General features: G+C 70.1%; 47 protein-coding genes, 3 tRNA genes and 2 riboswitches (1 of these 52 running past the window's edge). Of the genes, 32 read left to right on the plus strand and 18 right to left on the minus strand.

The annotated features are described in order from the left end of the window. Both V6M57_RS13475 and V6M57_RS13480 read right to left on the minus strand, forming a co-directional pair. Window positions 1-77, minus strand: a tRNA-Arg gene (locus tag V6M57_RS13475). A gap of 21 nt (window positions 78-98) precedes the next feature. Next, window positions 99-175: transfer RNA gene (locus V6M57_RS13480), tRNA-Pro, on the minus strand. Window positions 176-217: 42 nt separating this feature from the next. On the opposite strand from V6M57_RS13480, the gene V6M57_RS13485 reads away from it, so the two are divergent. Continuing rightward, entirely contained in the window at window positions 218-607 is a 390-nt protein-coding gene (locus V6M57_RS13485) for a DUF488 domain-containing protein (RefSeq protein WP_332815513.1), read from the plus strand. Between the two features lie 43 nt (window positions 608-650). Here the strand turns inward: V6M57_RS13485 and V6M57_RS13490 are convergent, their stop codons facing one another. The 4 genes from V6M57_RS13490 to V6M57_RS13505 form a co-directional block, all read right to left on the minus strand. Further along, window positions 651-1235 carry a hypothetical protein gene (locus tag V6M57_RS13490; protein ID WP_332815514.1) on the minus strand — a complete coding sequence of 195 codons (585 nt, stop codon included), beginning with the start codon at window positions 1233-1235 and terminating at the stop codon, window positions 651-653. A 245-nt stretch (window positions 1236-1480) separates the two neighbouring features. Beyond that, window positions 1481-2905: a benzoyl-CoA 2,3-epoxidase subunit BoxB gene (gene boxB, locus V6M57_RS13495; RefSeq protein WP_332815515.1), complete on the minus strand. Its 1425-nt coding sequence runs from the start codon at window positions 2903-2905 to the stop codon at window positions 1481-1483. A 33-nt stretch (window positions 2906-2938) separates the two neighbouring features. Beyond that, complete coding sequence (gene boxC, locus V6M57_RS13500; protein ID WP_332815516.1) at window positions 2939-4630, minus strand: 2,3-epoxybenzoyl-CoA dihydrolase; 1692 nt, start codon at window positions 4628-4630, stop codon at window positions 2939-2941. Further along, window positions 4630-5592: a helix-turn-helix transcriptional regulator gene (locus tag V6M57_RS13505; RefSeq protein WP_332815517.1), complete on the minus strand. Its 963-nt coding sequence runs from the start codon at window positions 5590-5592 to the stop codon at window positions 4630-4632. The genes boxC and V6M57_RS13505 overlap by 1 nt, the downstream gene beginning before the upstream one ends. Window positions 5593-5690: 98 nt before the next feature. On the opposite strand from V6M57_RS13505, the gene V6M57_RS13510 reads away from it, so the two are divergent. The 13 genes from V6M57_RS13510 (at window position 5691) to glgA (ending at window position 26781) form a co-directional block, all read left to right on the plus strand. Continuing rightward, window positions 5691-6161: a flavodoxin domain-containing protein gene (locus tag V6M57_RS13510; RefSeq protein ID WP_332815518.1), complete on the plus strand. Its 471-nt coding sequence runs from the start codon at window positions 5691-5693 to the stop codon at window positions 6159-6161. Window positions 6162-6261: 100 nt separating this feature from the next. Beyond that, window positions 6262-7833: a benzoate-CoA ligase family protein gene (locus V6M57_RS13515; protein WP_332815519.1), complete on the plus strand. Its 1572-nt coding sequence runs from the start codon at window positions 6262-6264 to the stop codon at window positions 7831-7833. A gap of 186 nt (window positions 7834-8019) precedes the next feature. Beyond that, window positions 8020-9213 carry an ABC transporter substrate-binding protein gene (locus V6M57_RS13520; RefSeq protein WP_332815520.1) on the plus strand — a complete coding sequence of 398 codons (1194 nt, stop codon included), beginning with the start codon at window positions 8020-8022 and terminating at the stop codon, window positions 9211-9213. Window positions 9214-9414: 201 nt separating this feature from the next. Then, window positions 9415-10278, plus strand: coding sequence for a branched-chain amino acid ABC transporter permease (locus V6M57_RS13525; protein ID WP_332815521.1), 864 nt, complete (start codon window positions 9415-9417; stop codon window positions 10276-10278). Continuing rightward, entirely contained in the window at window positions 10275-11300 is a 1026-nt protein-coding gene (locus V6M57_RS13530) for a branched-chain amino acid ABC transporter permease (protein WP_332815522.1), read from the plus strand. The genes V6M57_RS13525 and V6M57_RS13530 overlap by 4 nt, the downstream gene beginning before the upstream one ends. Further along, window positions 11293-12045, plus strand: a complete 753-nt coding sequence (locus V6M57_RS13535; RefSeq protein WP_332815523.1) for an ABC transporter ATP-binding protein — start codon at window positions 11293-11295, stop codon at window positions 12043-12045. Before V6M57_RS13530 ends, V6M57_RS13535 begins: the two co-directional genes overlap by 8 nt. 85 nt (window positions 12046-12130) lie before the next feature. After that, on the plus strand, window positions 12131-12844 hold the full coding sequence (locus V6M57_RS13540) for an ABC transporter ATP-binding protein (protein WP_332815524.1): 714 nt from the start codon (window positions 12131-12133) through the stop codon (window positions 12842-12844). A 178-nt stretch (window positions 12845-13022) separates the two neighbouring features. Further along, complete coding sequence (gene glgB / locus V6M57_RS13545) at window positions 13023-14969, plus strand: 1,4-alpha-glucan branching protein GlgB (RefSeq protein WP_332815525.1); 1947 nt, start codon at window positions 13023-13025, stop codon at window positions 14967-14969. Continuing rightward, complete coding sequence (locus V6M57_RS13550; RefSeq protein WP_332815526.1) at window positions 14966-16249, plus strand: glucose-1-phosphate adenylyltransferase; 1284 nt, start codon at window positions 14966-14968, stop codon at window positions 16247-16249. Before glgB ends, V6M57_RS13550 begins: the two co-directional genes overlap by 4 nt. Then, window positions 16246-18402, plus strand: a complete 2157-nt coding sequence (glgX, locus tag V6M57_RS13555; RefSeq protein WP_332815527.1) for a glycogen debranching protein GlgX — start codon at window positions 16246-16248, stop codon at window positions 18400-18402. Before V6M57_RS13550 ends, glgX begins: the two co-directional genes overlap by 4 nt. Then, entirely contained in the window at window positions 18399-20255 is a 1857-nt protein-coding gene (treZ, locus tag V6M57_RS13560; RefSeq protein WP_332815528.1) for a malto-oligosyltrehalose trehalohydrolase, read from the plus strand. Before glgX ends, treZ begins: the two co-directional genes overlap by 4 nt. Next, entirely contained in the window at window positions 20252-25303 is a 5052-nt protein-coding gene (locus V6M57_RS13565; protein ID WP_332815529.1) for a malto-oligosyltrehalose synthase, read from the plus strand. Before treZ ends, V6M57_RS13565 begins: the two co-directional genes overlap by 4 nt. Next, a complete protein-coding gene (glgA, locus tag V6M57_RS13570) occupies window positions 25300-26781 on the plus strand; it encodes a glycogen synthase GlgA (RefSeq protein ID WP_332815530.1) in 1482 nt (493 codons plus the stop codon). Before V6M57_RS13565 ends, glgA begins: the two co-directional genes overlap by 4 nt. Before the next feature lie 15 nt (window positions 26782-26796). Here the strand turns inward: glgA and V6M57_RS13575 are convergent, their stop codons facing one another. Both V6M57_RS13575 and epsC read right to left on the minus strand, forming a co-directional pair. Further along, on the minus strand, window positions 26797-27357 hold the full coding sequence (locus tag V6M57_RS13575; RefSeq protein ID WP_332815531.1) for an NADPH-dependent FMN reductase: 561 nt from the start codon (window positions 27355-27357) through the stop codon (window positions 26797-26799). Window positions 27358-27484: 127 nt separating this feature from the next. Further along, entirely contained in the window at window positions 27485-28393 is a 909-nt protein-coding gene (epsC, locus tag V6M57_RS13580) for a serine O-acetyltransferase EpsC (protein WP_332815532.1), read from the minus strand. 176 nt (window positions 28394-28569) lie between these two features. Here epsC and V6M57_RS13585 point away from each other — a divergent pair, with 176 nt between their 5' ends. After that, the gene (locus V6M57_RS13585) at window positions 28570-28842 is read left to right on the plus strand and encodes an oxidative damage protection protein (protein ID WP_332815533.1); all 273 of its coding nucleotides are present in this window, start codon (window positions 28570-28572) and stop codon (window positions 28840-28842) included. 12 nt (window positions 28843-28854) lie between these two features. After that, window positions 28855-30696: a tRNA (5-methylaminomethyl-2-thiouridine)(34)-methyltransferase MnmD gene (mnmD, locus tag V6M57_RS13590; RefSeq protein ID WP_332815534.1), complete on the plus strand. Its 1842-nt coding sequence runs from the start codon at window positions 28855-28857 to the stop codon at window positions 30694-30696. Here the strand turns inward: mnmD and V6M57_RS13595 are convergent. Then, window positions 30671-31414, minus strand: a complete 744-nt coding sequence (locus V6M57_RS13595; protein ID WP_332815535.1) for a response regulator — start codon at window positions 31412-31414, stop codon at window positions 30671-30673. The genes mnmD and V6M57_RS13595 overlap by 26 nt on opposite strands. A gap of 168 nt (window positions 31415-31582) precedes the next feature. On the opposite strand from V6M57_RS13595, the gene V6M57_RS13600 reads away from it, so the two are divergent. From V6M57_RS13600 to V6M57_RS13635, 8 genes are all read left to right on the plus strand, one after another. Beyond that, entirely contained in the window at window positions 31583-33394 is a 1812-nt protein-coding gene (locus V6M57_RS13600) for a nitrite/sulfite reductase (RefSeq protein ID WP_332815536.1), read from the plus strand. Further along, the gene (locus tag V6M57_RS13605; RefSeq protein WP_332815537.1) at window positions 33391-33783 is read left to right on the plus strand and encodes a DUF934 domain-containing protein; all 393 of its coding nucleotides are present in this window, start codon (window positions 33391-33393) and stop codon (window positions 33781-33783) included. Before V6M57_RS13600 ends, V6M57_RS13605 begins: the two co-directional genes overlap by 4 nt. Next, entirely contained in the window at window positions 33783-34505 is a 723-nt protein-coding gene (locus tag V6M57_RS13610; RefSeq protein ID WP_332815538.1) for a phosphoadenylyl-sulfate reductase, read from the plus strand. Before V6M57_RS13605 ends, V6M57_RS13610 begins: the two co-directional genes overlap by 1 nt. Further along, window positions 34502-35434: a sulfate adenylyltransferase subunit CysD gene (cysD, locus tag V6M57_RS13615; RefSeq protein ID WP_332815539.1), complete on the plus strand. Its 933-nt coding sequence runs from the start codon at window positions 34502-34504 to the stop codon at window positions 35432-35434. Before V6M57_RS13610 ends, cysD begins: the two co-directional genes overlap by 4 nt. After that, window positions 35434-36723 (plus strand): sulfate adenylyltransferase subunit 1, encoded by a 1290-nt coding sequence (locus V6M57_RS13620; protein WP_332815540.1) that lies wholly within the window; start codon window positions 35434-35436, stop codon window positions 36721-36723. The genes cysD and V6M57_RS13620 overlap by 1 nt, the downstream gene beginning before the upstream one ends. Window positions 36724-36832: 109 nt before the next feature. Continuing rightward, window positions 36833-37156 carry a ferredoxin FdxA gene (fdxA, locus tag V6M57_RS13625; RefSeq protein ID WP_332815541.1) on the plus strand — a complete coding sequence of 108 codons (324 nt, stop codon included), beginning with the start codon at window positions 36833-36835 and terminating at the stop codon, window positions 37154-37156. A gap of 70 nt (window positions 37157-37226) precedes the next feature. Then, a complete protein-coding gene (locus V6M57_RS13630) occupies window positions 37227-38330 on the plus strand; it encodes an NAD(P)/FAD-dependent oxidoreductase (RefSeq protein WP_332815542.1) in 1104 nt (367 codons plus the stop codon). Window positions 38331-38413: 83 nt separating this feature from the next. Beyond that, a riboswitch (TPP riboswitch) is annotated at window positions 38414-38517 on the plus strand. A 56-nt stretch (window positions 38518-38573) separates the two neighbouring features. Then, the gene (locus V6M57_RS13635) at window positions 38574-39869 is read left to right on the plus strand and encodes a purine-cytosine permease family protein (protein ID WP_332815543.1); all 1296 of its coding nucleotides are present in this window, start codon (window positions 38574-38576) and stop codon (window positions 39867-39869) included. Here the strand turns inward: V6M57_RS13635 and thiD are convergent. Genes thiD through thiM form a run of 3 tightly spaced genes read right to left on the minus strand, consistent with a single transcriptional unit; the run spans window position 39866 to window position 42170 of the window. After that, entirely contained in the window at window positions 39866-40702 is an 837-nt protein-coding gene (gene thiD, locus V6M57_RS13640) for a bifunctional hydroxymethylpyrimidine kinase/phosphomethylpyrimidine kinase (RefSeq protein ID WP_332815544.1), read from the minus strand. The genes V6M57_RS13635 and thiD overlap by 4 nt on opposite strands. Next, window positions 40699-41343: a thiamine phosphate synthase gene (thiE, locus tag V6M57_RS13645; RefSeq protein ID WP_332815545.1), complete on the minus strand. Its 645-nt coding sequence runs from the start codon at window positions 41341-41343 to the stop codon at window positions 40699-40701. The genes thiD and thiE overlap by 4 nt, the downstream gene beginning before the upstream one ends. Beyond that, window positions 41337-42170: a hydroxyethylthiazole kinase gene (gene thiM / locus V6M57_RS13650; RefSeq protein WP_332815546.1), complete on the minus strand. Its 834-nt coding sequence runs from the start codon at window positions 42168-42170 to the stop codon at window positions 41337-41339. Before thiM ends, thiE begins: the two co-directional genes overlap by 7 nt. A 48-nt stretch (window positions 42171-42218) precedes the next feature. Further along, a riboswitch (TPP riboswitch) is annotated at window positions 42219-42321 on the minus strand. 228 nt (window positions 42322-42549) lie between these two features. On the opposite strand from thiM, the gene V6M57_RS13655 reads away from it, so the two are divergent. The 5 genes from V6M57_RS13655 (at window position 42550) to V6M57_RS13675 (ending at window position 47849) form a co-directional block, all read left to right on the plus strand. After that, window positions 42550-44640 (plus strand): TonB-dependent siderophore receptor, encoded by a 2091-nt coding sequence (locus V6M57_RS13655; protein ID WP_332815547.1) that lies wholly within the window; start codon window positions 42550-42552, stop codon window positions 44638-44640. A 40-nt stretch (window positions 44641-44680) separates the two neighbouring features. Beyond that, window positions 44681-44756 (plus strand) — tRNA-Asn (locus V6M57_RS13660). 279 nt (window positions 44757-45035) lie between these two features. Beyond that, entirely contained in the window at window positions 45036-45704 is a 669-nt protein-coding gene (locus V6M57_RS13665; protein ID WP_332815548.1) for a hypothetical protein, read from the plus strand. Window positions 45705-45937: 233 nt separating this feature from the next. Beyond that, the gene (locus V6M57_RS13670; protein ID WP_332815549.1) at window positions 45938-47002 is read left to right on the plus strand and encodes a GNAT family N-acetyltransferase; all 1065 of its coding nucleotides are present in this window, start codon (window positions 45938-45940) and stop codon (window positions 47000-47002) included. 67 nt (window positions 47003-47069) lie between these two features. Then, window positions 47070-47849 carry a ZIP family metal transporter gene (locus V6M57_RS13675; RefSeq protein WP_332815550.1) on the plus strand — a complete coding sequence of 260 codons (780 nt, stop codon included), beginning with the start codon at window positions 47070-47072 and terminating at the stop codon, window positions 47847-47849. A gap of 121 nt (window positions 47850-47970) precedes the next feature. Here the strand turns inward: V6M57_RS13675 and V6M57_RS13680 are convergent, their stop codons facing one another. Continuing rightward, window positions 47971-48639 carry a helix-turn-helix transcriptional regulator gene (locus tag V6M57_RS13680; protein WP_332815551.1) on the minus strand — a complete coding sequence of 223 codons (669 nt, stop codon included), beginning with the start codon at window positions 48637-48639 and terminating at the stop codon, window positions 47971-47973. A 234-nt stretch (window positions 48640-48873) separates the two neighbouring features. On the opposite strand from V6M57_RS13680, the gene aat reads away from it, so the two are divergent. Genes aat through V6M57_RS13695 form a run of 3 tightly spaced genes read left to right on the plus strand, consistent with a single transcriptional unit; the run spans window position 48874 to window position 51207 of the window. Continuing rightward, window positions 48874-49620, plus strand: a complete 747-nt coding sequence (gene aat / locus V6M57_RS13685; protein WP_332815552.1) for a leucyl/phenylalanyl-tRNA--protein transferase — start codon at window positions 48874-48876, stop codon at window positions 49618-49620. Then, complete coding sequence (locus V6M57_RS13690; RefSeq protein WP_332815553.1) at window positions 49617-50366, plus strand: arginyltransferase; 750 nt, start codon at window positions 49617-49619, stop codon at window positions 50364-50366. The genes aat and V6M57_RS13690 overlap by 4 nt, the downstream gene beginning before the upstream one ends. A 43-nt stretch (window positions 50367-50409) precedes the next feature. After that, window positions 50410-51207: an IclR family transcriptional regulator gene (locus tag V6M57_RS13695; protein WP_332815554.1), complete on the plus strand. Its 798-nt coding sequence runs from the start codon at window positions 50410-50412 to the stop codon at window positions 51205-51207. Between the two features lie 100 nt (window positions 51208-51307). Here the strand turns inward: V6M57_RS13695 and pbpG are convergent, their stop codons facing one another. The 5 genes from pbpG to V6M57_RS13720 form a co-directional block, all read right to left on the minus strand. Continuing rightward, window positions 51308-52360 carry a D-alanyl-D-alanine endopeptidase gene (gene pbpG / locus V6M57_RS13700; protein ID WP_332815555.1) on the minus strand — a complete coding sequence of 351 codons (1053 nt, stop codon included), beginning with the start codon at window positions 52358-52360 and terminating at the stop codon, window positions 51308-51310. A 114-nt stretch (window positions 52361-52474) separates the two neighbouring features. Next, window positions 52475-54013, minus strand: coding sequence for a 2-isopropylmalate synthase (locus tag V6M57_RS13705; RefSeq protein ID WP_332815556.1), 1539 nt, complete (start codon window positions 54011-54013; stop codon window positions 52475-52477). 10 nt (window positions 54014-54023) lie between these two features. After that, window positions 54024-55718 (minus strand): 2-isopropylmalate synthase, encoded by a 1695-nt coding sequence (leuA, locus tag V6M57_RS13710; RefSeq protein WP_332815557.1) that lies wholly within the window; start codon window positions 55716-55718, stop codon window positions 54024-54026. 206 nt (window positions 55719-55924) lie between these two features. Continuing rightward, window positions 55925-56743, minus strand: coding sequence for a CDP-diacylglycerol--serine O-phosphatidyltransferase (gene pssA, locus V6M57_RS13715; protein WP_332815558.1), 819 nt, complete (start codon window positions 56741-56743; stop codon window positions 55925-55927). Between the two features lie 77 nt (window positions 56744-56820). Continuing rightward, a protein-coding gene (locus V6M57_RS13720) for an MBL fold metallo-hydrolase (RefSeq protein ID WP_332815559.1) crosses the window boundary here: on the minus strand, window positions 56821-57086 show its final stretch. 628 nt of this gene lie beyond the right edge of the window; only the last 266 of its 894 coding nucleotides appear in the window; its start codon lies beyond the right edge, outside the window — the gene reads right to left on this strand; its stop codon occupies window positions 56821-56823.

The raw sequence follows: 57086 nt of genomic DNA on the forward strand, positions 1-57086 counted from the left end.
TGGCCTGCCCGGAGGGACTCGAACCCCCGACCTGCTGCTTAGAAGGCAGCTGCTCTATCCAGTTGAGCTACGGGCAGGTGAGCGTGGGACAGGAAAGCTGGTCGGAGCGAAGGGATTCGAACCCCCGACCCTCTGGTCCCAAACCAGATGCGCTACCAGGCTGCGCTACGCTCCGAACCCGGGCATTCTAACGAGGCAACCGCAGGAGGAGTCAGGCATGGCAATCCGTATCGTGAGGCTGGGGACACCCCGCAAAACCGGGGAGGGGCCGCGCATCGGCACGGTCCGGCGCCCGCCACGGGGCGTGCCCAAGGAGCGCTTCGCGGCCGACGACTGGTACGACGTGTGGTACCCCAACCTGTCGCCCAGCCCGCCGGTGATGCAGATCGCGCTGCACGCGAAGGACGACAAGGAGTGGGCGGAGTTCACGCGCAAGTTCAAGGCCGAGATGGCACAGCCCGACGCCAGTCGCTCGCTGGACCTGCTGGCCACGCTGTCGCACACCAGCAATTTCTCGATGGGCTGCTACTGCGAGAACGAGGCACGCTGTCACCGCTCGCTGCTGCGCGCCCTGCTCCAACAGCGCGGCGCGCAGATCGTCGATTGAGGAGGGACGGCGCCGGTTGGCGCGCCGGCTGCCCCGCCCTTCTCTATTTCTCGTCCAGCTTCTTGGCCTGGCCCGGAGGCAGGCAGCCGTTGTCCTTCTTGGCCAGCCCCGGCGGGCAGTCGCCCCGGTTGCCCATGGAGGACGTCCCGCGGTGCTCCGGCTCCGGCGCCGTGGTGCCGTCCGTGCTGCCGCTGGTGGTGCCGGTCCCGCCCAGGTAGATGTTGTTGGTGTTGCTGTTGGTGGCGCTGGAACTGGATCCCGACGCTGCGTCGGCGCCGCTGGTGGAGCCGGCCGACGTGCTGCCGTCCGCACCGGTGCTGTCCGTCGAGCCGGTCGTGCTGGCCGTCGAGCCGGTCGACCCGGTTGTGCCGGTCGCGCCGCTCGCGCCCATGGTGTTGGTGGCGGGCGCCGGATCGCCCGGCCGGATGATCGCGCCACCGCTTGCGCCCAGTGCGCCCTCGGTGGTCGCCCCCTGGCCGGTCACGGAGTTCTCCGACGACAGGCTGCCGCTGCTCGTGGCCGACGCCCCCGACTGGGTGCCGAGGGTCGAGCTGGAGGAAGCGGTCTGCGCATAGGCCGCGCCGGCGGCCAGGGTGGAGGCGAGCAGGACGCTCAGAAGTTTGCTCATGCGTAAATCTCCTGGAAGTGAGGACCCGGCGCGACGGTTGCGCCAGGGCACGACAGCAGGATGCCTGCTCGGCTGCGCCGCGGCGGTCGGACGCGTGAACGCATCCGGGTGCGCCACTTCCGACAGGCGGTAGGAGGAGGATGGCCGCCAGAAGCGGCATCGCACCACGCCACCGTCCAGCGGCGGCCACCAACGAAAAAGCGCCGGCAGGCGGCGCTTTCCAGCCAGGGGATGCGGACGTCAGCTCACAGCTTCACGTACTCGTACGCCACCGGCTGGGCGTTGATGCCGCGGTCCGGCGGGGCGATCCACGCGGCCATCTTGCCGGGCTCGGTGACGCGCTGCATCAGGCTCTTGACGAACCGGACGTCCTCCTCGGTCGGCAGCCACTCGGCCTTCTTCGCCTCGAATTCGGCCGCGCCGATCGGGTTGCCCTGCGGGTCGGTGTGCAAGCCCGCCCAGGCGCCCACGTTGCGGCGGAAGCGGATCGACGGCAGCCTGAACTCGAAGGGCACGCCGGCCTTCTTGACCAGCATGTTCCAGCGCGTCACGCCGACGTTGCAGTCCTTGGCGTACTCCAGGCGGGTGATCTCGTTGATGCCGTTGCGCACCGAGATGGTCTCGTCCTTCAGCCCGCCCTTGCCGTCCGGCACCTGGATGGTCATGCTGGTGTCGGCCTCCACGTGGTCGGCGAACTTGGCTTCGTCGGGACGGCCCTTGATGCCGTTGCTGAAGTAGTTGGCGGCGTTGGAGGAAGCCTCCGAGCCGAACAGGTCCAGCGAGCTGGTGAACCAGAAGTTCATGAACTTCTGGATGGTGGGCAGGTCGATGGCGCCGGCGTTGCGGATCTTCTTCCAGTCGTCGGTGTCCAGCTCCTTCATCACCTCCAGCGTGCGCTTGATGGTGCGGCCGACGCCGGTCTCGCCCACGAACATGTGGTGCGCTTCCTCGGTCAGCATGAACTGGCAGGTGCGCGACAGCGGATCGAACGCGCTCTCGGCCAGCGACTTGAGCTGGAACTTGCCGTCGCGGTCGGTGAAGTAGGTGAACATGAAGAAGGACAGCCAGTTGTCCATGGGCTCGTTGAAGGTGCCCAGGATGCGCGGCTTGTCCGGGTCGCCGGAATGGCGCTCCAGCAGTTCCTCGGCCTCCTCACGGCCGTCGCGGCCGAAGTAGGCGTGCAGCAGGTAGACCATGGCCCACAGGTGGCGGCCCTCCTCCACGTTGACCTGGAACAGGTTGCGCAGGTCGTACAGCGAGGGCGCGGTGTGGCCCAGCAGGCGCTGCTGCTCGACCGACGCCGGCTCGGTGTCGCCCTGCGTGACGATCAGGCGGCGGAAGGTCGAACGGAACTCGCCGGGCACGTCCTGCCAGGCGTCCTGGCCCATGAAATCGCCGAAGCCGATCTTGCGGCCTTCCTGCTTGTCGGCCAGGAAGATGCCCCAGCGATAGTCGGGCATGGGGGTGTAGCCGTACTGGGCCCAGCCCTGGGCATCCACGCCGACGGCGGTGCGCAGGTAGACGTCGCTGGCCTTGAAGTCGCTCGGGCCCATCTCGTCCCACCAGCGCAGGAAGGCCGGCTGCCAGTGCTCGAGGGCGCGCTGCAGCTGGCGGTTGTCGCCCAGCGCAACGTTGTTGGGGATCAGGGCTTGCAGGTCAATGGTGCTCATGGTGTTCCTCGTCTCCGGTCAGGCCCGGCTCAGTCAAATCCGCTTCCAGTCGAACTTCGCCTTCTTGCCCGTGCCGAACAGCTTCAGCGCCCCGTCCTCGCCGACGGCGTTGGGGCGGATGAAGATCCAGTTCTGCCAGGCGGACAGCCGGCCGAAGATGCGCGTCTCCAGGGTCTCCTTGCCGGCAAAGCGCAGCGAGGCTTCCATGCCGGTCAGGGCGTCGGGCGACAGCGAGGCGCGCTCCTCCAGCATCAGGCGGATCTCGTCGTCCCAGTCGATGTCGTCCGGCGTCAGCGTCACCAGGCCCAGGGCCAGGGCCTGGTCGGCCCGCAGCGCGCTGCCCTGCAGGCCGCGCAATTGCTCGAGGGTGCCGGCGTCCTCGTTGAAGCGGGTCTGCAGGCGGGTCAGGCCATTGACCTCCGGATACCAGCCGAAGTTGGCGGCCGACAGCTGCAGTGCAGGCGCGACATCCGGGGCGTCCGGCAGGTCCAGCATGTAGATGCGGTCGCAGGCCAGCGCCAACTCGTAGAAGGTGCCGGCGAAGCAGGATCCCTGGTCGACCAGCGCGATCAGCGAGCGGCTGGTGACGTCCAGCCGGGCCAGCGTGCGGCGCAGCAGGCCCCGCGTCTCGCGCACCAGCCAATGATCCTGGTGCTGCTGCAGCACGGCGTCGGCCTGCAGCACGCGCTGCGCATCGCCGCGGGTCCTGATCACCCAGGTGCCGATCTCCAGTTCGTTGGTGCGCAGCTGCAGGATGGCATCGTCCAGCTCGCGCGCGAACTTGAGCGGCCACCACTGGGCACCGGCGGCCACGATGGCGTCGGGTGCCGACTCGATCGCCGCGCCAGGTGCATTCACCGTGAACGTCGCGATGCGCCCTGCGCGGTCGACCCGCACGTCCACCGTGTCGTAGTGGTACCCCTGCTCGTCGATGCGGCCCGCCACCGGCGTGAGCTCGATGCCCTGCTGCGGTCCCTGGCGGGTGGACTGCCGGCGCAGCGCCTGCACTTCGGCCTCCACCAGCTGCGCGAATTGCTGCGGCTTGGCATGCCCGTCGATCAGCTTCCAGTCGCGGGCCCGGTCGGCGCGCACGCCTTCGCTGGTGGTGCAGAAGATGTCGGCCAGGTCGCGGCGCACCTTGCGCTTGTCGGTCACCCGGGTCAGGCCGCCGGTGCCGGGCAGCACGCCCAGCAGCGGCACCTCGGGCAGGCTGACAGTGGAGGAGCGGTCGTCCACCATCACGATGCGGTCGCAGGCCAGCGCCAGTTCGTAGCCGCCGCCGGCGCAGGCACCGGTCACCGCCGCCACCGACTTCAGGCCCTCGTGCTGCGACGAATCCTCCAGGCCGTTGCGGGTCTCGTTGGTGAACTTGCAGAAGTTCACCTTCCAGGCATGGGTGGACAGCCCCAGCATGTAGATGTTGGCGCCGGAGCACCAGATCTTGTCCTTGCCGGACTCGAACACCACGACCTTCACGCCGGGGTGCTCGAAGCGGATGCGGTTGAGCGCATCGTGCAGCTCGATGTCCACCCCCAGGTCGTAGCTGTTGAGCTTGAGCTTGTAGCCGGGCTTGATGCCGCCGTCCTCGTCGATGTCCAGCTTCAGGCGCGCGACGTCGCCCTCCACGGACAGGCGCCAGTGCCGGTAGCGGCCGGGATGGGTGGCGAAGCTGACCAGCTCGCGGTCGCCCTGCTTGAACAGCAGCGGCTCGGTCATGGCGTTCATTACGCGGTCTCCTTGGGAATGCGGGGGGTGGTGGAGGCCTTGGCAGGCCGCGCGGGGGATCCGGACCTGGGGCGGGTGTCGGCCGCGGCGGACGGCACCGCCCGTTCCAGGTCCTTGAAGGACTGCTGCACGCTGCGCGCGGCGGTGTCGACCACCGCGTCGGCGCGTGCGTACAGCGATTCGCGGCTGGCCAGGATGCGCCGCAGGTCGTCCAGCGCCTCGCTGGTGGCGCCCCGGGTGGTGTCGAACGGGCGCATGTCGCCCTGCGCCACCACCCGACTCATGTGTTCTTCCGGGCTGGCCTTGAGCCAGACGCAGTAGAAGCGGCTCTGCAGCAGGTCGAAGGTCTCGCGCTCGCTGACGATGCTGCCGCCGGTGGTCATGACCACGCCGTCCGGGTGCTGCTCGGCGATGCGGAACAGGGCGCGGCGCTCGTAGCGGCGAAATCCCCCCTGGCCGTGCAGCAGCAGGATCTCGTTCATGCCGATGCCGGCCTCGCGCTCGATCTCGCGGTCGAGTTCGACGAAGGGCACGCCGCGATCGGCCGCCAGCCGGGCGCCGAGCGTGGACTTGCCGGCACCGCGCAGGCCGATCAGGGCGATGCGCCGTTCGCGGCCCTGCTCGTCGTGCAGGCCGAATGTTCCCGCCAGCAACCCGTAGGCCTGCTCGAGCTGGTGCTCGTCCAGGCGCTCCAGCAGGTTGTGCAGGCGACCGACGGCGGGCCGCGGCGCGTCCTGGAACAGCTCGAGCACGGTGATGTGCAGGGCGCTGGCGGCCGCCTGCAGCGAATGGATGGACACATTGCCCTTGCCGGCCTCGACGTCGGCCAGGAAGCGTTCGGACAAGCCCGAGTCATGGGCCAGCTGCTTGCGGGTCATGCCCCGGCGGGCCCGCCAGGCGCGCACGCGACCGCCGAGCTCGGCCATGGTGGGCTGGGTGTCGGGGGCGGCAAGGACGGGCATGGGTGAGCTGTGCTGTTGATTTAAATCAAGATTGCAGTATACTTCCGCCCATGGACCTGTCAAGCAGTTTGCTTCATGTCAACTCAAGGAAGTCCCCTATGAAGCTGAAGATCCTCGTCGGCACCATGACCAGCACCGCCGACTACGTGGCCCAGGCAATCCAGATGGACTGCGCCGATCTGGTGGACGAGATCGACGTCGTCCTGATGGACGGGCTGGACATCGCCGCATTCGACGAAGATGCGCTATATCTCATCTGCACCTCGACCTATGGCTCGGGTGACGTCCCGGACAACGCGCGCGCCCTGTACGACTCGCTGGAGGCCACGCCCAGGTACCTGGGCCACGTGCGCTACGGCGTGATCGCACTGGGCGATCGCACCTACCAGCAGACCTTCTGCTTCGGCGGCAAGAAATTCGACGAACGCCTGCAGGGCCTGGGCGCCCAGCGCGTCGGCGAGGTGTTTCTCCATGACGCCAGCGCGGGCACCATGCCCGAAGAGGAAGGCACGGCCTGGTGCCGCCAGTGGCTGGCGCAGGCCCTGGCCCCCGAGAAGGCGGCGGCTTGAACTGAATTAATGTCGGGCGCCGCGCATCGGCGACCATCTCCGGTGCAAGACCACCGGTCCGGCCCGATGACGGCCGGCGAACAACGAGGAGACCAGGCCCATGCATGCCAGCCACGCCGACCACGGCACCATTCCGCCCCGGGTGGACATCCCGCGCGACTACAACGCCGCGCACGACCTGCTGGCACGCAACGCGTCGCGGCCCGACAAGCCGGCCTTCATCGACGCGTCGACCGGCGCCACGCTGACCTACGGCCAGCTCGCGGAGCAGGCGCACCGCTTCGCCAATGCGCTGCGCGATCGCGGCTTGCGCCCCGAAGACCGCGTGCTGCTGGCCATGCTGGACACGCCTGAGTGGCCGGTGGTGTTCCTCGGCTGCATGCTGGCCGGCGTGGTGCCGATCGCGGCCAACACGCTGCTCACCGCGCCGGACTTCGAGTTCATGCTGCGCGACTCGCGCGCCCAGGCGCTGTTCGTCTCCAAGCCGCTCGCCGCCACCTTCGACGGCATCGTCGGCAAGGCACCGGCGCTGCGCACGGTGGTCCTGGCCGGCGCCGAGGGCCCCGACACGGTCGCCGGCATGGTCGCCGCCGGCTCGTCGGAACGGAAGGTGGAGGCCACCTGCGCCGACGCAGCCTGCTTCTGGCTGTACTCCAGCGGCTCCACCGGCACGCCCAAGGGCACCGTGCACCTGCACAGCCACCTGATCCAGACCGCCGAGTTGTACGGGCGCGCGGTGCTGGGCATCCGGGAGGACGACGTCGTCTATTCGGCCGCCAAGCTGTTCTTCGCCTACGGGCTGGGCAACGCCCTCACCTTTCCGATGAGCGTGGGCGCCACCACGGTACTGCTGCCCTCGCGGCCGACGCCGGGCGACGTGTTCGGCGTGCTGAAGCAGTTCCGGCCGACGATCTTCTACGGGGTGCCGACGCTGTATGCGGCCCTGCTGGCAGACCCGGCACGCCCGAAGCAGCAGGAGCTGAACCTGCGCGTGTGCACCAGCGCCGGCGAAGCGCTGCCGGCCGAGATCGGCAAGCGCTGGAACGCGGAATACGGCTGCGAGATCCTGGACGGCATCGGCTCCACCGAGATGCTGCACATCTTCCTGTCCAACCGGCCCGGCGAAGTGCGCTACGGCACCACGGGCAAGCCGGTGCCGGGCTACGAAGTGCGCATCGTCGGCGACGAGGGCCAGGACTGCGGCGTCGGCGAGATCGGCGAGTTGCAGATCCGCGGCCCGAGCGCGGCGCTGATGTACTGGAACAACCGCGCCAAGACCAAGGCGACCTTCTGCGGCGAATGGACACGCAGCGGCGACAAGTACACGTGCGACGCCGACGGCTACTACACCTACGGCGGCCGCAGCGACGACATGCTCAAGGTGGGCGGCATCTACGTGTCGCCGTTCGAAGTCGAAGCCTCGCTGATGACGCACCCGGCGGTCCTGGAGGCGGCGGTGATCGGCGTCGCCGACAGCGACCAGCTGGTCAAGCCCAAGGCCTACGTGGTGCTCAAGCCCGGGCAGAAGGCCGATGCGGGCGAACTGCAGCAGCACGTGAAGGGCCAGCTCGCACCGTACAAGTACCCGCGCTGGGTGGCGTTCGTGAACGAGCTGCCCAAGACCGCCACCGGCAAGATCCAGCGGTTCAAGCTGCGGCAACTCGCCGGCTGATGCCGGCTGCGCAGCATGACAAAAGACGAATGACGAACGGCCGTGCTGCCATTCGCCCGCCGCCGACTCTTCACCGTGCGGCGCAGCGCGCTTCGGCGCCACGCCGCCTAGGGTAAATCTTGGTGCGTCCAGCCTGCGCCCTGCGGTACAAATTGCTTTAGACCTCAACTAATTGGAGACCCACGAATGACCACTCGCCGCCTCGTCCTCACCCGCAGCGCCGCCGTCGTCGGCGCCGCGTCCGCCGGCCTGCTGCTGCCCGGGATCGTCCGCGCCCAGTCCAACCGGGTCCGCGTGGGCTTCATGCTGCCCTACACCGGCACCTACGCGCAGCTGGGCGTGAACATCGAGAACGGCGTGCGCATGGCGATCAACGAGAAGGGCGGCAAGCTCGGCGGCCGTGAGATCGAGTGGTTCAAGGTCGACGACGAGTCCGAACCCTCCAAGGGCGTCGAGAACGCGCAGCGGCTGGTGCAGCGTGACAAGGTCGACGTGCTGATCGGCACCGTGCACTCCGGCGTGCAGATGGGCATCCAGCGAGTCGCCCGCGAGTCGGGCGTGCTGAGCCTGATCCCGAACGCCGGCGCCCACGCCGCCACCCGCGGCCTGTGCGCGCCCAACGTGTTCCGCACCTCGTTCACCAACAGCCAGCCGACCCTGGCCCTGGGCAAGCCGATGGTCGACAAGGGCCTGAAGAAGGCGGTGTGGATCACCTGGAAGTACGCAGCCGGCGACGAGGCCTTCGAGGGCTTCAAGCAAAGCTACACCAAGGCCGGCGGCACCATCGTCAAGGAGCTGGGCCTGCCCTTCCCGAACGTGGAGTTCCAGGCGCTGCTGACCGAGATCGCCTCCCTCAACCCCGATGCGGTGGCCTGCTTCTTCGCCGGTGGCGGCGCGGCCAAGTTCATCCGCGACTACGCCGCCGCGGGCCTGAAGGACAAGATCCCGCTGTGGGGCTCGGGCTTCCTGACGGAGGGCGTGCTCGACGCCGCCGGCGCGGCCGCCGACGGCATCATGACCACCATGCACTACGCCGACTCGCTCGACACGCCGCGCAACAACCAGTTCCGCAAGGCCTTCGCCACCACCTTCAAGCTGCAGCCGGACGTGTACGCCGTGCAGGGCTACGACACCGGCCTCCTGCTCGCCCAGGGCATGGAAGCGGTCAAGGGCGACATCGGCAACAAGCAGGCGCTGTACAAGGCGCTGGAGAACCAGACCATCGACAGCCCGCGCGGCAAGTGGACCATGAGCAAGGCCCACAACCCGATCCAGGACATCTACCTGCGCCGCGTCGAGAACAAGGACAACAAGGTGATCGGCATCGCCGCCAAGGCGCTGGCCGACTCGGGCGCCGGGTGCAAGATGGCGGGCGCCTGACCCTCGCGCGCTTCGCGCGCTCGCCCGGGACCAGGGACCAGGGGCTAGGGGCTGGGGAAACAGCCCCCAGCCCCTTTTCTCGGCCCCATGCCTGAACTGATCCATTCCGCGCGAGAATCGCGCGCCTGACCGCGCGCGATGTCCGACAGCCGCGCCCCTAGCCCCTAGCCCCTAGCCCCTAGCCCCTAGCCCCTAGCCCCCTTGGACTTCTCCACCTTCCTGCTGCAGCTGCTCAACAGCGTCCAGTACGGCCTGCTGCTGTTCATGCTGGCCGCCGGCCTGACGCTGATCTTCGGGATCATGGGCGTGGTCAACCTCGCCCATGGCAGCTTCTACATGCTGGGCGCCTACATCGCCTGGTGGCTCTCCAGCACTTTCGGCAGCCTGACCCTGGCCATCCTGGGCGGCGCGGTCCTCGCCGTGGCCTTCGGGCTGGTGCTGGAGCGGCTGCTGTTCCGCCACTTCTACCACCGCGACCACCTCGACCAGGTGCTCCTGACCTTCGGCCTGATCTACGTGTTCGAGGAGGCGCGCTCGATCTTCTGGGGCGACGACGTGCATGGGGTGAACATCCCGGCGGCGCTGTCCGCTTCCATCCCGCTGACCGACAACCTCTCCTATCCGGTCTACCGCCTGTTCATGTCGGGCCTGTGCATCGTGCTCGCGATCGGCCTGTACCTGCTGATCTCCAGGACCCGCCTGGGCATGAAGATCCGCGCCGGCGCCTTCAACCACGACATGACCGAGGCGCTGGGCATCAACATCAAGCGCATCCACGCCATCGTGTTCGCCCTGGGCGTGGGGCTGGCCACCATCGCCGGCACGATCGCGGCGCCGATCTCCAGCGTCTATCCGAACATGGGCTCGCAGGTGCTGATCATGTGCTTCGTCGTGGTGGTGATCGGCGGCATCGGCTCGGTGCGCGGCGCGCTGATCTCCGCCCTGCTGGTCGGCGCCGTCGACACCTTCGGCAAGGTGCTGCTGCCCCAGGTGGCGGGCATGCTGGTCTACATCCTGATGGCGGCGGTGCTGCTGTGGAAGCCCGAGGGGCTGTTCAAGCAATGAGCGCAACGCAGTCCCACCTCGAAGTCCTCCCGCGCAGCCTGCAGGTGCTGCTGGTGCTGGGCCTGGTCGCGCTGGCGGCGTTTCCCTTCGCCAGCACCGATTTCTACGCGAGCATGGTCGCCCGGATGATGATCCTGGCGATCTTCGCCATGAGCCTGGACCTGCTGCAGGGCGTCACCGGGCTGGTGTCGCTGGGCCATGCCGCATTCTTCGGGGTCGGCGGCTACATGCTGTCCCTGGTGTCCTCCGACAGCGGTGCGGTCGGCCTGTGGTGGACCCTGCCCGTCGCCCTGCTCGTGTCCGCGCTGTTCGCGCTGGTGATCGGCTTCTTCGTGGTTCGAACCCGCGGGATCTACTTCATCATGGTGACGATGGCGTTCGCCCAGATGCTGTTCTACCTGGTGTTCGACAACAAGGACCTGGAGTTCTTCGGCCTGTCGCTGCGCCTGGGCGGCTCGGACGGCATGTACATCAACTTCAAGCCCGACGCCGGCCTGATCGACCTGGAGGACAAGAAGGTCTTCTACTTCTTCACGCTCGGCTGCCTGGTGCTCGTGTACGCCTTCCTGCGACGGCTGCTGTGGAGCCCCTTCGGCCGCGTGCTGGCCGGCATCCGCGTCAACGAGCACCGCATGCGCGCGCTGGGCTACGGCACCTTCGGCTACAAGCTGGCCGCCTTCACGCTGGCCGGCGCCCTGGCCGGCCTGGCCGGCTACCTCTGGGGCGCACAGACCGGCTTCGTCAACCCGGAGCTGATGGGCTTCCACATGAGCGCCCACGTGATCATGATGGTGATCCTGGGCGGCATGGGCAACTTCGCCGGCGCCATCGTCGGCGCCTTCGCGTTCGAGTACCTGCTGCACCTGTTCAAGGACCTGCCGGACATCGGCGAATTCCGCGCCGGCAAGCACTGGCAGCTGTGGATGGGCCTGTTCATCGTGGCGGTGGTCGCGTTCGCCCCGCGCGGCCTGCTCGGTGCGGCCGAGCGCCTGCTGCGCCGCAAGGGAGCCGGCGATGCCTGAAGTCCTGCTCTCGGCGAAGAACCTGACCAAGCGCTTCGGCGGCCTGGCCGCGGTGAACGACGTGTCGATCGACCTGTGGCGCGGCGCCATCCACGCGGTGATCGGCCCCAACGGCGCGGGCAAGTCCACCCTGACCAACCTGCTCTCGGGCGACCTGCCGCCCACCACCGGCAGCATCCACCTGGGCGGCAGCGAGGTGACGGGGCGCAGCCCGGAGCGCATTTCGCGCGCAGGCCTCGGGCGCAGCTACCAGAAGACCAACATCTTCCTGCCCTTCACCGTCCGGGAGAACGTGCGGCTGGCCGCACAGTCGCGTGCCCAGCACCCGCTGCGCTGGCTGCGCCGCGCCACCTCGTTCAAGGCGATCAACGAGCAGGCCGAGCGCGCCATCGAGCTGGCTGGCCTGGCTCCGCGCCGCGACGCCGTGGCCGGCACGATCAGCCACGGCGAGCAGCGCCAGCTGGAGATCGCCATGACGCTGGCCACCGCGCCGCAGGTGCTGCTGCTCGACGAACCGCTGGCCGGCATGGGGACGGCCGAGGCCGAGAGCATGGTGGCGCTGCTGCAGCGCCTGAAGCCGGCGCACGCGATCATGCTGGTGGAGCACGACATGGACGCCGTGTTCGCCCTCGCCGAGAAGCTCACGGTCATGGTCAACGGCCAGGTCATCGCCAGCGGCACGCCCGAGCAGATCCGCGGGGATGCCGGCGTGCAGGCCGCCTACCTCGGGGAGGAAGAACTGTGAGCCCCCGCGCTTGGCACTTCGTGCACTGCGCTGCCCCCCGAGGGGGCCCAAGCCTCCTTGGGGCGGCCCTGCGGAGGCTTGACTGATGCCCGAGCTCCTGATCGACGCGCGCGGCCTGCACACCTATTACGGCCAGAGCCATATCCTGCGCGGCGTGGACTTCCAGGTCGCACGCGGCGAGACCATCGGGCTGATGGGCCGCAACGGCATGGGCAAGAGCACGCTGCTCAAGACCCTGATGGGCCTGGTCAAGCCGCGCGAGGGCAAGGTCCACGTGATGGGCCGCGACATGACCGGCTGCGCGCCCTACGAAATCGCCCAGCTGGGCGTGGCCTACGTGCCCGAGGGGCGCGGCATCTTCGGCAACCTGAGCGTGGTCGAGAACCTGAAGATGGCGGCCCGTGCCGGCACCCGCGGCCAGCGCGAATGGACCTACGAGCGCGTGCTGGAGACCTTCCCGCGCCTGGCCGAGCGCCTGTCGCACGGCGGCCAGCAGCTCTCGGGCGGCGAGCAGCAGATGCTCACCATCGGCCGGGCGCTCATGACCAACCCCGACGTGCTGATCCTGGACGAAGCCACCGAAGGGCTGGCACCGCTGATCGCCCGCGAGATCTGGCGCATCTGCGGGCTGATCCGTGAATCCGGCATCTCGACCGTGATCGTGGACAAGAACTGGAAGCACGTCACGCGGCTCACCAACCGCAACCTCATCCTGGTCAAGGGCACTGTCGTGTTCAGCGGCAGCTCGGATGAGCTGCGCGCGCAACCCGACCTGCTGGCCCAGCACCTGGGCGTGTAAGCCCGCGCCCTGCGCCGATTGACATTTCTTCCATCGGCCGTGTGACCGATGTGCCCGCGCGCGCGTCGGCGCGGACCGACTCCCGACTGTAGGCAACCGCCTACGGCGTTTCGCCGGGCGTTCCGTCATGCTTTGCGCAGTGCGCACAGCAATTCTCTGCACACGCAAGTTACGGAACATGACGGCCAGCCACGATTTCCCCGGCGCAGTCGCCTCCCCCGTTCCGGGCGTGCAGCAGCGCGCAGCGCGACCGAGCCACCATCACCGGCAGTTCGAGGTGATGGGCGCCCACCCGGACGGCACAGGCACGCGCTTCACGGTCTGGGCCCCCAATGCGCAAGGCGTGTACGTGGCGGGCAGCTTCAATGGCTGGCATGGCGAGCCGCTGCAGAAGCTGGAGGACGGCAGCGGCCTCTGGCACGGCCGTGTCGAGGGCGCGCGCGCGGGCGACTACTACAAGTACCGGATCCAGGCCGCGCGCGGCGAATGGATGGACAAGGCCGATCCCTATGCCTTCCGCGCCGAGCACCCGCCCGGCACCGCCTCCCAGATCTGGGAGCTGTCGCACGACTGGGGGGACCGCGAGTGGATGGCACGGCGCGGCTGGCGACAGTCGCACCGCCAGCCGATCTCGATCTACGAAGTGCACCTGGGTTCGTGGCAGCGCGAGGAGGATGGCCGCGTCCTGAACTACCGCGACATCGCAGTGCGCCTGGCTTCGCACTGCCGCACCCTGGGCTTCACCCACGTGGAACTGATGCCGGTCGCCGAGCACCCGTTCTACGGCTCCTGGGGCTACCAGACCACCGGCTACTACGCACCGACCGCGCGCTACGGCACGCCGCAGGACCTGATGGTGATGGTCGACACCCTGCACCAGCAGGGCATCGGCGTCATCCTGGACTGGGTCGGCTCGCACTTCCCGTCGGACTGGCACGCGCTGGTCCGCTTCGACGGCACCGAGCTGTACGAGCACGCCGATCCGCGCATGGGCTATCACCCGCAGTGGAACAGCCTGATCTTCAACTACGGCCGCTACGAGGTGCGCGACTTCCTGATCAGCAACGCGCTGTTCTGGCTGGAGAAGTACCACTTCGACGGCCTGCGCGTCGACGCGGTCGCGTCCATGCTGTACCTGGATTTCGCGCGCGAGCCCGGCCAGTGGATTCCCAATTCGCACGGCGGCAACCAGAACCTGGAGGCGGTGCGCTTCCTGCACGACCTCAACAGCGCGGTGTACGCCGCCTTTCCCGACGTGCACATGATCGCCGAGGAGTCCACCGCCTGGGCAGGCGTCTCGCGACCGGTCCACCACGGCGGCCTGGGCTTCGGCATGAAGTGGAACATGGGCTGGATGAACGACACGCTGCGCTACATGCAGCGGCCGCACTTCTTCCGCCGCTGGCACGGCGACGACATCCGCTTCTCCTCCGTCTATGCCTTCAACGAGAACTTCGTGCTGCCGCTGTCGCACGACGAAGTCGTCTATGGCAAGGGCAGCCTGCTCGGGCGCCAGCCGGGCGACGAGTGGCAGCGTTTCGCCGGCCTGCGCGCGCTGTACGGCCTGATGTGGACCCACCCCGGCAAGAAGCTGCTGTTCATGGGCGGCGAGTTCGCCCAGGTGCAGGAATGGCACCACGAGCGCACCCTCGACTGGCACCTCTGGGCGCGGCCGCTGCACGCCGGGGTGGCGCGATGGGTGGCCGACCTCAATGGCGCCTACCGCAGCCTGCCTGCGCTGCACGTGAACGACTTCCACGCCGAGGGTTTCGCCTGGCTGCCGGTGGACACGCCCGAGCCGCAGACGGTGCTGGCCTTCCTGCGCCGCGGCGCGGCCGGCGACGCGCCGGTCGTCGCGGTGTGCAACATGACCCCCGAGCCGCGCCACGGGCTGCGGCTGGGGCTGCCCCATGCCGGCGCCTGGCGCGAGCTGCTCAACAGCGATGCCGCCTGGTACGGCGGCAGCGGCATGGGCAACCTCGGACGCATAGCCGCGGACGAGCAACCCCTGGCGGACCTGCCCGCCAGCGCCTCACTGACCTTGCCACCCCTGGCCACCCTGGTGCTCGTCGGCGAACGGCCGCAATCCGACGACGCATCTGCCCCTGGAGGAGACAACCCATGACCGCCCACCGGAACGTACTGGCCTTCGTGATGGCCGGCGGCGAAGGCTCCCGCCTGCATCCGCTGACCGCCAACCGCTGCAAGCCGGCGGTGCCCTTCAACGGCAAGCACCGCCTCGTCGACTTCGTGCTGTCGAACCTGGTCAACTCGGAGATCTGGTCGACCTACCTGCTGGTGCAGTACAAGTCGCAGTCGCTGATCGAGCACGTGCGCCAGACCTGGGCGATGGCGCGCTTCATGCCGCAGCACTTCATCACCTGCGTGCCGCCGCAGATGCGCAACGGCCCCGAGTGGTTCCAGGGCACGGCCGACGCCGTCTACCAGAACATCCACCTGATCGAGAGCATGAAGCCCGACCTGGTGGCGGTGTTCGGCGCCGACCACGTGTACCGCATGGACGTGCGCCAGATGGTCGACTTCCACCGCCAGAGCGGCGCCCACGCCAGCGTGGCGACGCTGCCGGTGCCGCTGACCCAGTGCAGCCAGTTCGGCATCGTCGGGATCGACGATTCCAACGGCATCACCGAGTTCAAGGAAAAGCCCGCCCGCACCGGGCCCATGCCCGGCAGCCGCACCCATGCGCTGGCCTCGATGGGCAACTACATCTTCGACACCGACGTGCTGCTGCAGCAGCTGCGCCGGATGCACGAGAACGGCACCAGCGATTTCGGCAAGCACATCCTGCCGGCCATGGTGGGCAGCCACAAGCTGGTGGCCTACGACTTCGAAAGCAACCACATCCCGGGCCTCCAGCCCTACGAGGAGCACGCCTACTGGCGCGACGTCGGCACGATCGACGCCTACTTCGACGCCCACTTCGACACCCTGGGCGCAGCGCCGCGCTTTCGCATGAGCAACCCGCGCTGGCCGATCTACGCCAGCCCGGACGAGGCCGAATCGGCCCAGATCGAGAATGGCGTGATCCACCGCTCCATCGTCGGCTCCGGTTGCGTCGTCGACGGCGCCACCCTGGACCACGCGATGCTGCGCCGGTCCGTGCATGTCGAGCGCGACGCGCACCTCGAGCACTGCATCGTGATGGAGGGCTCGCGGATCGGCCGCGGCGCCCAGGTCCGGCGCGCCATCATCGACCAGGACAACGACGTCCCGCCGGGCGAGCGCATCGGCGCGGACCTGGCGCAGGACCGGCGCCGCTTCCACGTCAGCGAGAACGGCGTCGTGGTGGTGCCGGCCGGCTACTTCCGCGCCGGGGCCCGGCACGCCAGCACGCAGCGCGGCGCCGTGAGCGCAGGCAAGCGCAGGCTGGAGGTGGTTGCATGAGGGTGGCGGCCGCCGCCGCCCACCTGCACCCGACCGAAGCGCAGCTGCCGGACACGTGCGAGCCGGGCCGCCCCTGCCCGCTCGGCGCCACGCTGGACGCGCGGGGCGTCAACTTCGCCGTGTACTCCAGCGTGGCCGACAAGGTGGAAGTCTGCCTGTTCGACCGCACCGGCACCCGGGAGGTGCGCCGGCTGGCCCTGCCCTGCCGCACCGGCGACGTCTGGCACGGCCTGGTCCCGGGCCTGCCCGCCGGCACCCGCTACGGGCTGCGCGTGCAGGGCCCCTACCAGCCCGCCCAGGGCCTGCGCTGCAATCCCCACAAGCTGCTGCTGGACCCCCATGCACGGGCGCTCGACCGGCCCCTGCGCGGCGGCGCCTGGCAGTACGGCTACACGCTGGGCGGGCCCGCCCGCGACCTGGCGATGGACACGGTGGACAACGCCGCGGGCGCCGCCAAGTGCGTGGTGCTGGACACGGCCTTCGACTGGGGCGACGACCGGCGCCCCGGCACACCCATGGCCGACACGGTGTTCTACGAAGTGCATGTGCGCGGCTTCACCCGGCTGATGGACGAGGTGCCGCAGGCCCTGCGCGGCACCTTCGCCGGCCTGGCCAGCGCGCCCGCCCTGGCGCATTTCAAGCGGCTGGGCGTCACCGCGGTCGAGCTGCTGCCGGTCCACGCCTTCAACGACGAGCGCCGGCTGATCGACCTCGGCCTGGCCAACTACTGGGGCTACAACAGCGTGGCCTTCTTCGCCCCCGAGCCGCGCTACTGCGCCGACGGGGATCCCGACGATTTCAAGCGCATGGTCAAGGCGCTGCATGCGGCCGGGATCGAGGTGATCCTGGACGTGGTCTACAACCACAGCTGCGAAGGCAACCACCTCGGCCCCACCCTGTTCCTCAAGGGCATAGACAACGCGTCGTACTACCGCCTGGCGCAGGACCGCCGCTACTACGACGACGTCACCGGCACCGGCAACACGCTGGACACCAGCCACCCGGCCACGCTGCGGCTGGTGATGGACAGCCTGCGCTACTGGGTGGAGGACATGCACGTCGATGGCTTCCGCTTCGACCTGGCGCCGGCCATCGCGCGCAACGCAGCGTACGACTTCGACCACCGGTCGCCCTTCCTGGCGGCCGTCGCACAGGATCCCGTGCTGCGGCAGGTGAAGCTGGTCGCCGAGCCCTGGGACATCGGCGACAACGGCTTCCAGGTCGGCGGCTTCCCGCCCGGCTGGTCGGAGTGGAACGGCCGCTACCGCGATGCCGTGCGCGAGTTCTGGCGCGGCACCGACGGGGCGGTGCAGGAGTTCGCGGCGCGGCTGGCGGGCTCGGCCGACATCTATGCACCCTCCCGGCGCGGGCCGACCGCCAGCATCAACCTGGTGACGGTGCACGACGGCTTCACGCTGGCCGACCTGGTCAGCTACAACGACAAGCACAACGAAGCCAATGCCGAGGACAACCGGGATGGCGAGAGCCACAACCGCAGCTGGAACTGCGGCGTGGAGGGCGAGACCGACGACGAGGAGATCCTGGCCCTGCGCGAGCGCCAGAAGCGCAACTTCCTCGCCACCCTGTTCTGCTCCCGCGGCGTGCCGCTGCTGCTGGGCGGCGACGAGATGGGGCGCACCCAGGCCGGCAACAACAACGCCTATTGCCAGGACAACCCGGTGAGCTGGTTCGACTGGAGCGAGGCCCGGCGCCAGGACCCGCTGCTCGACTTCACCCAGGCCATGGTGGCATTGCGGCGCGAGTTGCCGGTGCTGCGCGACGACCGCTGGACCACCGGGCAACCCGACGAGGCCGACCGGCGCGACCTCGGCTGGTACAGCGTGTGGGGGCTGCCCATGACCGAGGAGGAATGGACCAATCCGGCGGTGCGCTGCGTGGCGGCCCTGTTCGACGGGCGCTTCACACCGGTGGACGGCCTCCCCAGCCCCAGCGTGCTGCTGCTGTTCAACGCGTCCGACGAGGCGGTGATCTTCACCCTGCCGGAAATCGGCGCCCTGGCCGAATGGCGGGTGCGCGTGGACACCGGCCAGGGCCACTTCCCGCATGCCGAAGCCGAGCGGGTGGAGCCGCTGGCCCGGATCGAACTGGAATCGCACGCCATGGCGGTGCTGGTCGAGGGGCGGGCGCAATGAGGTGCGCGCATGCGATGCGCTTCGGCGCCAGCCTGCCCGAAGGCGGCGGCGTGGATTTCCGCCTGTGGGGGCCGGCCGCCCGGCAAGCCCAGCTGGCGCTGTACGACGCAGCCGGCGCGGCCCCCCGGCTGCTGCCGGCCCGGCGCGACGCGCAGGGCTGGTGGGACTGCCACGTGCCGCAGGCCGGCGCCGGCACGCCCTACCACTGGCGCATCGACGATCGGCTGATGGTCCCGGACCCGGCCTCGCGCCACAACCCGCAGGGCGTGCACCAGCCCAGCGTGGTGGTCGACCCCCTGGCCTTCGAATGGGACGAGGACTGGACCGGCCGGCCCTGGCACGAGGCCGTGCTGTACGAACTGCACGTGGGCGCCTTCACGCCGGAAGGCACTTTCGCGGCCGCGCAGGCCCGCCTGCCGGAGCTGGCGGAACTGGGCGTCACCGCGATCGAGCTGATGCCGCTGGGCGCCTTCCCGGGCCGCTTCGGATGGGGCTACGACGGCGTGCTGCCCTTTGCCCCGCATGCCCCCTATGGCACGCCGGAGGCGCTCAAGCGCCTCATCCAGCAGGCCCACCGGCTGGGGCTGATGGTGTTCCTGGACGTGGTCTACAACCACTTCGGGCCGGACGGCAACTACCTGCACCGCTATGCGCCCGGCTTCTTCTCCAGCACGCACGGCAGTCCGTGGGGGGCCGCGATCAACTTCGACGGGCCGCACAGCCGCCCGGTGCGCGAGTTCTTCATCGAGAACGCGCTGTACTGGCTGACCGAATACCGCTTCGACGGCTTGCGGCTGGACGCAGTGCACGCGATCCACGACGCAGGCACCCCGCACATCCTGCAGGAGTTGTCCTCGCGCGTTCGGGCCGCCACGCCGGGCCGGCACGTGCACCTGGTGCTGGAGAACGCGGACAACCACTACCAGCGGCTGTCTTCGACACCCGAGCCCGGCTGCTACGACGCCCAGTGGAACGACGACTTCCACCACGCACTGCACGTGGCGTTGACCGGCGAAGGCGGCGGCTACTACCGCGACTACGCGCAGGCGCCCGGCGAAGCTGCGCTGGACCTGCTGGGGCGCGCGCTCACGCACGGCCTGCTGTTCGAGGCCAGCCCGCGCAAGCCCGGCGGCGCCCGCCAGGATCCGCGTCCGGCGCCGCCGCAGCCCTTGCCGGCGCTGGTCAACTTCGCCCACAACCACGACCAGGCCGGCAACCGCGCGTTCGGCGAGCGGCTGGCCGCGCTGGCAGGACCGGACGCGGCCCCGCTGGCCACCTTGCTGGCGCTGCTGACGCCCGCGGTGCCGCTGCTGTTCCTGGGCGAGGAGTCCGGCAGCACGCGGCCCTGGCTGTACTTCGCGGACTGGGACGGCGAGCTGAGGAAGGCCGTGCAGGAAGGCCGCCGGCGCGAGTTCGGCCATGTCGCGCGCCGCGTCGACGGGCAGCCGGTGCCGCTGCCGGATCCCTGCAGCGCGGCGACTTTCGAGGCCAGCCGGCCGACCCGGCAGGAGCACGACAGCGAGGCGGGCCGGCGCTGGCGCGACATGGTGCGCAGTGCCCTCGCGGCGCGCCGCAAATGGATCGTCCCGCGGCAGGGGCAACTGCTCACCGGCCAGCACACGGCCCAGCGCGTCGGCGGCTCCGGGCTGGCCGTGCAGTGGCGCTACCGGGACGGCCTGGTGCTGTCGCTGGAGGTCAACCTGGGGCCGCAGCCGCTGGACGTGCCGGCCCAGCGGCCCGGGCCGGTGGAGGCCCAGGAAGTCCATCGCCACCGCTGGCCGGCCGACACGGCCGCAGGCACCTGGCCGGCCTGGTCCGCCCGCTGGCGCCTGGGCGCCGAGATCACGCAATGACCGCCGGCTCCGTTGCCGACCTGGCGCAGCGGGCCGAGCAGTACGGCGTCGCGCTGCGCTACACCACGTTCTGGGGCGAGGACCAGCCGGTGCCGGACGCCGTCCTGGCCCGCGCCCTGGCCTGCATGGGTGCGGACGGCCGGCGGCCGCCGCAGCCGCCGGCCTTGCCCCCGGTGCACGTTTGCGTCCAGGGCGAGCCGATCCGCATTGCGTGGCCCGGCCGCACCGCGGCCGGCGCACGATGGCGGCTCGCCCCGCACGAACCACCCTCCTCCTCCGCGCGCGAGGGCGAGGTCGCCGTCGAGGACAACGAGTGCGTCATCGCCCTGCCCGCCGACCTGCCGATCGGCTACTGGCAACTCGCGTTGGCGGGCGAGCCGGAACCCGGCTGCCTGCTCGTGGTCGCCCCGCAGCGCGGCTGGGCGCCCGCCGCCCTGCTGCAGGGCGAGCGCTGGTGGGGGTGTACGGTCCAGCTGTATGCCCTGCGATCCGCGCGCAACTGGGGCATCGGCGACTTCGGCGACCTGCGCCGGCTGGTCGACACGGCGGCGCGGCATGGCGCGTCCTTCATCGGCCTGTCGCCGCTGCACGCGCTGTTCCCGCAGCGGCCGGAAGCCGCCAGTCCGTACAGCCCCTCCAGCCGCAGCGCGTTCAATCCGATCTTCCTGGACGTGCAGGCCCTGGCCGAGGTGTCCGGCTGCGACGAGGCCCTTCGCAAGCTGCATGACGAGGCGTTCCAGGATCGCCTGCGGCGGCTGCGCGAAACGGAGCTGGTCGACTACACCGGCGTGGCGGCCGCCAAGGAGGAGATGCTGGCCCTGCTGTGGCGCCACTTCGAACAGCACGAATCGAAGGGCTCCACGCCACGCGGCCAGGCCTTTGCCCGCTTCATGCACGAGCGCGAGGCCACCCTCGGCCCGCACGCGCTGTTCGAGGCCCTGCAGGCGCACCTGCAGGCCGCCGATGCCGGCGCGTGGGGCTGGCCCGCCTGGCCGGAGCACTACCGGGATCCGCACGGCGAGGCGGTGCGCGAGTTCCGCCGCAGCCATGCGGCGGCGATCCGCTACCGCTTCTGGCTGCAGTGGCTGGCCGATGCGCAGCTCGAGTCGGTGCAGCGGCACGCGCGCTCGCGCGGCATGGGCCTGGGCCTGTACTGCGACCTGGCGGTCGGCGCCAATCCCGGCGGCGCCGAAACCTGGGCCCGGCCATCGCTCTACGCGCTGGGAATGGAAGTGGGCGCGCCGCCCGACCCGCTGAACACCCAGGGCCAGAACTGGGGGCTGCCGCCCGTCAATCCGGTGCAGCTGCGGGCCGCGCGCTACCAACCCTTCATCGAGATCCTGCGGGCCAACATGCGGCACGGCGGCGCCCTGCGGCTCGACCACGTGATGGCGCTGATGCGCCTGTTCTGGATCGGCGCCGAGGGCGGCACCTACGTGAGCTACCCCTTGCAGGACCTGCTGGGCATCCTGGTGCTGGAGAGCCACCGCCAGCAATGCCTGGTGATCGGCGAGGACCTGGGCAACGTGGCCCCGGCGATGCGCGACGCCATGCGCGAGCGCGGCCTGCTGTCGTACCGGCCCCTGCTGTTCGAGCGCACACCCGACGGCGCCTTCCGGCCGCCGGCCGACTGGCCGCCGCAGGCGCTGGCCGTCGCCAGCACGCACGACCTGCCGACCCTGCGGGGCTTCTGGCTGGGCGATGACCTGGAGGTGCTGGCGCGGCTGGGCCTGTTCCCGGACGCGGCCCGGCGCGAGCAGGCCGTGCTCGACCGCGCCCGGGACCGCGCCCGGCTGCTGCTGGCCCTGGAGCACGAGCGGCTGCTGCCGGCCGAAGCGACCGCCCAGCCGACCTCCCTGCCCGACGCCACCGCCGATTTCGTGGCCGCGGTCCATGCCTTCCTGGCGCGCACGCCGTGCTGGCTGGCGGCCGTGCAACTGGAGGACGTGACCGGCCAGCGGCTGCAGGTCAACGTGCCCGGGACCACCGAGGACCAGTGCCCCAACTGGCGGCGCAAGGCAGGCGTCGCGCTCGAGGACCTGGCCCGCGACGAGCGCTTCGCTGCCGTCGCCGCCGTGATGCGGGCCGAGCGCAGCGGCCCCCCGTCCGAATCGGCGGCCCCCGAGCTGCCGGCCCTCGAAACGGCCCGGATTCCCGTCGCCACCTACCGCGTGCAGTTCCACGAGGACTGCCGCTTTGCCGACGTGGCCGAAGCCGTGCCCTACCTGGATGCCCTGGGCGTGAGCCACCTGTACAGCTCGCCCTTCCTGCGGGCCCGCCCCGGCAGCACCCATGGGTACGACATCGTGGATCACTCGGCGCTCAACCCCGAGGTGGGCGACGAGCACGACTTCGACCGCCTGTGCCGCGCGTTGCGCCGGCACGGCATGGGGCAGATGCTGGACCTGGTGCCCAATCACATGGGCGTGCTGGAGGCCGACAACGCCTGGTGGCTGCAAGTGCTGGAGCACGGCCAGGCCTCGGCCCATGCCCGCACCTTCGACATCGAGTGGGATCCGGCGGCGCCGGAGATGCGCGGGCGCGTGCTGCTGCCGGTGCTGGGCGACCACTACGGCCGGGTGCTGGAGTCGGGCGAGCTGCGGCTGCACTTCGACGCCCAGGCCGGCGCGTTCGAGCTGCGCCACTGGAACCACCGGTTCCCGCTCGATCCGGCCACCTACCCCGACATCTTCGGCGTGCTGCCGCCGCCACCGGCGCAGGACGAGGTCGAAAGCGACAGCCAGGCGGTGGTGGCGTCGCTGCTCGCCTCCTTCGGGCGGCTGCCGCCGCGCGACGGTGCCGACGAGGGCGAGCGGCGCGCGCGCGTGCGCGACGCCGCGATCTACCAGCGCAACCTGGCCCGCCTGGTCGCCCGCAACGACTGGCTGGCGCAGTGGATCGCCGCCTGCCTGCAGCGCTTCGACGGCACCCCGGGCGACGCCGCCAGCTTCGACCGGCTGGACCGGCTGGTCGCCCGCCAGGCCTGGCGGCTGGCGGACTGGCACGTCGCCAGCGACGACGTCAACTACCGGCGCTTCTTCGATGTCAACACGCTGGCCGCGCTGCGCATGGAAAGGCCGGAGGTGTTCGAGGCCACGCATGCGCGGGTCCTGCAGTGGCTGCAGGACGGGCACCTGGATGCGCTGCGCATCGACCACCCCGACGGCCTGTCGGATCCGCAGCAGTACTTCGAGCGGCTGCAGGCGCGCCATGCCCGCCAGGCCGAAGTGGCCGGGCGCGAGCCGCGCGCGCTGTACCTGGTGATCGAGAAGATCCTGGCCGGGCAGGAGCCGCTGCCGCACCGCTGGCCGGTGCACGGCGATACCGGCTACCGCTTCGCGGCCCTCGCCAACGGCCTGTTCGTGGATGCCGGCCGGGTCGCGGCCATGGACGAGGGCTACCGCGCGTTCACCGGCGTGCGCGAGGACTTCGCCGAGATCGCGTACCAGTGCCGGCGCCTGATCATCGGCAGCTCGCTGTTCTCGGAACTGAACTGGCTGGTGGAGGCGATCCACCGCATCACGCGGGCGAACCGCCGCCGCTGCGACTTCACGCGCAACCGGCTGCGGCTGGCGCTGGCCGAGATCGCGGCCGGCTTCCCGGTCTACCGCACCTACCTGCGCGCGGACGAGCCGCCGAGCGCCGCCGACCGGCACCACATCGACCGGGCCGTCGCGGCGGCGCGCCGCCGGCTGGGGGGATCCGAGGCGGGCGTGCTGGACCATGTGCGCGAGGTGCTGCTCGGCGAGGGCGAAGCGGCCGGCGTGCCGGCACCCCAGCGCGCGCGCTTCCTCGCGCGCTGGCAGCAGTTCACCGCCCCGGTGATGGCCAAGGCGGTGGAGGACACGGCGTTCTACCGCTCCCTGAGGCTGGTCTCGCTGAACGAGGTCGGCGGCGATCCGGCGGCCTATGGCGTGTCGGTGGCGGACTTCCACGCCGCCAACCTGTCGCGCGCACGGCACCGGCCGCACTGCCTGCTGGCCACGTCCACCCACGACAGCAAGCGCGGCGAGGACCTGCGCGCGCGCATCGACGTGCTCTCCGAGCAGCCGCACACCTGGCTGGAGGCCGTGCAGCGCTGGGCCGGCCGGGCCGAGCCGTTCGTCAGCGACACGGACGCGGGGCCGGCACCGAGCCGCAACGACATCTGGCTGCTGTTCCAGACCCTGGCCGGGCTGTGGCCGGCGCAGGAGCCGCATGCGCAGGCGCGCGAAACGCTGCGCGAACGCCTGCAGGCCTACCTGCGCAAGGCCGCGCGGGAAGCCAAGCAGCGCACCAGCTGGATCGCGCCGGACGAGGCCTACGAAGGGGCGCTCGCGCGCTACGTCGACGCGGTGCTGAAGCCCGGCCCCAATCCCTTCGCCGACGAACTGCAACGCTTCACCGCGCGGATCGCGCCCTGGGGCTTTCGCAACAGCCTGGCGCAGCTCGCGATCAAGTTCACGTCGCCCGGTGTGCCGGACATCTACCAGGGGTGCGAGCGCTGGAACTTCAGCCTGGTCGACCCCGACAACCGCCGGCCCGTGGATTTCGGCGAGCTCGCGCGCTCGCTGGCGCAGTTGCGGGCCCATTGCGTGGCCGGCATCGCGCCTGCGCCCCTCTGGGCCACCCTGCAGGCGCACATGGACGACGGCCGGATCAAGCAGCTGGTCACCTGGCGGCTGCTGCAGTTGCGCCGGCAGCGGCCGCAGCTGTTCCGCGAGGGCGCCTACCTTCCGCTGCCGGTGGAGGGTCCCGCGGGCGGGCATGCGATCGCCTTCGCGCGGACGCACGGGGGCGATGCCGTGCTCGTGGTGGCCGCACGCCTGGCCTGCAGCCTGTGCGGCAACGACGAATCGCGCTGGGGCCCTGCGCTCTGGCGCGGCACGCGCCTGCGGTCGCCCGAAGCCGCCGCGCTCGCGCACTGGCCCGGCTGGCGCAACGCACTCACCGGGCACTGCGTCGGTGCGGTCGACGGGGCGGTGCCGGACCTGGAGGCACTCTTCGCCGGGGCGGCCGGCCTGCCCTTTGCCGTGCTGGTGGCGCTCACCGGAGAGGACCCTGCATGAACGTTCTGTTCGCCACGCCCGAATGCGCGCCCTACGTCAAGACCGGCGGACTGGGCGACGTCAGCGGCGCGCTGCCCGCTGCGCTGGCGGCCCTCGGGCACGACGTGCGCGTGCTGCTGCCCGCCTACCGCGGCATGAAGGTCAGCGGCGAACTGGGTGACGGCATCGACCTGCCCGCCGACGGGCCCTGGCCGGCCGCCCAGCTGCTGCCGGTGAGGGCGGACAACGGCGTCCCCCTGCTGCTCCTGGCCTGCCCGGCGCTGTACCAGCGCGCCGGCGGTCCCTACGTGGACAGCGGCGGCCACGAGTACCCCGACAACGTCATCCGCTTCGGCTTCCTCAGCCGGATTACCGCGCTGCTCGGCACCGCCGCGAGCCCGGTCGAGGGCTGGCAGGCCGACCTGGTGCATGCGAACGACTGGCCCTGCGGCCTGGCGCCGCTGTACCTGGCGCACGCGCGCGAGCAGGACGCGCACCGGCCGGTGGCGGCGAGCGTGGTCACCATCCACAACCTCGCCTTCCAGGGCGTGTTCGACCTGGAGCACGCGGACCTGCTGGCCATTCCCCGCCATTGGCGCGGCATCGAGGGCGTCGAGTTCTGGGGGCAGCTGTCGATGCTCAAGGCCGGCCTGCAGTTCGCGCACGCCATCACCACGGTCAGCCCGACCTACGCGCAGGAAATCCAGACCCCCGCCTTCGGCGCAGGACTGGACGGCGTCCTGCGCAGCCGCGCGGACCGGCTCACCGGCATCCTGAACGGCATCGACGGCGCGGTGTGGAACCCCTCGACGGACGCATTGCTGCCGCACCGCTACGGACCCGGGGACCTGTCGGGCAAGTCGCGCAACAAGGCCACCCTGCAGGCCCGCTGCGGGCTGTTGCCGGACCCGAACGCGATGCTGTTCGGGCTGGTCAGCCGCCTGACCGCGCAGAAGGGCATCGACCTGGTCCTGGAAGGCCTGCAGCCCTTGCTGCAGGCCGGCGGCCAGCTGGTCCTGCTGGGCAGCGGCGAGCCGCAGCTGCAACGACAACTGCAGGACGCGGCCGACCGGGCGCCGCGCGCCGTCAGCGTGAACTTCGGCTTCGACGAAGCGCTCGCCCACCTGATCGAGGCCGGGGCGGACTGCTTCCTGATGCCCTCGCGCTTCGAGCCTTGCGGGCTGAACCAGATGTACAGCCAGGCCTATGGCACGCCGCCGCTGGTGGGGGGCACCGGCGGGCTGGTGGATTCGGTGCTGGATGCGACGCTGGCCCCCGAGACCGGCACCGGCTTCGTCATGCGATCGCCCGACTCGGCCGGGTTCGCCGACGCGCTGGCCCGGGCCCGCGCGACCTGGGAGCGTCCGGCCGACTGGGGGCGCATCCAGGCCAACGGCATGCGCCGCGACTTCGGCTGGGCCGCCAGCGCGCGCCGGTACGAGGCGGTCTACGCCGAGGCGATCGAACGGGCCCGGCCGAGGTCCTTCAGCACACCCTGAGTTGCAGGGCCGGGATCAGGCCTTGGCGTGCTTCCGGACCCACTCGCAGTAGGTGTTCATCCAACCCTGCAGGAACTTCTTGGTGTCCTCGATCCCGATGCCGCCGTCGGGTGCGAACAGGCCGTCCCTGGCCTGCACGAAGGCTTCGGGCTGGCCCAGGGTGGGCATGTCCAGGTAGGCCAGCGTGTTGCGCAGGTGCTGCTGCGCCATCGAAGTGCCCAGCGCGCCGACCGAGATGCCGATCACGCCGGCCGCCTTGCCAGCGAAGGCACTCTGGCCATAGGGCCGCGAGGCGCTGTCGATGGCGTTCTTCAGCACGCCCGGAACGGACCGGTTGTACTCGGGCGTCACGAACAGCACGCCCTGGGCATTGGCAATCTCGCCCTTGAGCCGCTTGACCGGCTCGGGCATGTTGCCGTCCAGGTCCTGGTTGTAGAGCGGGATGTCGCCGATGGCGCACTCCTGGAAGCTGAACTCGCCGGGCGCCATCTTGAACAGGGCGTGCGCCAGCTTGCGATTGAAGGAATCCTTTCTCAGGCTGCCGACCAGGACGGCGATGCGGTAGTTGTTGGCCATGGGTGCTCCATTTCCGGGTTGCGGGGGACGAGTGGCGATTCTGGGCGCCACGCCGCGCGGACGCCGGCCAGCGAAACCTTGCGCAAGAACTGTCGCAAGGCACTGCCCTGCAACGGCGATCCGGCCTTCAGCTCAGTCCGCGGCCCTCGTCGTTGCGCGCCTGGGCAACGCTGCCGCCGGCCGGCACGTCGTGCGTGACCCAGACGTTGCCGCCGATGACGGCGCCCCTGCCGATGGTCACCCGGCCCAGCACGGTGGCGCCGGCATAGATGACCACGTCGTCTTCCACGATGGGGTGCCGCGGCAGCCCCTTGGTGAGCTGCCCGTCCTCGCCCACCGGGAAGCGCTTGGCGCCCAGCGTGACGTTCTGGTAGAGGCGCACCCGCTCGCCGATCACGCAGGTCTCGCCGATCACCACGCCGGTGCCGTGGTCGATGAAGAAACCGGGGCCTATCGTCGCGCCGGGATGGATGTCGATGCCGGTGCGGCTGTGCGCGATCTCCGAGACGATGCGGGCCAGCAGCGGCAGGCCCAGTTCGTACAGCCGATGGGACATGCGGTGGTGGATCATCGCCAGCACGCCCGGATAGCACAGCAGGACCTCGTCGACACTGCGCGCCGCCGGGTCGCCCTGCCAGGCGGCCAGCACGTCGGTGTCCAGCATGCGGCGGATGGCGGGCAGGGACTGCGCGAACTCGCGCACCATGCCGGCGGCCCGCTCCTTCACCCCTTCGGTGAGCCCGTCGCCGCGCCGGGACGCCTGGCAGGCCTCGAGCACCGCCTGCGCCAGCAGCCCGCGCAGCGCGGCGTCCAGCGTGTGGCCGACGTAGAAGTCCTCGGCTTCGTTGCGCAGGTCGGGCGGGCCCAGGCGCATCGGAAAGAGCGCGCCCTTGATCTGTTCGACGATGCGTTCCAGCGCCTGCGGCGACGGCAATTCGCGCCCGCCGTTCTCGCGCGCGCGGCCCTGCGATTCGCGCCAGTCGCTGCGTGCCGCGCGCAGGCCCTTCACGATGTCGCCGATGTCGAAGGTGGTCATGGGGATGGGGCGTTTGCGGATGGGAATGCGCCACGATACCGGAGAACCCCGGCCGGGCCGGCGGCACGGGTCAACATCCCGCGCAGCCGTGGGGTGTGAGCGGTGCTGACGCGCGGGCGCCGCCGGGGATGTTGATACAGTCGGCGGATCCCCCTTTTGTCCAGCAGGAGGCGCCGATGGCGCGCACCGTCCAATGCATCAAGCTCGGCCGCGAAGCCGAGGGCCTCGACTTCCCGCCCTACCCCGGCGAGCTCGGCAAGCGCATCTACCAGAGCGTCAGCAAGCAGGCCTGGCAGGACTGGCTGAAGCACCAGACCATGCTGGTGAACGAGAACCGGCTGAACCTGGCCGACCAGCGTGCGCGCGAGTACCTCAAGCGCCAGATGGAGCAGCATTTCTTCGGCAGCGGCGCCGACGTCGCGCAGGGTTACGTCCCGCCCACGCGCTGACCGGACGCCGTCGTGGCCGAACCGGTCGAGTGGTCGCCTGACGGCACGCCGCGCAGCCCCCGGTTCGAGGACATCTACCGCAGCCGCAGCGGCGCGCTGGCGCAGGCGCGCCACGTGTTCCTGGGCGGCTGCGGCTTGCCGCAGGCGTGGGCCGGCCAGCCGCAGTGGCGCATCCTCGAAACGGGCTTCGGCCTGGGCCTGAACTTCCTGGCGGCCTGGCGCGCCTGGAAGGACGATCCGCGGCGACCGGGCCTGCTGCATTTCGTCTCCGTGGAGGCCTGGCCGGTGTCGGCGCAGGACCTGCTGCGCGGCGCCGCCGACGCGCCCGAACTGCAGCCGCTGGCGCGTGAATTGGCCGATCAATGGTGGGGCCTGGTGTCCGGTTTCCACCGGCTGCAGTTCGAGGGCGGGCGCGTGCTGCTCACGCTGTGCGTGGGCGAGGCCCGGGCCATGCTGCGCGAGCAGGCCTTCGCGGCCGATTCCGTGTTCCTGGACGGCTTCGATCCCCAGCGCAACCCGGCCATGTGGGAACTGGCCACGCTCAAGGCCGTCGCGCGCTGCTGCCGGCGCGGCACCGGCCTGGCCACCTGGACCGTCGCCGGGCCGGTGCGCCGCGACCTGCAGCAGTGCGGGTTCGCCGTGGAGAAGGCGGCGGGGCTGCCGCCCAAGCGCGAATGCCTGCGGGCCCGGTTCGAGCCTCGCTGGACCCTGAAGCATCCGCCGCCGCAGGCGCGCGGCCCCGCCGCCAGCGCGTTCGTCGTCGGCAGCGGCCTGGCCGGCGCTTCGGTGGCCGCCAGCCTGGCCCGCCGCGGCTGGCGCGTGCAGCTGCTCGATGCCGCCGCGCATCCCGCCGCCGGCGCCTCGGCCCTGCCGGCCGGCCTGCTGGCCCCGCACACCTCGCCCGACGACAACCTGCTGTCGCGCCTGTCCCGCGCCGGCGTTCGCATCGCCTTGCAGCAGGCCCGCATGCGGCTGCAGGCGGGCCGCGACTGGCAGCCCACCGGCGTGCTGGAGCACCGCTTCGACCCGGGCCGGCTGCCCGAGCTGGGCCCCGGCCAGGAGGACTGGCAACGGCCGCGCGACGCGCAACCCGCAGCGCTCTGGCATGGGGCCGCGGCCTGGGTGCGACCCGCCGCGCTGGTGCAGGCGTGGCTGGCCGGGCCCGGCATCGAATGGCAGGGCGACACGCCTGTCGCACGAGTCGAGCGGCGCGATGACCGATGGCAGGCGATCGGCTCCGGCGGCCGGGTGCTCGCGCAGGCCGACCTGGCCGTGCTGGCCGCCGCCCTGCACACCGCCGACCTGCTGCCGCCGGCCGGCCCGGCGCCGGCGCGCCCGATCCGCCTGCATCCCGTGCGCGGCCAGGTGAGCTGGAACCTGCTGGACGAGGGCCCGCCGCTGGCCGCGCACCCGCACAACGGCAAGGGCCACTTCCTGCCCGAAGTCGCCCTGCCCGAAGGCCGCGCCTGGCTGTGCGGCTCCACCTATGTCCGTGCCGACCGCTCGCTGGACGTGCGGCCCGGGGAACACCTGGCCAACCTGGAGCGTCTTCGCCTCCTGCTGCCGGAAGCGGCCGAGCGGCTGGCGCCGCAGTTCGAAAGCGGCGCGGTGCGCGCCTGGACCGGCGTGCGCTGCGCGTCCGGCGACCGGCGACCGCTGGTGGGGGAAGTCGAACCGGGCCTGTGGGTCTGCACGGCACTGGGCTCGCGCGGCCTGACCTTCGCGGCCTTGTGCGCGGAACTGCTGGCGGCCCGCCTGCACGGCGAACCGATGCCGCTGCCGCCCAGGCTGGCCGCCGCCCTGGATGCGGGCCGCCCCGCCGCGGGTGCTACACGTGTGCCAGCAACGCCTTGAGCTTGCCCGGATCCAGCGGCTTGGCCAACAGCGCCGGCCCGCCGCCCCACAGGACGCGCGCCTTGTCGCCGGGTGACACCCATTCCTTGGTGACGATCAGGTGCGGGATGCCCTGACCGGCGGCCCTCAACTGGCGCACGAAGCTCCATCCGGCCGCGCCGGCCAGCGCGAAATCCACCACCGCGATCTCGTAGCGGTTCAGGTTCGCGAGTTCCAGTGCGTCCGCGACCGTGGCGGCATCGTCGGCCTGCGCCAGGCCGGCCAGCGCCAGGCGGGCACGCAGGTACAGGCGCTCGTCGCGATCGGCGCCGGCGATCAGTGCACGCCTGGACGGCGGCCCGGGCTCGGGGGGCAAGGTGTCCTGGGCTTCCGGCGGGTCGCCCAGGTCGAAGTCCAGTTCGGGCGCAGGCAGGAACAGCTGGTCCATGGCCGCGATGACGTCGGTCCAGTGGATGGGCCGCTCGAAGCGGCGCCAGGCGTGATCGGGCGCTCCCGGGCCGATCCAGATCTGCTTCAGGTCGGGGTTGCCGGCTGACTCGAACTCGAGCCCCGCTGCGTGCGAGTCGCTGTCGAGCAGTGCGACCCGGGCCACGCCGCCGCAGCCGGGGGTCCACAAGGCGTATCCGACGTCACGCTCCTGGGACAGGCGCAACAGGGTGTCCAGCGCCTCCCGCTCGACATCGCTGAAACCCAGCACCTTGACGAAAACCCTCTGCATCGGCTCCTCGGCTTTCGCCGCGGATTATGGCCGCTGCTCGCGCGGGGGCACCCCGGGGCGGCTTCGGTGCTGCGGTGGGCGGCAAGGCCGCCGCATATGCATATCCGGATAAGCGGCGAAGAAAAAAATCGTTGGTCGCCGCGGGGGCCCCTTCTAGAGTCGCGCCCCATGTACCGCTACACCGAGTTCGACCGCGCCTTCGTGCATGCGCGTGCCGCGCAGTACCGCGACCAGCTCGAGCGCCACCTGGCCGGCGAGCTGGCCGAAGAGGACTTCCGCCCGCTGCGGCTGCAGAACGGCTGGTACATCCAGCGCTACGCCCCGATGCTGCGCATCGCCGTCCCCTACGGCGAGATCTCCAGTGCCCAGCTACGCGTGCTGGCCCGGATCGCGCGCGAGTTCGACCAGCCCGACCCCGAGCTGCTGCGGCGTGCCCAGGCGCAGCAGCTGGCGCTGGGCGAGGTGCCGGTGCCCGGCGGCACGCCGGTGGCGAGCCGGCTCAAGTTCGGCTACGGGCACTTCACCACCCGCACCAACGTGCAGTTCAACTGGATCCCGCTGGTGCGCAGCGCCGACGTCATGGACCTGCTGGCCAGCGTGAACATGCACGGGATCCAGACCAGTGGCAACTGCGTGCGCAACATCACCGCCGACGCACTGGCCGGCATCGCGCCGGACGAGATCGCCGACCCGCGGCCGTTCTGCGAGATCCTGCGCCAGTGGAGCACGCTGCACCCGGAGTTCTCCTTCCTGCCGCGCAAGTTCAAGATCGCGATCAACGGCGCGCGCGAGGACCGGGCGGCGCTCGGCTGGTACGACATCGGCCTGCAGCTGCATCGCAACGAGGCGGGCGAGCTGGGCTTTCGCGTCCAGGTCGGCGGCGGCATGGGCCGCACACCGATCATCGGAGCCGTGGTGCGCGAGTTCCTGCCCTGGGACCAGCTGCTCAACTACGTCGAGGCAGTGATCCGCGCCTACAACCGCTATGGCCGGCGCGACAACCTGTGGAAGGCGCGCATCAAGATCCTGGTCAAGGCCGAAGGCCAGCACTACATCGACGCGGTCGAGGAGGAGTTCGCCCGCATCGTCGCAGGCGGCGCCGCGCACACCATCACGCAGGCCGAGTTCGACCGGGTCGCGGCCTGCTTCGAGGCCCCGTCGGTACGCCCGCTGCTGAAGGACCTGCGCCTGCACGAGATCGTGCGCGCGGATGCCGAGGCCGATCCGGCCTACGACCGCTGGCTGCAGCGCAACGTGCACGCGCACCGCGATCCGTCCGTGCGGGCCGTGACCCTCTCGTTCAAGCGGCTCGGCCAGGCGCCGGGCGACGCCAACGCGCAGCAGCTCGAGGCGGCGGCCGAGCTCGCCGACCGCTTCTCGTCGGGCGAGGCACGCGTGACGCACGAGCAGAACCTGCTGCTGCCCTGGGTGCACCATGACGACCTGCCCGAACTGTGGGCGGCGGCCCGCAAGCTGGGGCTGGCGCGGCCCAACATCGGCCTGCTCACCGACATGATTGCCTGCCCGGGGGGCGACTTCTGCTCGCTGGCCAACGCGCGCTCGCTGCCGATCGCCGAAGCCATCACCCAGCGCTACCAGGACCTGGACGAGGAACACGACCTCGGCGAGATCGACCTGAACATCTCCGGCTGCATCAACTCCTGCGGCCACCACCACGCCGGCCACATCGGCATCCTGGGCGTGGACAAGGACGGGCGCGAGTGGTACCAGGTGACGGTCGGGGGCGCGGACGGCTCCGGGCCGTCCGGCCGGGCCAGCCCCGGCAAGGTGCTGGGCCCGTCTTTCAGTGCCGCCGAAGTGCCGCTGGTGGTCGAGGCGCTGCTGGACACCTATCGCCGCGAACGGATCGTCGCCGACGGCCGGCTGGAAACCTTCATCGCCACCGTGCGGCGCATCGGCGTCGAGCCCTTCAAGGCCGCAGCCAACGCCGTGCGCCTGGCCGAGAAGGAGATCGCATGACACGGCGCACCCTCCGGATCCTGACCGCACAGGAGTACGCCGGGACCGGCGAGGAGCCGGACGTGCTGCGGATCGGCAACGACCGCGACGTCGACGATCTCGCATTCGACGGCGCGCGCGTGATCGAACTGGAGTTCCCCAGGTTCACCGACGGGCGCGCCTACAGCCAGGCCTGGGCGCTGCGGCGGCGCGGCTTCGCCGGCGAGATCCGCGCCGTCGGCGCGGTGCTGGTCGACCAGCTGCTGCTGATGCAGCGCAGCGGATTTTCCAGCGCGGTGCTGCGCGCCGACCAGGATCCGGCGCACGCGCAGCGCCAGTTCGACCGCTTCGCGGCTTTCTACCAGGGCGACGCCGGCGGCGGCCGCCCGCGCTTCCGGAGCGCGGCCTGATGCGCGCGACCGAGCTGTACGCACGACCGTCGCCCGGCTACGAAGCCCGGCTGGCGCAGGCCCGGTCGCTGCTGGTGCAGGCGGCCCGCGCGCACGCCCCGCTGAAGCAGGCCAGCAGCCTGGGCGCCGAGGACATGGTGATCACCCACCTGGTCCAGCAACTGGAGCTGGACATCCCGGTCTTCGTGCTCGACACCGGAATGCTGCATGCGCAGACGCTGGAAATGGTCGACCGGCTGAAGGCCACGCTGCAAGTACCGGTGCAGGTGTACCGGCCGGACGCAGCGGCGCTCGCGCGCTTCGTCGACCGCGAGGGCCGCGATGCGATGTACCGCAGCGTCGAGCTTCGCAAGGCCTGCTGCCATGTCCGCAAGGTGGAGCCGCTGCAGCGCGCGCTGGAAGGGCAGCGCGCCTGGATCACCGGCCTGCGCCGCGAGCAATCGGCTGCCCGCGCGGACGTGCCCCTGGTGGACACCAGCGAGCCGCGCATCAAGTTCAACCCCCTGGCCGACTGGACCTGGGGCGACGTCTGGCACTGCATCGCCACCGAGGGCATCGCCTACCACCCGCTGCACGACAACTTCTACCCCAGCATCGGCTGTGCGCCCTGCACACGCGCGATCAGCCTGGGCGAGGACTTCCGCGCGGGGCGATGGTGGTGGGAGAACGAGTCCGCCAAGGAGTGCGGCCTGCATGTGAAACCGGAAGGAGAAGCCGCATGAATGCCCGGGTCGAATCCCGCCTGCTCGCCCGCCTGGGCAACCGGCACCTCGATGCGCTGGAGGAAGAGGCGATCTTCGTCCTGCGCGAGGTGGCGGGCGCCTTCGAGCGGCCGGCGCTGCTCTTTTCCGGCGGCAAGGATTCGCTGGTGCTGCTGCGCTGCGCCGAGAAGGCCTTCGGCGCCGGCCGCATCCCGTATCCGCTGCTGATGATCGACACCGGGCACAACTTCCCCGAAGTCACGCAGTTCCGGGACTGGCGTGCCGCTCAACTGGGCGCGCAGCTGATCGTGCGCAGCGTGGAGGATTCGATGCGGCGCGGCACGGTGCGACTGTCCCGGCCGGACGAGCCGCGCAATCCGCACCAGTCGGTGACGCTGCTGGAGGCGGTGGAGGAATTCCGCTTCGATGCGCTGATCGGCGGCGCCCGCCGCGACGAGGAAAAGGCGCGGGCCAAGGAGCGGGTGTTCTCGCACCGCGACGGCTTCGGCCAGTGGCAGCCCAAGAGCCAGCGCCCCGAGCTGTGGACGCTGTTCAACACCCGGTTGCACCCGGGCGAGCACTTCCGCGTGTTCCCGATCTCGAACTGGACCGAACTGGACGTGTGGCAATACATCGAGCGCGAAGGCATCGAGCTGCCGTCGATCTACTACGCGCACCAGCGCGCCGTGGTCGAACGCAGGGGCCTGCTGGTGCCGGTGACGGCGCTGACGCCCCCGCGCGAGGGCGAGGCGGCCGCCGTCCGCACGGTGCGCTTCCGCACCGTGGGCGACATCACCTGCACCTGCCCCGTGGCGAGCACGGCGGCGAACGCCTCGGACGTCGTCCTCGAGACCCTCGCGGTCGAGGTGAGCGAGCGCGGCGCCACCCGCATGGACGACAGGACGTCGGATGCGTCGATGGAAAAGCGCAAGAAGGACGGGTACTTCTGATGGATGCGAGCACCCCGGTTCCCGTCATCGACGAAGCGCATGCCGCCCCGCTGCGCTTCATCACCGCCGGCTCGGTCGACGATGGCAAGAGCACACTGATCGGGCGCCTGCTGGTGGACAGCAAGGCGGTGCTGCAGGACCAGCTGGCCGGCGTGCAGCGCGCCGGGGCCACCGACCTGGCACTGCTCACCGATGGCCTGCAAGCCGAACGCGAGCAGGGCATCACCATCGACGTGGCCTGGCGCTACTTCGCCACGCCGGCGCGCAAGTTCATCATCGGCGACGCCCCCGGCCACGAGCAGTACACGCGCAACATGGTCACGGCGGCCTCGGCGGCCGATGCCGTCGTGGTGCTGGTGGATGCGACCAAGCTTCCGTGGCAGGCCGGCGAGCCGGCCCTGCTGCCGCAGACCCACCGCCATGCCCTGCTGGCCCACCTGCTGCGCGTGCCCTCGATCGTGTTCGCCGTGAACAAGCTGGACGCGGTGCAGGATCCGGCGCTGGCGTTCAGCCGCATCGAGGCCGCGCTGCGGCGCTTCGGCGAAACGGCCGGCCTGGCGGCACGTGCGGTGGTGCCGATCTCCGCCCTCCAGGGCCGCAACGTGGTCGAACCGTCCCCGGGCTGGTGCGGCCATGTCGGCCCTTCCCTGCTGCAGTGCCTCGAATCGCTGCCGGTCACGGCGGCGGAAACCGGCGAAGCCTTCGCCCTCCCGGTCCAATGGGTCGAGAAGGCGCCCGACGGCGCCGGCACGGGCCAGGGTCGACGGGTGTTCTGGGGCCGGGTCGCCACCGGCGCCGTCCGACCCGGCCAGTCCGTGCGGGTGATGCCCTCCGGGCAGGCCGCGACCGTGGCGCAGGTGCTGGATGGGGTGCGCCGACCCCGCGAGGTCGCGGCCGGCCACAGCGCCGGCCTGGTGCTGGACCGCGAGGTGGACGTGTCCCGTGGCGACTGGCTGCTGGCGCCCGAGGCGCCCGAGCCGTCCCGCGAACTGAGCGGCACCGTGGCCTGGCTGGACGACCAGCCGCTGCCCCCGGGCCGGGCCTACTGGGCGCTGCACGGGCACCGCTGGGTGAAGGCGCGCGTGCGCCGCGTCGTGCACCGGCTGGACGTCCATACGCTGCAGCCGCAAGCGGCCGAACAGCTCGAGCCCAATGCGATCGGCCGCATCGAGCTGGTGCTGCAGGAGCCGCTGGCCGTCCGGCCGTTCGATCGGGCCCGCGGGCCGGGGTCGCTGGTGCTGGTCGACACCGCCAGCCACCGCACCGCAGGAGCCCTGCTGGTCGATTGAGGAACGTCAAAGTGGCCCCTGCGGCTCTGCGGCACCATGCCCTCGAGCCCGTCCGGCCGCAGGCCGGCCGTTAAAATTCGGGGTTTTCCCCAGCGATGACCGCAAGCACATGACCCACGTCGTCACCGAACAATGTATCCGCTGCAAGTACACCGACTGCGTGGATGTCTGCCCCGTGGACTGTTTCCGCGAAGGGCCCAACATGCTGGTGATCGACCCGGATGAATGCATCGACTGCGCGGTCTGCATCCCCGAGTGCCCGGTGAACGCCATCTACGCCGAGGAGGACGTCCCGGCCGACCAGGTGTCGTTCATCAAGCTCAACGCCGAACTGGCGCCCGCCTGGAAGAGCATCACCAAGCGCAAGCCGGCGCTGGACGACGCCGAGGAATGGAAGGACAAGCCGGGCAAGCTCTCCGAGCTGGTCCGCTGATCGAGAAACGCCCCTCACCCGGCCCGCCCCGTGGCGGGAGAGGGTGGAAACGGAGCAAGCTAGTATTGCGATGGAACCCCGACTCAGCCAAGAAGTGATCAAGACCGCCGCCGAGCATGACGGCCCCATCGAGACCGACGCCGTGATCGTCGGGGCCGGCCCGGTCGGGCTGTTCCAGGTCTTCGAACTGGGGCTGCTGGAGATCAAGGCCCACGTGATCGATTCGCTCGCCTACCCCGGCGGCCAGCCGGTCGAGCTGTATCCGGACAAGCCGATCTACGACATCCCGGCCATTCCGGTGTGCACGGGCAAGGAGCTGACGGACGCGCTGCTCAAGCAGATCGAGCCTTTCGGCGCCACCTTCCACCTGGGCCAGACCGTCACCGAGCTCCAGAAGCAGGACGACGGCCGCTTCTTCGTGCGCACGTCCAAGGGCACGCAGTTCCTGACCAAGACCGTCTTCATCGCCGCCGGCGTGGGTGCCTTCGAGCCGCGCACGCTCAAGGTGGAGGGCCTGGACAAGTTCGAGGGCTCGCAGCTGTTCTACCGGGTGCGCAACCCGGGCAAGTTCGCCGGCCTGAACCTGGTGATCGTCGGCGGCGGCGACTCGGCGCTGGACTGGACGCTGAACTTCGTCGCCGACGGTCCGAACAAGGCCGGGAGCGTGATCCTGGTCCACCGCCGCGATGGCTTCAAGGCGGCGCCGGCGTCGGTCGCGAAGATGAAGGAGCTGTGCGAGCAGTACGAGATGCAGTTCATCGTCGGCCAGGTCACCGGCTACGAGGAGAAGGACGGCTGTCTCTCGGGCGTCAAGGTCACCGGCGCCGACGGCGTCACGCGCGTGGTGCCGCTGGACGTGCTGCTGGTGTTCTTCGGCCTGTCGCCCAAGCTCGGCCCGATCGCCGACTGGGGCCTGGACCTCGAGCGCAAGCAGGTGGTGGTGGATACGGAGAAGTTCTCCACCAGCGTCCCCGGCATCTTCGCCGTGGGCGACATCAACACCTACCCCGGCAAGAAGAAGCTGATCCTCTCGGGTTTCCACGAGTGCGCCCTCGCCGCCTTCGCCGCCGCGCCCATCATCTTCCCCGAGAAGGGCAAGATCCACCTGCAGTACACCACCACCTCGCCCAAGCTGCACAAGGTGCTGGGGGTGGAGTCGCCGGTGTTCGATTGAGCCGCACGGCAATCACGACGCGACAAGGGCCCTGCGGGGCCCTTGTCCATGGCGGCTTACAATCCGCGCCGCATCCGCAAGGGTGCATCCGCTAGGGGTGTTGCTGCCTGCCCCGGGCAGCGACTGAGACAGTCCCTTCGAACCTGACTGAGGTAATCCTCGCGCAGGGAAGCCGGCCACCTGCAGCGTCCTTCGCGGACCTGCCTCCAGCCCGCCCCCGCGCGACCGCCTGGAGAGATCGCGATGGCCAGCCCGCCTGCCGCAGCAACGCTGCCCGTTCCCGCCGCCAACCGGGCGCTGACGCCGCTGCCCGCGGCCGAGCGCGTCTTCGGCTGGCGCGAGCACGCATCCCTGTGGTTCAGCCTGGGGGTCGGCCTGCTGGTGATGCAGGTCGGTGCCTACCTCGTGCCCGCGCTCGGTCCGCGCGACGCCCTGCTGGCCATCGTGGCCGGCTCGGTCATCGGCGCCGGCCTGCTGGCCTGGGTCGCCAAGCTGGGATGCGACAGCGGCCTGGCCAGTGCCGGGCTGATGCACGCGGTGTATGGCAGCGGCTTCGCACGCCTGCCCATCGTCCTGAACATCGTGCAACTGCTCGGATGGGGGACGTTCGAGCTGGTCGTGATGCGCGACGCTACGGTGGCCATCGCCGCGCGGGGCGGAGACACCGTGCCCTGGTGGCCGTGGGTCGCCACGCTCGCCTGGGGTGGCCTGCTGGCCCTGCTGGTCTCCGGCTCGATGGTGCGGCTGGTGCGCCAGGTGGTCTCGCGCGTGGCGCTGCCGCTGGTGGTGCTGTCGCTCGTCTGGCTCAGCTGGCAGTTCCTGGGCATGGCCCGGGCCCAGGGCTGGGCGGCCTTGTGGCAGCGACCGGGCACGGGCGGCATGGGCGTGCTGCCGGCCCTGGACCTGGTGATCGCGATGCCGATTTCCTGGCTACCGCTGGTGGCGGACTATGCCCGGCACGGATCGAGCGGGCGTGCCGCCCTGAAGGGAACCTGGCTGGGCTACGCCGTGGCCAACAGCTGGTGCTATGCACTCGGCGTGCTGGTGGCGCTGACGCTGCCCAGCCAGGACCTGGTCACCGCGCTGCTGCTGGCGCAAGGCGGCCTGGTCGCGCTGTCGCTGATCCTGGTCGACGAAGTGGACAACGCCTATGGCGACGCTTACTCGGGCGCGGTGTCCGGCCACAGCCTGGCGCCGGGCTGGAGCATCCGGCGCTGGGGACTGGCGATCGCCGCCGCCTGCACGGCCATGGCCCTGGTGCTGCCCATGCACAGCCTCGAGCCCTTCCTGCTGATGCTCAGCTCCGTGTTCGTGCCGCTGTTCGGCGTGATGCTGGGGCGCCTGTCCTTCGGCACCGATGCCGTGGCCCTGCTCGCGCGGGCGCGCCGCGCCGAGGCCGTGCCGATCGCGATCTGGGTCGCCGGCATCGCCACCTACCACGCCTGCAGCCGGTTCGCGCCGGCGCTGGGCGCCGCCCTGCCCGCGCTGGCGCTGACCTTCGCGCTGGCCTGGGCCACGCGGCCGCGGACGAAAGCCTAGGCCGGCCGCACGCGAGAGGCTTCCGGCGCGAAGCCGTGGTTGAGCGGGCCGTGCCCCTGGCCGGTGCGAACGCCGGCGCCCGCCAGCATCGCCGAGCGCACGTAGGCGCGGGCCTGGGTGACCGATTCCACCAGCGGCAAGCCCAGGGCCAGCCCGCAGGCGATCGCCGACGACAGCGTGCAACCGGTGCCGTGCGTGTTGGGGCTGGCGATGCGGGGACCGCGCAGCGTGACGCAAGCCGGCTCCGCCCCGCGCTGGGCGAGCAGGTCCACCACTTCCTCGCCCGGCAGGTGGCCGCCCTTGAGCAGCACGGCCTGCGCCCCCAGCGCGAGGAGATCCGCGGCCGCGGGCGGCAGCGCCGCTGCGTCGGCAAGCTGCCGCCCCAGCAGCAGCGCGGCCTCGTCGAGGTTGGGCGTGACGACCTCGGCGCGGGGAAACAGTTCGCGCACCAGCACCTGCACGGTCTCCTGCGCGATCAGGCGATCGCCGCTGGTGGCCACCATCACCGGATCGAGCACGACGTGCGGCAGGCCGTAGCCGTCGATCGCCCAGGCGACCACCTCCACGATTTCCGGCGCGTGCAGCATCCCGACTTTCACCGCGTCGACGCCGATGTCCTCGATCACGGCCTGCAGCTGCGCCTTCAGGAAGTCCGGCGGCACTGCGTGGATGCCGCGCACGCCCTGCGTGTTCTGCGCCGTCAGTGCCGTGATGGCCGTCATGCCGTAGCAGCCCAGCGCGGCGAAGGTCTTCAGGTCGGCCTGGATGCCGGCGCCGCCGCCGCTGTCGGAGCCGGCGATCGAGAGCACGCGCACGTACCGTTCCTGCATCATGCCGCCTCCATGCGCTGGTGGAAGGTCTCGGCCGCCGCGCGCGGGTCCTCGGCTGCGCACAGCGCACTCACGACCGCCAGGCCGTCGGCGCCGGCACGCAGTACCTCGGCCGCGTTGCCCGGGTGGATGCCGCCGATCGCCACCAGCGGCAGCCGGGTCATCGTGCGTACGCGACTCAGCCCTTGCAGGCCCCAGGCCGGCAGGGTGTCGGTCTTGGTGGGGGTGTCGAACACGGGGCTCACGCCCAGGTAGTCGACCGGCAGGCTCGCGCTGCGGACCACGTCATCGGGCGTCTCCACCGACCAGCCGATGAATGCGTGCGATGGCAGCAGCCCCCGCGCGACCTCGGGCGGCATGTCGGACTGCCCGAGGTGCACGCCGTCGGCGCCGCAGGCCAGGGCGACGTCGATCCGGTCGTTGATCACCAGCGGGATGCCCAGCGGCGCGAGCAGGCGCTTCAGGGCCACGGCGAGCGCCACGAACTCGCGCGTGCCGGCTTCCTTCTCGCGCAGCTGCACGCAACTGGCGCCGCCCTGCACCGCAGCCGCCACCACCGCCTCCAGGCTGCGCGCGCCGCAACAGCGGCGATCGGTCACCAGGTACAGGCGCAGGCTGCGCCGCAGCGCATCGCCTGCTACCACGGCCCCACCTCGAGCCGCAGCCGCCGCTCGAACTCGGCCTGCGGCAGCAACTGCAGGGCGTCAAGCAGCAGCGCCTGCATGCTGCCGACGCCGGCGTTCGCGGCCTGCGCCTGCTGCGCCGCCAGCTCGCCGGCCACGCCCAGCAGCGCCATGGCCGCCGTGGTGGCCCGCCACGCATCCGGCTGCACGGCGCAGAACGCGCCCACCAGGGCGGTGGCCGAGCAGCCGATGCCGGTGATGCGCGTCATCCACTCGTGGCCGTTGGACAGGCGGCTCCAGCGCCGCTGCGCATCCAGTACGTGGTCGGTGGCGCCGCTGACGCAGACCACGCCGCGGGTGCGCTGCACCAGGGCCTGCGCCGCGCCCAGCGCGTCGCCGGCGCCGGCGCTGCTGTCGACCCCGCGCGTGCGGATGGCGGCGCCGGCCGTGCTCATGATCTCGGAGCCGTTGCCGCGGATCACCGTCGGCGCGGCCGCGGCGATCAACCGCTCCAGCGTCTGGTTGCGGTACGGGGTGGCGCCGGCCCCCACCGGGTCGAGCACGACGGGGATGCCGCGCGCCGCCGCAGCGACCATGGCCAGCTCCATGCTGCGCACCCAGTAGGGGTCCAGCGTGCCGATGTTGACCACCAGCGACTGCGCGATGCCTGCCATGTCGGCGACCTCCTCGTGCGCGTGCGCCATGACCGGCGATGCACCGGCCGCGAGCAGCACGTTGGCGTTGAGGTTGATCACCACCAGGTTGGTGATGTTGTGGACCAGCGGCGAACGCGCGCGCACGGCGGCGATGTCGGCCCAGAGGTCGGAGGCGGTCAGGTGTTGCGTCACGTCGTCTTCCTTCGGTGGCAGCCGGGTCGGCGACGGTGGGGAGAGGGCCCGGTGGGGCTGGCGCTTCCCTACGCTGGCATGACCCAGGTCAGGTTCAAAGAGTGTTTCTCAGTCCCCCGGCGCACGCCGCAGGACACCTCTAGCAGCGTGGATTATGCGCCGTCCGGCCAACCGCTAGAATTCGCAGCTCTTCACCGGTCCCGGTGAAGTCCGCTAGGGGTGTTGCCGCGTCCGCGCGGCGGCTGAGACAGTCCCTTTGAACCTGATTGAGGTAATCCTCGCGCAGGGAAGCAAGCACAGGGCGGCGCTCGCGATCCACGACCGCAGCAGCACGCCGCCCCCGCTGGCCCACCTGCCACCCGACGTTGAAGGAAACGGCGTGGCACGACTCCAACCGATCCCGGGCGCAGTGGCGCTCTTGTTCGCGCTGACCGCAGCGCAGGCGCAGGAACCGACCCTGCGCCCCCTCACGATCACCCCGGCCGCAGTGCCGGCAGCAGCCGACGTCACCGGCTTCGGCGACTTCCCGCGCAAGGAAGTGCCCGTGTCGACCACGGTCGTTTCCAGCCAGGAGATCGAGGCGGCGGGCGCCCGCCGGCTGGCCGACCTGACGCGTTTCGACAGCTCGGTCGGCGACGCCTACAACGCAGCGGGCTACTGGGATTTCCTGTCGGTGCGTGGCTTCACCCTGAACAACCAGTTCAACTACCGGCGCGAGGGCCTGCCCATCAATGCGGAGACCATGATCCCGCTGGACAACAAGGATCGCATCGAGATCCTCAAGGGCACCAGCGGCATCCAGGCCGGCACCAGCGCCCCGGGCGGGCTGGTCAACTACGTGGTCAAGCGGCCCACCGCCCGTGACCTGCGCGAGGTCCGGCTGGAGGCGACCCAGCGCGCCAGCCTGCTGGGCGCCGCCGACCTGGGCGGGCGCTTCGGCGCCGGCCAGGCGTTCGGCTACCGGCTGAACATCGCCCAGGAAAAGCTGCGGCCGCTGGTGCGCAACACCGATGGCGAGCGCAGCCTGCTGGCCCTGGCCACCGATTGGCGCCTGTCGGCCGATTCGCTGCTGGAAGGCGAGGTGGAATGGAGCCAGCGCGCCCAGGCCAGCCAGACCGGCTTCAGCCTGCTGGGCAACGTGCGGCCCGGGCCGGTCGATCCTCGGCTGAACCTGAACAACCAGCCCTGGACCCCGCGCTCGCAATTCGATGCCCTCACCGGCACCCTGCGCTTCACCCAGGCCCTGGGCAGCGACTGGCGCTGGACCGCGCAGCTCGGCACGCAAAGGCTGAGGACCGACGATTACACCGCCTTCCCCTTCGGCTGCATGGCCGAGGGCAACTTCGACCGCTTCTGCTCCGACGGCAGCTTCGACTTCTGGGATTTTCGCAGCGAGGACGAGCGGCGCCGGCGCGACGCGGCCGCCCTCCGGCTGGCGGGCAGTCTGGAGACCGGTGCCGTGAAGCACGAACTGTCGGCCGGCATCCTGCGCCACCGCACGCGCGACCGGTTCCAACCGCAGGCCTTCAACTTCGCCGGAATCGGCACCATCGACGGGAACACCGTGGTGGCGCCCAACCCGGCCACCGGCTTCATCGTGCCGGATCGCGACGAGCACGCGACCGAGATCCACCTGCAGGACGCGATCCGCTGGAACGATCGGCTCGCCACCTGGCTCGGCCTGCGCCACACGCGACTGGATCGCGGCTACCGCCAGAGCCTTACCACGCCTTGGGCAGCAGCCAGCTACCGGGTCGGCGGCCTGGTCGCGTACGGCAGCTGGGGCGAAGGCGTCGAGTCCTGGCAGGTCACGACCAATCCCGTGTTCGCGCTGGCCAACGCCGGCCAGGTGCTGCCGGCGGCCCGGTCACGGCAGGCCGAGATCGGCCTGCGCGGCGGGGATGCTGCGCTGGGCTGGCAGGTCGCGCTGTTCCGGATCCGCAGGCCGATGACCAATTTCGACTTCTGCACGCGCACCTTCAGCTGCCTGGCCGGCGAATACGACGGCTCCGCCGTGCACCGCGGCCTGGAGGCGTCGGCGCAGTGGGCGCGGGGTCCCTGGCGCCTGCAAGGCGGCGCGACGCTGTTGCGCGCCCGCCGGGAAGGCAGCGTGTACGAGCCGGCCACCAACGGCCGGGAGCCGGTGAACGTGCCCGGATTCGTGCTGCGCGCCACGGCGGCGTACCGCCTGGCCGCCCTGCCCGGCCTGGAACTGCAGGGACACGTCTCGCACGAAGGTTCGCGCGCGGTGCTGGCCGACGGCTCCTTCGAAATTCCTGCCTGGACCCGCCTGGACACCGCGCTGCGCTACGAGCAGCGCATCGGAACGACGCAGGCCACCTGGACCCTGGGCGTGCACAACCTGCTGGACCGCCGCTACTGGCGCGAGGCGCCCTACCAGTTCTCGCACGTGTACCTGTACCCCGGCGCGCCGCGCACCGTCCGCCTGTCCTTTGCGGCCGCGTTCTGAAGAAGCCGCGAAAAAGATACCGCTATAATCGCGGGCTCATTCCCCGATAGCTCAGTCGGTAGAGCGCCGGACTGTTAATCCGTAGGTCCCTGGTTCGAGCCCAGGTCGGGGAGCCACCTAACCGCACTGCGAACACTGGTCTGTGTACCCGCGTTCAGCAGTGCCTCCGGTCGGTAATCGATCGTCACGCCGCCGGCGTCGAGGGTCATCCGATCGATGAACGCGCCCAGGAAGGCGCGTTTTTTTTGCTCGTCCGCCGCCGCGAACGCTCCTCAGGCCTACGTCGATGCCCTAGCCTTCTTAGGCCTAATCCCACGCAAGGGTCTGCCCGGCCCTGACACATTCAGTTACTGATCCAGCAGTGGGGCTCGGTGCCCTCTGTGCACGAGAACGATATGCATGCTGCGCAGGACATCGATATCGAGTTGACTGAACTGGAGCGCGACCCCACGGACCGATGGCTACTCATAGAGGCCATGTCTCATCGCATCCTTCGACATGGCAACGTGGATGTCTGGAGGCGCCTATTCATCGGCTCCCACTACAAGTCAATCCAATATGAAGCGGAGGAGTTGACCCTTCTCGCCGCTGACGCGGCTCTGGTGTCTGCAGATCCTCAGGAGAGCGAACGGCTCCTCGCGCAACTCGGTGGCGAGAAGCAACCATCCAGACGAGTGGACATGCTTCTGAGTTTCAGGGATGCGCCGGCGGCCGTGCGTGCCGCGGTTACCCTGCAGCGCGTATCCGGCGGCCATTTGCTGCGGACGAAAGTCAGGACGTGTCTGTGCAACGTAGCGAGTTTCGAACTTGACGGTACTGTGCGCAGACGCGTGTTTGGGCACGAGATAGACGCAGTCGAGGAAGCGTTGTCAGAGGCGGCGCGCGGGGTCGTGACCCTTTCAGCCCGGACCTACGAGCTAGTCGGTGAGAGCCTGTCGGCGCAGCTGAAGAACGCGATGATCGCAACCGAGATAGACGACGGGACCGTTACTCGCGCCTACATCGCGCTGACTCCGGACGCGGCTGCTCCATTGAGCACATTCGCTGGTCTGGGACTCAGCTGAACGCGCTTTCCAGCCCCCTACTTCGCGTCGATCGGCCCGGTGCACGCCAGGTCGGGGAGCCAAATCCAGCAAGGCCCCGCACGAACGTGCGGGGCCTTTGTTCTTCCGGCTGCGACGGCCACGCGCACGGTCGGGTACTGGCCCGATGGAGCTACCTCAGGCACCGACCCCCGGCGGCAAGATGGAGCGTCCAACAACGCACCGGGCCGCCTGCGATCCAGGGGGCCGCACGAATGAAGATCACGGTCACGTCGCCGGATGAACTCGGCCAGGCGGAGGTGGCGCGCTGGCGTGAGCTGCAACTGAGCACGCCGACGCTGGCCAGCCCCTGCTTCTCCCGAGAATTCGCCGTCGCCGTCGCAGCGGTCCGACCCGATGTCCGGGTCGCCGTGCTCGAGCAGGACAACCGGGTGCTCGGCTTCTTTGCGCATCAGCAGCGATGGAGCGCGGGCGAGCCGGCCGGCGGCCGGCTTTCGGATCACCACGGCGTCGTTGCCGCGCCCGGCACGCAATGGGACTGGGCCGAACTGCTGCGGGCGTCCGGGCTCTCGTTCTGGCAGTTCGACCACCTCGCCGCGTGGCAGCGTCCGCCGGGGCCGGTTGCCCAGGCCAGTTCGCCCGGACTCGACCTGTCCCGCGGCTTCGAGGCCTACCGGCAGGGCCGGCTGGCCGCCGGCGCGCGGCGCCTGGCCGAACTGCCGCGCAAGTCGCGCAAGCTGGCTCGCGAAGTGGGTCCGCTGCGCTTCGAGTCCAACACGCGGGATCCGCGGGTGCTCCAGACGGTGATCCGGCTCAAGTCCGAGCAGTGCCACCGCACCGGCGCACTCGATTGCTTCGGCTCGCATTGGGCGCGCGAACTCGTCACGCGCATCGCCGCGGCGGACCATCCCGAGTTCGCCGGCCGCCTGTCGGCCCTGTACGCGGGCGATGCGCTCGTCGCGGCGCACCTGGGCATGCGCTCGAGTCGCACCTGGCACTGGTGGTTCCCCGTCTACAGCCATGCGCACGCGGCGTACTCCCCCGGCGCGCTGCTGCTGCTGGAAGTAGCCAGGGCCGCCGCCGCCGAAGGCTGCGGCCTGCTCGACCTCGGCAAGGGCGACGAACCCTACAAGACCAGTTTTGCGGATTGCGCGTTGCCGCTGGTCGAAGGCCTCGTCAGCCGGCCCACGCTGGTGACCCTGGGCCGCAGCCTGAAGAAGCGCACCGGCGCCTGGTTGCGCAGTTCGCCCTGGGCCACTCCGCTGCGGCCCCTGATCGCGCGCCGCCAGCCGGATCGCCACCCGCTGACGCTCCGCTGATGGAGCGGAGGTTCCGGCGCTCGTTCGACGGACCCCCGAGCACGCACCAACGCACCGGAGCCGCCCGATGGAATTCGCCACGCTGCTCGCCATCGCCCTGGCCGGCGCGCTGGCGTCGCCGCTCGGCGGTGCACTGGCGCTGTGCAGGCGACCGACCACCCTGGCGCTGTCCATTGCCGTGGGCTTCGCCGCCGGTGCCTTGCTGGGCGCGTTCGCATTCGAAATGCTGCCCAGGGCCGCGCAGATGGCCTCGCTGCCGATCGCCGTGGCCGGTTTCACGGGCGGCTTTGCATTCCTCTATGCACTGGACCTGTTCGTGCAACGCGGCGCCAGCGCCGGTGACAAGGCTTCGCAACGGGACTGGGTCCGCAGCATCCGGCGGCGGCGGCGGCCGCGCGGCGACGAGGTGACCGTGCTGGCCGGCGGCACCAGCGCCGAGGAGATCATCGAAGGCCTCACGATCGGGGTCAGCGCGGCGACCGATGCGTCGGTCGGCATCGTGGTCGGGATGGCCATCGTGATCGACAACTTCAGCGAGGCGCTGAGCATCGGCGAACTGATCCGGGAGAAGGACGGCGAGCGCCCGGCGCGCCGCATCCTCGGCTGGACCGGCCTGATCGGCGCCGCCCTGTTCGCGGCGGCCATGGCAGGCTGGTTCCTGCTGCGCCATCTCTCGCAGGACCTGCTCGGTCTGCTGCTGGCCGGCGGCGCCGGCGCGATGTTCTACCTCACCACCACCGAACTGGTGCCGGAAGCCGAAAGCCACCAGTTCCAGCAGTCGTCCGCCATTGCCGCCGCAGCCGGCCTGCTCGTCATCTTCTCCCTTTCGCACCTGTCCGCACGGTGAACGCCAGGTGCGTGGCGCGAGCCCCGCGCCCGCTCGGCTCGCGCCGCCGCTCCGGCCGATCAGGGGCCTTCAGTTGGCCTTGATCCGGCTTTGGACCCTGGCCTTGTGCATCGTCGGCCAGTCAGGTTCCGGAAATGGGCTGGTCGAGCTGGTGCCTGGCCGCGTACGCATGCAGGCTCAGCCGGTTGCGCACGCCCAGCTTGCGGTAGATGGACGTCAGGTGGTTGCGCAGGGTGTGCTCGCTGATGCACAGCCGGCCGGCGATCACCTTCCCGGATGCCGGCGCGTTGCACAGGACCGCCAGGATCAATTGGCGCTCGCGCGCGGTGAGGGCCGCGATCCGGGCCTGCTCCGCATCGGCGGGCGGGTCGCCCACAGTGCCGAGGCGGCCCCACGCCGGCGCGGGTCGGCCGTCCGGCCCACCGGCCGAGTTCGCCGCTTCGATGGCAGCCACCACCTCGGGTGGCGGGTCGCTCTTGCGAACGACCGCCTTGATGCCCAGGCCACCGAACTGGTCGAGCACCGCCGACGGCCGGCGCGAGGTGAGCAGCAGCACGGGGAACCGCCGGGTGGCATGCAGCAGGGCTTCCTCGCCATAGCCTTCGTCCAGATCGACCACCAGGACGTCGACGGGCCCCCCGGGAGGGGACGCGAGCGCTTCCGCGAGCGTCGGTGCGGAGCCGGTCATGTGGATGCCGGCACAGGCCGTCCGGACCAGTTTCTCGAAGCCCCAGCACAACATGGCTGGAGCGACGACGAATACGTGGATCGGCCGGCTCGCGTCGCTCATGGAATCTCCCACTGCGCGCGTCGATGCTACGCAGGCGCGCTGTGGGCCCTCCGGATCTTGCATCCGGTTTCCGGGCTTGCGAAAAGCAGCGAAGCTCGAGAGGTGCGAGGCCCGGCCCGGATTGGCCCCTCGTCGCGGTACGCGGGCACCTGAGGGCCGGCTGGCCATTCGATGCGGCGGCAGCGGCCTGCCTCGACGTTTCAGGAACAATGGAGGCCAGACATCCCTGGTCCCATGAAGCTTCCCTGGCTCGAGCCCGGCGATCCCTTTCCTCCCGCCCGGCGGGCCTGGGGTCCGCACGACCCCGCGCCGGGACTGCTGGCCGCGGGTGGGGCGCTCGACGTCGACACACTGCGGCGCGCCTATGGCGGCGGCATCTTTCCCTGGTTCAGCGAAGGCCAGCCGATCCTGTGGTGGAGCACGGATCCGCGCATGGTGCTGTTCACCGCGGAGTTCCGGCTGCACCGCTCCCTGCGCAAGACCCTCAGGCGTTTCGTCGACGACCCGCGCTGCCAGGTGCGCTTCGACACTTCGTTCGCCGAGGTGATCCGCGCCTGTTCCAGCAGCCTGCGCGACGGCCAGTCGGGTACCTGGATCGTGCCGGACATGGTGAGCGCCTACGAGGACTTCCACGCCGCCGGCCATGCGCACAGCGTGGAGACCTGGATCGACGGCGAGCTGGCCGGCGGGCTCTATTGCGTGGCGATCGGGCAGGCGGTGTTCGGCGAGTCCATGTTCACGCGGGTGCCCGACGCCTCCAAGATCGCATTGGCGGCGCTGGTGGCGTTCTGCCTTGCGCACGGCATCGACCTGATCGACTGCCAGCAGAACACACGCCACCTGGCGTCGCTGGGCGCCCGGGAAATCCCCCGCGCGGAGTTCGTGGCGGCGGTGGCGGCGCGCACGCAGCGCACGCCGCCGGCGTGGGAATTCGACCCCGTATACTGGCGCGAACTCCTGTTGCCGAAGCCCGTCGCGTGACGCTCCTCAAGGACCTTCCGCTCCAGACCCTGCAGTTCTACGCGACGGCACCCTACCCGTGCAGCTACCTGCCGGGCAAGCAGGCCCGCTCGCAGGTGGCCACGCCGAGCCACCTGATCCACAACGACGCCTATTCCGACCTGGTGACCAGCGGCTTCCGCCGCAGCGGCATGTTCACCTACCGGCCCTACTGCGACGGCTGCCGGGCCTGCGTGCCGCTGCGCGTGCTGGCCGAGCAGTTCAAGCCCGATCGCAGCCAGCGCCGCGCCTGGGCGCGCCACCGCAACCTGCAGGCGCGCGTGCTCAAGCTGTGCTTCGTGCCCGAGCACTACCAGCTGTACCTGCGCTACCAGAGCGGCCGCCATGCCGGCGGCGGCATGGACCACGACAGCATCGACCAGTACACCCAGTTCCTGCTGCAGAGCCGGGTCAACTCGCGGCTGGTGGAGTTCCGCGAGACCCTGCCCGATGGCTCGTCCGGGCCGCTTCGGATGGTGTCCATCCTGGACGTGCTGGGCGACGGCCTGTCCGCGGTCTACACCTTCTACGAACCCGAGGGCGCGGCCAGCTACGGCACCTACAGCGTGCTTTGGCAGATCGATCAGGCCCGCAAGCTGAAGCTGCCGCACGTCTATCTCGGCTACTGGATCGCGCAGAGTCCCAAGATGGGCTACAAGGCCCGCTTCCAGCCGCACCAGGTGTTGCAGGAAGGCCGCTGGGTGGAAGGCCGGGCGACGGGGTCTTGATTTCACAAAGTAAAATGCGCGGAACGCACCAGCCGTTTCCCGCATGAGAAAGACCGACAGCGGCGTCGCCGCAACCCCCACCATCCAGGTCATCGAGCGCATGTTCGCGCTGATCGACGTGCTCGCCTCCCGCGAGGAAGCCGTCTCCCTCAAGGAGATCAGCGAGAAGACCGGCCTGCACCCGTCCACCACCCATCGCATCCTCAACGACCTGGCCGTGGGCCGCTTCGTCGATCGCCCCGAGGCCGGCAGCTACCGGCTGGGCCTGCGGCTGCTGGAGCTGGGCAACCTGGTCAAGGCACGCCTGAACGTGCGTGATGCGGCGCTGGTGCCCATGCGCGAGCTGCACCGCACGATCCTGCAGCCGGTGAACCTGTCGGTGCGCCAGGGCGACGAGATCGTCTATGTCGAGCGCGCCTACAGCGAGCGCTCCGGCATGCAGGTGGTCCGCGCCATCGGCGGCCACGCGCCGCTGCACCTGACGTCCACCGGCAAGCTGTTCCTGGCCGCCGACGAGCCGCAGCGCGTGCGCGCGTATGCCACCCGCACCGGCCTGGCCGGCCACACGCGCAACAGCATCACGCAGCTGCCCGTGCTGGAGCGCGAACTGTCCAAGGCGCGCCAATACGGCATTGCGCGCGACAACGAGGAACTGGAACTGGGCGTGCGCTGCATGGCCGCCGGCATCTACGACGACCAGAGCCGGCTGGTGGCGGGCCTGTCCATCTCCGCCCCGGCCGACCGGCTCGACGAAGGCTGGCTCAGCAAGCTGCAGTCCACCGCCAACGAAATCTCCGCCGCGCTGGGGTACAAGCCACCCCAAACGGCGAAAGCGGCCTGAGAAGGGCGGGCCGCACAAAAGGACACGGCGCCGACGGCGCCGTGTTTCCTGTTGGAGCGTAGCGGGATGCTCGCCGTGTTTCCTGTTGGAGCGCAGCGGATTACCCGCTCACCTGCCGGATCACCGCCGACTCCGAGGACTTCGTTGCCGCCGGCGCATTCGATTCCACCCAGCGGCGCACCCGCTCGGCATCGCCGAGCCGGCTCAGCTTGCCGGCCGAATCCAGGAACACCATGATGACCTTCCGGCCTGCCACCTTGGCCTGCATGATCAGGCACTGGCCGGCCTCGGAGATGTAGCCGGTCTTCTGCAGGCCGATCTCCCAGTCGGGGTTCTTCACCAGCCGGTTGGTGTTGTTGTACTGGAGCGTCCGTTTGCCCACGGCCACTTCGTAGCCCGGCGACGTGGAGTATTCGCGCAGCAGCGGATCCTGGTAGGCGGCATTGGCCAGCCGGGCCAGGTCGTGCGCGCTGGACTGGTTGCGGCTGGACAGGCCGGTCGGCTCCACGTACTGCGTGTCCTTCATGCCCAGCTGGCGCGCCTTGGCGTTCATCAGCTGCACGAACACGTCCATCCCGCCCGGATAGGTCCGGCCGAGCGCGTTGGCGGCGCGGTTCTCGCTGGACATCAGCGCCAGGTGCAGGGCCTCGCCGCGGGTGATGCGGGTGCCCACGCGCAGGCGCGAACGGCTGCCCTTTTCGGTGTCCACGTCGTCCTGCGTGATGGTGATCTCTTCGTCCAGGGGCAGCTTGGCCTCGCTGACGATCAGGCCCGTCATCAGTTTGGTGAGCGAGGCGATCGGCAGCACGGCCTGCTCGTTCTTGGAGAACAGCACCTCGCGCGTGTCCTGGTCGATCACCAGGGCGACGCTGGACTTGAGATCGAGTTCGTCAGGGGTGCCCTGCAGCCCGGCCAGGTGGCCGTAGGAAGGACGCGGGGTCTGCGTGATCACCACCGAGCGCCTTTTCTTGCTGACGCTGGCCTTGACCGCGCGCTTGGCGGTGGTCGTGCGGTGCTTCTTGGCGACCGTCCCCTTGCGCGCGCCCGCTTCGGCGGGCGTGGGCGCAAGCGCGAAAACGACGATGACGGCGGTGAGCGTGCACAGGACGCGTGTCAAGGTCCTGGCCAGGGCCTTCGGCAAGGTGGGTTGCATCCGGTCTCCTATTCGTCTCTTGTTGCAAGCCAGGCCCTGGATCTTGTAAAAGTTACACAAGATCAACGACTTAGGCAGGGAACCTCAGCTGGGACGAATTATATGGACACAAACCTAACCTTGCGCAGCCACCCGATCAGCTTTACTTTGTAACTTGTTGAGGGCACTCAGATATGCCTTGGCCGACGCCACCACGATGTCGGGGTCTGCCCCGATGCCGTTGACCACCCGGCCGGAGTTCTGCAGGCGCACCGTCACCTCCCCTTGGCTTTCGGTGGACCCACTGATGGCGTTGACCGAATACAACACCATCTCGGCGCCGCTGCGGACATGGCTCTCGATCGCCTTGAGCGAGGCATCGACCGGGCCGTTGCCGTCGGACTCCCCGCGCACTTCCCGGCCATCGGCCGTGAACACGACCACGGCGTGCGGCCGCTCGCCGGTTTCGCTGCGCTGGCTGAGCGAGACCAGGCGGTAGGTCTCCTGCTCCTGCGTGACCGTCTCGTCGCCGACCAGCGCGAGGATGTCCTCGTCGAAGATCTCGCTCTTGCGGTCGGCCAGTTCCTTGAACTTCGCGAACGCGGCATTGATCTCGCCTTCGCTGTCCAGTTGCACGCCGAGCTCCAGCAGGCGCTGCTTGAAGGCGTTGCGCCCCGACAGCTTGCCCAGCACGATCTTGTTGGCGCTCCAGCCCACGTCCTCGGCCCGCATGATCTCGTAGGTATCGCGTGCCTTGAGCACGCCGTCCTGGTGGATGCCGCTGGCGTGGGCGAAGGCGTTGGCGCCGACCACGGCCTTGTTGGGCTGCACCACGAAGCCGGTGGTCTGGCTGACCATGCGGCTGGCCGGCACGATGTGGCGGGTGTCGATGTCCACCTCGAGGCCGAAGTAGTCCCTTCGGGTCTTGACGGCCATCACGACCTCCTCGAGCGAGCAGTTGCCGGCGCGCTCGCCCAGCCCGTTGATCGTGCATTCCACCTGGCGCGCGCCGCCGATCTTGACGCCGGCCAGCGAGTTGGCCACCGCCATGCCCAGGTCGTTGTGGCAGTGCACCGACCAGATCGCCTTGTCGGAATTGGGGATGCGCTCGCGCAGGGTCCGGATGAAGTTGCCGTACAGCTCGGGCACGGCGTAGCCCACGGTGTCCGGCACGTTGATGGTGGTGGCACCCTCGGCGATGACGGTTTCCAGCACCCGGCAGAGGAAGTCGATCTCGCTGCGGTAGCCGTCCTCGGGCGAGAACTCGATGTCGCCGCACAGGTTGCGGGCGAACCGGACCGACTGCTTCGCCTGCTCCAGCACCTGCTCCGGCGTCATCCGCAGCTTCTTCTCCATGTGCAGCGGCGAGGTGGCGATGAAGGTGTGGATGCGGGCCCGGGCCGCGCCCTTGAGTGCCTCGGCCGCGCGCGAGATGTCGCGGTCGTTGGCACGCGAGAGCGAGCAGACCGTGGAGTCCCGGATGGCGCTGGCGATGGACTGCACGGCCTCGAAGTCGCCGTTGGAGCTGGCGGCGAAGCCAGCCTCGATGACGTCGACCTTCAAACGCTCGAGCTGCCGCGCGATGCGCAGCTTTTCCTCGCGCGTCATGGAGGCGCCGGGCGACTGCTCGCCGTCGCGCAGGGTGGTGTCGAAGATGATCAGCTTGTCGGCCATGTCTGTTTCCTCACTTCGCCGCCGCGAACTCCGGCTCGTCGCAGCGGGCGGTGGTCGCGCGCGCCCGCTGCAGGCCGGACACGATGGCCCTGAGCGAGGCGGACACGATGTTCGCATCCTGCCCGACACCGAACAAGGTGCGCTCGCCCACCCGCAGCTCCAGGTAGGCGACCGCCTGCGCGTGGGCTTCGGCACCGATCGCGTGCTCGCGGTAGTCGAGCACCCTCACGGTCTCGCCGGTGGCTGCGGACAGGCCCTGCACGAAGGCGTCGATCGGGCCGTTGCCGGTTCCCTGCAGCTTCAGGTCCTGGCTGCCGAGCTTCACTTCGGCGGCGATCGTGACCCGGCCGTCGTCCCCTTCCTCGAGCACCTGGTGGCGCAGCGCGATCCTGCTGCCCAGCCCGTACTCGCGCTCGAACAGCCCATGGATCTCGCGGGCGGTGAGTTCCTTGCCGCTGTCGTCCATCACGGCCTGCACCACCTGGCTGAACTCGATCTGCAGCCGCCGCGGCAGTTCCAGCCCGTATTCGGTCTCCAGCAGGTAGGAGATGCCGCCCTTGCCGGACTGGCTGTTCACGCGGATGACCGCTTCGTAGCTGCGCCCCAGGTCCTTGGGGTCCAGCGGCAGGTAGGGCATGTCCCAGGCGTCGCCTTCCCTGCGCGCCGCGAACGCCTTCCGGATCGCATCCTGGTGCGAGCCGGAAAACGAGGTGTAGACCAGGTCGCCGGCGTAGGGGTGGCGCGGGTGCACCGGCAGCTGGTTGCAGTGCTCCACCGTGCGGCGGATCTCGTCGATGTCCGAGAAATCGAGGCCGGGGTCCACGCCCTGCGTATAGAGGTTGAGGGCGACGTTGACCAGGTCCAGGTTGCCGGTGCGCTCGCCGTTGCCGAACAGGCAGCCTTCCAGGCGGTCGGCGCCCGCCATGACGGCGAACTCGCCGGCCGCCGTGCCGGTGCCGCGATCGTTGTGCGGGTGCACCGACAGCACGATCGAATCACGCCGCGCCAGGTGCCGGTGCATCCACTCGATCATGTCGGCGAAAATGTTGGGGGTGGAGTGCTCCACCGTCGAGGGCAGGTTGACGATGCACTTGCGCTGCGGGGTGGGCTGCCACACCTCGGTGACGGCATCGACCACCCGCTTGGCGAAGGCCACTTCGGTGCCGGAGAACATCTCGGGCGAATACTGGAACACCCAGTGCGTCTGCGGCTGTTCGGCGGCCAGTTCCCTGAACAGCCGCGCCTGGCCGGTCGCGAGTTCGACGATGCCGTCTTCGTCCAGTCCGAGCACCACCTTGCGCATCACCGGCGCCGTGGCGTTGTACAGGTGCACGATCGCCCGGCGCGCCCCGCGCAGCGACTCGAAGGTGCGCCGGATCAGCGGTTCGCGCGCCTGCGTCAGGACCTGGATGGTCACGTCGTCGGGGATCAGGCGCTCGTCGATCAGCTTGCGCACGAATTCGTATTCGACCTGCGAGGCCGAGGGAAAGCCGACCTCGATTTCCTTGAAGCCGATCCTGACCAGCGCCTGGAACATGCGCAGCTTGCGCGCGATGTCCATGGGTTCGATCAGCGCCTGGTTGCCATCGCGCAGGTCCACGCTGCACCACACCGGCGGACGGGCCAGCACCGCGTCCGGCCAGGTCCTGTCCTTCAGGCCGACGGGGGCGAAGGGGCGGTACTTGGCGGCGGGGTTCTTCAGCATGGGCATGATCGTCTTTCGTCAGGGGGGAGAACCAGCAGCCACAAACGAAAACGGCCCGCTGCTGGTGCATACGGGCCGTCGAGGCTGGTGCTTGCGCGCGCGCTACCGTCTCCGCCCGGAGGGGATTAGCAGTAGGGCCAGCGCAATGCGGTTCATGAGCAACGAATGTAGCACAGGATTCCTGCCTCGTCGGTCCGGGGGCTTTCCTAGCGGTGCAGGCCGCGTTCGTCGGGTTCGTCGGTGGACGTGCTGATGACGCTGGTCTGCAGGCCCTTGGCCTTGCGCCAGCCATACATCACGTAGCCGGAGAGCCCGTAGATGCAGAACAGGACGAACAGCACCACGGGCGGATCGATGTTGATCACGGCGATGCCCAGCGCGATCAGCACGATCACGACGAACGGCACGCTCTTCTTCATCCCGATGTCCTTGAAGCTGTAGAACGGCACGTTCGTCACCATGGTCAGGCCGGCATACAACGCCATGGCAAACATCACCCATACCATCTCGTAGCCCTTGACGCCGTAGTCGTTCATCAGCCAGATGAAGCCGGCCACCAGGGCCGCGGCGGCGGGGGACGGCAGCCCCTGGAAGTAGCGCTTGTCGACCACGCCGGTGTTGACGTTGAAGCGGGCCAGGCGCAGCGCGGCACACGCGCAATAGACGAATGCGGCGATCCAGCCCCAGCGGCCCAGCCCCTTGAGTGCCCACTCGTAGGCGATCAGCGCCGGCGCCGCGCCGAAGGACACCATGTCCGAGAGGGAGTCCATCTGCTCGCCGAACGCGCTCTGGGTGTTGGTCATGCGGGCCACGCGCCCGTCCAGGCTGTCCAGCACCATGGCCACGAACACCCCGGCCGCGGCCATGTCGAAGCGCTGGTTCATCGCCATCACCACCGCATAGAAGCCGCCGAACAGCGCCGCCAGGGTGAACAGGTTGGGCAGGATGTAGATGCCCTTGCGCCGGCGGCGCACGACGATGCCTTCTTCGGGAGAGTGGTCGCTGTGGACGGGGCCATCGTGCATGGCCGAGAGTGTAAGGGCGACGGGGCGGCTCTCCGGCCGCGGGGCCTGCCGCGCCCGGAGCACGAAGGCGCCGCTGCTCAGGCCCGCCAGAACACGTCCCCCTCGGACCGGACGATTCCCTGCGCGACCAGTTCATCCAGGTGCATGCGGATGCTGTTGCGCTCGGCGCATTCGAGATAGGGCACGTCGAATCCCTGCGGGTAGAGGATTCGCCGTTGCGCCAGTTGCGCCAGGGTTTGCGGCCCATCGTGCAGGTAGTCCAGCAGGGTTTGCGTCCGCTCCTCGATGCGTCGTGCGAATCGTTCCAGGTGCCCGAGGAATCCAGCCCGGTCGGTCAGCACGG

Origin of the sequence: Ramlibacter sp., from assembly GCF_036676645.1 — a bacterium.
Taxonomy (GTDB): Bacteria; Pseudomonadota; Gammaproteobacteria; order Burkholderiales; family Burkholderiaceae_C; genus Ramlibacter.

Bases quoted from the DNA above. Each gene is read 5' to 3' on its own strand.
- V6M57_RS13485 (WP_332815513.1), top strand. From the start codon at position 218: ATGGCAATCCGTATCGTGAGGCTGGGGACACCCCGCAAAACCGGGGAG.
- V6M57_RS13490 (WP_332815514.1), bottom strand. From the start codon at position 1,235: ATGAGCAAACTTCTGAGCGTCCTGCTCGCCTCCACCCTGGCCGCCGGC.
- boxB (WP_332815515.1), bottom strand. From the start codon at position 2,905: ATGAGCACCATTGACCTGCAAGCCCTGATCCCCAACAACGTTGCGCTG.
- boxC (WP_332815516.1), bottom strand. From the start codon at position 4,630: ATGAACGCCATGACCGAGCCGCTGCTGTTCAAGCAGGGCGACCGCGAG.
- V6M57_RS13505 (WP_332815517.1), bottom strand. From the start codon at position 5,592: ATGCCCGTCCTTGCCGCCCCCGACACCCAGCCCACCATGGCCGAGCTC.
- V6M57_RS13510 (WP_332815518.1), top strand. From the start codon at position 5,691: ATGAAGCTGAAGATCCTCGTCGGCACCATGACCAGCACCGCCGACTAC.
- V6M57_RS13515 (WP_332815519.1), top strand. From the start codon at position 6,262: ATGCATGCCAGCCACGCCGACCACGGCACCATTCCGCCCCGGGTGGAC.
- V6M57_RS13520 (WP_332815520.1), top strand. From the start codon at position 8,020: ATGACCACTCGCCGCCTCGTCCTCACCCGCAGCGCCGCCGTCGTCGGC.
- V6M57_RS13530 (WP_332815522.1), top strand. From the start codon at position 10,275: ATGAGCGCAACGCAGTCCCACCTCGAAGTCCTCCCGCGCAGCCTGCAG.
- V6M57_RS13535 (WP_332815523.1), top strand. From the start codon at position 11,293: ATGCCTGAAGTCCTGCTCTCGGCGAAGAACCTGACCAAGCGCTTCGGC.
- V6M57_RS13540 (WP_332815524.1), top strand. From the start codon at position 12,131: ATGCCCGAGCTCCTGATCGACGCGCGCGGCCTGCACACCTATTACGGC.
- glgB (WP_332815525.1), top strand. From the start codon at position 13,023: ATGACGGCCAGCCACGATTTCCCCGGCGCAGTCGCCTCCCCCGTTCCG.
- V6M57_RS13550 (WP_332815526.1), top strand. From the start codon at position 14,966: ATGACCGCCCACCGGAACGTACTGGCCTTCGTGATGGCCGGCGGCGAA.
- glgX (WP_332815527.1), top strand. From the start codon at position 16,246: ATGAGGGTGGCGGCCGCCGCCGCCCACCTGCACCCGACCGAAGCGCAG.
- treZ (WP_332815528.1), top strand. From the start codon at position 18,399: ATGAGGTGCGCGCATGCGATGCGCTTCGGCGCCAGCCTGCCCGAAGGC.
- V6M57_RS13565 (WP_332815529.1), top strand. From the start codon at position 20,252: ATGACCGCCGGCTCCGTTGCCGACCTGGCGCAGCGGGCCGAGCAGTAC.
- glgA (WP_332815530.1), top strand. From the start codon at position 25,300: ATGAACGTTCTGTTCGCCACGCCCGAATGCGCGCCCTACGTCAAGACC.
- V6M57_RS13575 (WP_332815531.1), bottom strand. From the start codon at position 27,357: ATGGCCAACAACTACCGCATCGCCGTCCTGGTCGGCAGCCTGAGAAAG.
- epsC (WP_332815532.1), bottom strand. From the start codon at position 28,393: ATGACCACCTTCGACATCGGCGACATCGTGAAGGGCCTGCGCGCGGCA.
- V6M57_RS13585 (WP_332815533.1), top strand. From the start codon at position 28,570: ATGGCGCGCACCGTCCAATGCATCAAGCTCGGCCGCGAAGCCGAGGGC.
- V6M57_RS13595 (WP_332815535.1), bottom strand. From the start codon at position 31,414: ATGCAGAGGGTTTTCGTCAAGGTGCTGGGTTTCAGCGATGTCGAGCGG.
- V6M57_RS13600 (WP_332815536.1), top strand. From the start codon at position 31,583: ATGTACCGCTACACCGAGTTCGACCGCGCCTTCGTGCATGCGCGTGCC.
- V6M57_RS13605 (WP_332815537.1), top strand. From the start codon at position 33,391: ATGACACGGCGCACCCTCCGGATCCTGACCGCACAGGAGTACGCCGGG.
- V6M57_RS13610 (WP_332815538.1), top strand. From the start codon at position 33,783: ATGCGCGCGACCGAGCTGTACGCACGACCGTCGCCCGGCTACGAAGCC.
- cysD (WP_332815539.1), top strand. From the start codon at position 34,502: ATGAATGCCCGGGTCGAATCCCGCCTGCTCGCCCGCCTGGGCAACCGG.
- V6M57_RS13620 (WP_332815540.1), top strand. From the start codon at position 35,434: ATGGATGCGAGCACCCCGGTTCCCGTCATCGACGAAGCGCATGCCGCC.
- fdxA (WP_332815541.1), top strand. From the start codon at position 36,833: ATGACCCACGTCGTCACCGAACAATGTATCCGCTGCAAGTACACCGAC.
- V6M57_RS13630 (WP_332815542.1), top strand. From the start codon at position 37,227: ATGGAACCCCGACTCAGCCAAGAAGTGATCAAGACCGCCGCCGAGCAT.
- V6M57_RS13635 (WP_332815543.1), top strand. From the start codon at position 38,574: ATGGCCAGCCCGCCTGCCGCAGCAACGCTGCCCGTTCCCGCCGCCAAC.
- thiD (WP_332815544.1), bottom strand. From the start codon at position 40,702: ATGATGCAGGAACGGTACGTGCGCGTGCTCTCGATCGCCGGCTCCGAC.
- V6M57_RS13665 (WP_332815548.1), top strand. From the start codon at position 45,036: ATGCATGCTGCGCAGGACATCGATATCGAGTTGACTGAACTGGAGCGC.
- V6M57_RS13670 (WP_332815549.1), top strand. From the start codon at position 45,938: ATGAAGATCACGGTCACGTCGCCGGATGAACTCGGCCAGGCGGAGGTG.
- V6M57_RS13675 (WP_332815550.1), top strand. From the start codon at position 47,070: ATGGAATTCGCCACGCTGCTCGCCATCGCCCTGGCCGGCGCGCTGGCG.
- V6M57_RS13680 (WP_332815551.1), bottom strand. From the start codon at position 48,639: ATGAGCGACGCGAGCCGGCCGATCCACGTATTCGTCGTCGCTCCAGCC.
- aat (WP_332815552.1), top strand. From the start codon at position 48,874: ATGAAGCTTCCCTGGCTCGAGCCCGGCGATCCCTTTCCTCCCGCCCGG.
- V6M57_RS13695 (WP_332815554.1), top strand. From the start codon at position 50,410: ATGAGAAAGACCGACAGCGGCGTCGCCGCAACCCCCACCATCCAGGTC.
- pbpG (WP_332815555.1), bottom strand. From the start codon at position 52,360: ATGCAACCCACCTTGCCGAAGGCCCTGGCCAGGACCTTGACACGCGTC.
- V6M57_RS13705 (WP_332815556.1), bottom strand. From the start codon at position 54,013: ATGGCCGACAAGCTGATCATCTTCGACACCACCCTGCGCGACGGCGAG.
- leuA (WP_332815557.1), bottom strand. From the start codon at position 55,718: ATGCTGAAGAACCCCGCCGCCAAGTACCGCCCCTTCGCCCCCGTCGGC.
- pssA (WP_332815558.1), bottom strand. From the start codon at position 56,743: ATGCACGATGGCCCCGTCCACAGCGACCACTCTCCCGAAGAAGGCATC.